The 57,671-nt window shown below is 55.2% G+C and carries 48 protein-coding genes and 1 pseudogene; 12 read left to right on the top strand and 37 right to left on the bottom strand.

Features of this window, described 5'->3' with window-relative positions; all coding sequences use genetic code 11:
- The first annotated feature begins 81 nt into the window (after positions 1–81).
- Positions 82–1,437 carry an exodeoxyribonuclease VII large subunit gene (gene xseA / locus ACSZO4_RS03615; RefSeq protein WP_437887482.1) on the top strand — a complete coding sequence of 452 codons (1,356 nt, stop codon included), beginning with the start codon at positions 82–84 and terminating at the stop codon, positions 1,435–1,437.
- Positions 1,438–1,471: 34 nt separating this feature from the next.
- Here the strand turns inward: xseA and ACSZO4_RS03610 are convergent, their stop codons facing one another.
- The 11 genes from ACSZO4_RS03610 to ACSZO4_RS03560 all read right to left on the bottom strand — a co-directional run bounded on the left by ACSZO4_RS03610 (position 1,472) and on the right by ACSZO4_RS03560 (position 18,358).
- Complete coding sequence (locus ACSZO4_RS03610) at positions 1,472–1,687, bottom strand: zinc ribbon domain-containing protein (protein WP_437887481.1); 216 nt, start codon at positions 1,685–1,687, stop codon at positions 1,472–1,474.
- A gap of 52 nt (positions 1,688–1,739) precedes the next feature.
- The gene (der, locus tag ACSZO4_RS03605) at positions 1,740–3,218 is read right to left on the bottom strand and encodes a ribosome biogenesis GTPase Der (RefSeq protein WP_437887480.1); all 1,479 of its coding nucleotides are present in this window, start codon (positions 3,216–3,218) and stop codon (positions 1,740–1,742) included.
- Positions 3,219–3,341: 123 nt separating this feature from the next.
- Entirely contained in the window at positions 3,342–4,520 is a 1,179-nt protein-coding gene (gene bamB, locus ACSZO4_RS03600) for an outer membrane protein assembly factor BamB (RefSeq protein ID WP_437887479.1), read from the bottom strand.
- Positions 4,521–4,530: 10 nt separating this feature from the next.
- The gene (locus ACSZO4_RS03595; protein WP_437887478.1) at positions 4,531–5,151 is read right to left on the bottom strand and encodes a YfgM family protein; all 621 of its coding nucleotides are present in this window, start codon (positions 5,149–5,151) and stop codon (positions 4,531–4,533) included.
- Between the two features lie 36 nt (positions 5,152–5,187).
- Entirely contained in the window at positions 5,188–6,462 is a 1,275-nt protein-coding gene (hisS, locus tag ACSZO4_RS03590; RefSeq protein ID WP_437887477.1) for a histidine--tRNA ligase, read from the bottom strand.
- Between the two features lie 93 nt (positions 6,463–6,555).
- The gene (gene ispG, locus ACSZO4_RS03585; RefSeq protein WP_437887476.1) at positions 6,556–7,674 is read right to left on the bottom strand and encodes a flavodoxin-dependent (E)-4-hydroxy-3-methylbut-2-enyl-diphosphate synthase; all 1,119 of its coding nucleotides are present in this window, start codon (positions 7,672–7,674) and stop codon (positions 6,556–6,558) included.
- Between the two features lie 26 nt (positions 7,675–7,700).
- Entirely contained in the window at positions 7,701–8,690 is a 990-nt protein-coding gene (gene rodZ, locus ACSZO4_RS03580; RefSeq protein ID WP_437887475.1) for a cytoskeleton protein RodZ, read from the bottom strand.
- A 290-nt stretch (positions 8,691–8,980) separates the two neighbouring features.
- Positions 8,981–10,147 (bottom strand): bifunctional tRNA (adenosine(37)-C2)-methyltransferase TrmG/ribosomal RNA large subunit methyltransferase RlmN, encoded by a 1,167-nt coding sequence (locus tag ACSZO4_RS03575; protein WP_437887474.1) that lies wholly within the window; start codon positions 10,145–10,147, stop codon positions 8,981–8,983.
- A 187-nt stretch (positions 10,148–10,334) separates the two neighbouring features.
- Positions 10,335–10,766 carry a nucleoside-diphosphate kinase gene (gene ndk / locus ACSZO4_RS03570; RefSeq protein WP_437887473.1) on the bottom strand — a complete coding sequence of 144 codons (432 nt, stop codon included), beginning with the start codon at positions 10,764–10,766 and terminating at the stop codon, positions 10,335–10,337.
- Positions 10,767–11,049: 283 nt separating this feature from the next.
- Positions 11,050–13,374, bottom strand: a complete 2,325-nt coding sequence (gene pbpC / locus ACSZO4_RS03565; protein WP_437887472.1) for a peptidoglycan glycosyltransferase PbpC — start codon at positions 13,372–13,374, stop codon at positions 11,050–11,052.
- 1 nt (position 13,375) lies between these two features.
- Positions 13,376–18,358, bottom strand: a complete 4,983-nt coding sequence (locus ACSZO4_RS03560; RefSeq protein ID WP_437887471.1) for an alpha-2-macroglobulin family protein — start codon at positions 18,356–18,358, stop codon at positions 13,376–13,378.
- Between the two features lie 265 nt (positions 18,359–18,623).
- Here ACSZO4_RS03560 and ACSZO4_RS03555 point away from each other — a divergent pair, with 265 nt between their 5' ends.
- From ACSZO4_RS03555 to ACSZO4_RS03540, 4 genes are all read left to right on the top strand, one after another.
- The gene (locus ACSZO4_RS03555; protein WP_437887470.1) at positions 18,624–20,168 is read left to right on the top strand and encodes a PTS transporter subunit EIIC; all 1,545 of its coding nucleotides are present in this window, start codon (positions 18,624–18,626) and stop codon (positions 20,166–20,168) included.
- A 12-nt stretch (positions 20,169–20,180) separates the two neighbouring features.
- Positions 20,181–21,548, top strand: coding sequence for a 6-phospho-alpha-glucosidase (locus ACSZO4_RS03550; RefSeq protein ID WP_437887492.1), 1,368 nt, complete (start codon positions 20,181–20,183; stop codon positions 21,546–21,548).
- Positions 21,549–21,643: 95 nt separating this feature from the next.
- Positions 21,644–22,486, top strand: coding sequence for a 3-mercaptopyruvate sulfurtransferase (gene sseA, locus ACSZO4_RS03545; RefSeq protein ID WP_437887469.1), 843 nt, complete (start codon positions 21,644–21,646; stop codon positions 22,484–22,486).
- Positions 22,487–23,260 carry a MurR/RpiR family transcriptional regulator gene (locus ACSZO4_RS03540; RefSeq protein ID WP_437887468.1) on the top strand — a complete coding sequence of 258 codons (774 nt, stop codon included), beginning with the start codon at positions 22,487–22,489 and terminating at the stop codon, positions 23,258–23,260.
- A 13-nt stretch (positions 23,261–23,273) separates the two neighbouring features.
- On the opposite strand, the gene sseB is transcribed toward ACSZO4_RS03540, so the two are convergent.
- The 11 genes from sseB to trmJ all read right to left on the bottom strand — a co-directional run bounded on the left by sseB (position 23,274) and on the right by trmJ (position 32,154).
- Positions 23,274–24,074 (bottom strand): enhanced serine sensitivity protein SseB, encoded by an 801-nt coding sequence (gene sseB / locus ACSZO4_RS03535; protein ID WP_437887467.1) that lies wholly within the window; start codon positions 24,072–24,074, stop codon positions 23,274–23,276.
- 91 nt (positions 24,075–24,165) lie between these two features.
- Positions 24,166–25,455 carry an aminopeptidase PepB gene (pepB, locus tag ACSZO4_RS03530; protein ID WP_437887466.1) on the bottom strand — a complete coding sequence of 430 codons (1,290 nt, stop codon included), beginning with the start codon at positions 25,453–25,455 and terminating at the stop codon, positions 24,166–24,168.
- A 60-nt stretch (positions 25,456–25,515) separates the two neighbouring features.
- On the bottom strand, positions 25,516–25,716 hold the full coding sequence (gene iscX, locus ACSZO4_RS03525; RefSeq protein ID WP_437887465.1) for a Fe-S cluster assembly protein IscX: 201 nt from the start codon (positions 25,714–25,716) through the stop codon (positions 25,516–25,518).
- Position 25,717: 1 nt separating this feature from the next.
- Entirely contained in the window at positions 25,718–26,053 is a 336-nt protein-coding gene (gene fdx, locus ACSZO4_RS03520) for an ISC system 2Fe-2S type ferredoxin (RefSeq protein WP_437887464.1), read from the bottom strand.
- A gap of 1 nt (position 26,054) precedes the next feature.
- Positions 26,055–27,905 (bottom strand): Fe-S protein assembly chaperone HscA, encoded by a 1,851-nt coding sequence (gene hscA / locus ACSZO4_RS03515; RefSeq protein ID WP_437887463.1) that lies wholly within the window; start codon positions 27,903–27,905, stop codon positions 26,055–26,057.
- 15 nt (positions 27,906–27,920) lie between these two features.
- Complete coding sequence (gene hscB / locus ACSZO4_RS03510; RefSeq protein ID WP_437887462.1) at positions 27,921–28,436, bottom strand: co-chaperone HscB; 516 nt, start codon at positions 28,434–28,436, stop codon at positions 27,921–27,923.
- Between the two features lie 66 nt (positions 28,437–28,502).
- Positions 28,503–28,826: an iron-sulfur cluster assembly protein IscA gene (iscA, locus tag ACSZO4_RS03505; RefSeq protein ID WP_437887461.1), complete on the bottom strand. Its 324-nt coding sequence runs from the start codon at positions 28,824–28,826 to the stop codon at positions 28,503–28,505.
- Between the two features lie 13 nt (positions 28,827–28,839).
- Positions 28,840–29,226, bottom strand: a complete 387-nt coding sequence (gene iscU / locus ACSZO4_RS03500) for a Fe-S cluster assembly scaffold IscU (RefSeq protein WP_003860661.1) — start codon at positions 29,224–29,226, stop codon at positions 28,840–28,842.
- Positions 29,227–29,253: 27 nt separating this feature from the next.
- Positions 29,254–30,468: an IscS subfamily cysteine desulfurase gene (locus ACSZO4_RS03495; protein WP_437887460.1), complete on the bottom strand. Its 1,215-nt coding sequence runs from the start codon at positions 30,466–30,468 to the stop codon at positions 29,254–29,256.
- 239 nt (positions 30,469–30,707) lie between these two features.
- On the bottom strand, positions 30,708–31,199 hold the full coding sequence (iscR, locus tag ACSZO4_RS03490) for a Fe-S cluster assembly transcriptional regulator IscR (RefSeq protein WP_437887459.1): 492 nt from the start codon (positions 31,197–31,199) through the stop codon (positions 30,708–30,710).
- 217 nt (positions 31,200–31,416) lie between these two features.
- Positions 31,417–32,154, bottom strand: coding sequence for a tRNA (cytosine(32)/uridine(32)-2'-O)-methyltransferase TrmJ (gene trmJ / locus ACSZO4_RS03485; protein WP_437887458.1), 738 nt, complete (start codon positions 32,152–32,154; stop codon positions 31,417–31,419).
- Positions 32,155–32,273: 119 nt separating this feature from the next.
- On the opposite strand from trmJ, the gene suhB reads away from it, so the two are divergent.
- Complete coding sequence (suhB, locus tag ACSZO4_RS03480) at positions 32,274–33,077, top strand: inositol-1-monophosphatase (protein ID WP_437887457.1); 804 nt, start codon at positions 32,274–32,276, stop codon at positions 33,075–33,077.
- 155 nt (positions 33,078–33,232) lie between these two features.
- The gene (locus tag ACSZO4_RS03475) at positions 33,233–34,090 is read left to right on the top strand and encodes an alpha/beta hydrolase (RefSeq protein WP_437887491.1); all 858 of its coding nucleotides are present in this window, start codon (positions 33,233–33,235) and stop codon (positions 34,088–34,090) included.
- A 12-nt stretch (positions 34,091–34,102) separates the two neighbouring features.
- On the opposite strand, the gene ACSZO4_RS03470 is transcribed toward ACSZO4_RS03475, so the two are convergent.
- Both ACSZO4_RS03470 and ACSZO4_RS03465 read right to left on the bottom strand, forming a co-directional pair.
- Positions 34,103–35,083, bottom strand: coding sequence for a nickel/cobalt transporter (locus ACSZO4_RS03470; protein WP_437887456.1), 981 nt, complete (start codon positions 35,081–35,083; stop codon positions 34,103–34,105).
- Positions 35,074–35,712, bottom strand: a complete 639-nt coding sequence (locus tag ACSZO4_RS03465; protein ID WP_437887455.1) for a DUF1007 family protein — start codon at positions 35,710–35,712, stop codon at positions 35,074–35,076. The genes ACSZO4_RS03470 and ACSZO4_RS03465 overlap by 10 nt, the downstream gene beginning before the upstream one ends.
- Before the next feature lie 124 nt (positions 35,713–35,836).
- On the opposite strand from ACSZO4_RS03465, the pseudogene csiE reads away from it, so the two are divergent.
- A pseudogene (gene csiE, locus ACSZO4_RS03460) lies at positions 35,837–37,114 on the top strand (stationary phase inducible protein CsiE).
- Here the strand turns inward: csiE and ACSZO4_RS03455 are convergent.
- From ACSZO4_RS03455 to ACSZO4_RS03425, 7 genes are all read right to left on the bottom strand, one after another.
- Complete coding sequence (locus ACSZO4_RS03455) at positions 37,111–38,250, bottom strand: 3-phenylpropionate MFS transporter (protein WP_437887454.1); 1,140 nt, start codon at positions 38,248–38,250, stop codon at positions 37,111–37,113. The pseudogene csiE and the gene ACSZO4_RS03455 sit on opposite strands and share 4 nt — an antisense overlap.
- Positions 38,251–38,350: 100 nt before the next feature.
- The gene (locus ACSZO4_RS03450; protein WP_437887452.1) at positions 38,351–39,214 is read right to left on the bottom strand and encodes an aldose 1-epimerase; all 864 of its coding nucleotides are present in this window, start codon (positions 39,212–39,214) and stop codon (positions 38,351–38,353) included.
- Between the two features lie 11 nt (positions 39,215–39,225).
- Positions 39,226–40,287: a zinc-dependent alcohol dehydrogenase family protein gene (locus tag ACSZO4_RS03445; RefSeq protein ID WP_437887490.1), complete on the bottom strand. Its 1,062-nt coding sequence runs from the start codon at positions 40,285–40,287 to the stop codon at positions 39,226–39,228.
- Positions 40,288–40,348: 61 nt separating this feature from the next.
- Positions 40,349–41,344, bottom strand: a complete 996-nt coding sequence (locus ACSZO4_RS03440) for an ABC transporter permease (protein WP_437887489.1) — start codon at positions 41,342–41,344, stop codon at positions 40,349–40,351.
- Between the two features lie 25 nt (positions 41,345–41,369).
- On the bottom strand, positions 41,370–42,881 hold the full coding sequence (locus tag ACSZO4_RS03435; RefSeq protein ID WP_437887488.1) for a sugar ABC transporter ATP-binding protein: 1,512 nt from the start codon (positions 42,879–42,881) through the stop codon (positions 41,370–41,372).
- 10 nt (positions 42,882–42,891) lie between these two features.
- Entirely contained in the window at positions 42,892–43,875 is a 984-nt protein-coding gene (locus tag ACSZO4_RS03430) for a substrate-binding domain-containing protein (RefSeq protein ID WP_437887450.1), read from the bottom strand.
- 143 nt (positions 43,876–44,018) lie between these two features.
- Positions 44,019–47,300 carry a DUF5107 domain-containing protein gene (locus ACSZO4_RS03425; RefSeq protein WP_437887448.1) on the bottom strand — a complete coding sequence of 1,094 codons (3,282 nt, stop codon included), beginning with the start codon at positions 47,298–47,300 and terminating at the stop codon, positions 44,019–44,021.
- A gap of 117 nt (positions 47,301–47,417) precedes the next feature.
- Between ACSZO4_RS03425 and ACSZO4_RS03420 the strand changes: the two genes are divergently transcribed.
- Entirely contained in the window at positions 47,418–48,611 is a 1,194-nt protein-coding gene (locus tag ACSZO4_RS03420; protein WP_437887447.1) for an ROK family protein, read from the top strand.
- Here the strand turns inward: ACSZO4_RS03420 and rcnR are convergent.
- Positions 48,608–48,880 (bottom strand): Ni(II)/Co(II)-binding transcriptional repressor RcnR, encoded by a 273-nt coding sequence (gene rcnR, locus ACSZO4_RS03415; RefSeq protein WP_437887446.1) that lies wholly within the window; start codon positions 48,878–48,880, stop codon positions 48,608–48,610. The two genes, ACSZO4_RS03420 and rcnR, sit on opposite strands and share 4 nt — an antisense overlap.
- Before the next feature lie 139 nt (positions 48,881–49,019).
- Here rcnR and ACSZO4_RS03410 point away from each other — a divergent pair, with 139 nt between their 5' ends.
- Together ACSZO4_RS03410 and ACSZO4_RS03405 are read left to right on the top strand one after the other, a co-directional pair.
- Positions 49,020–49,874, top strand: a complete 855-nt coding sequence (locus ACSZO4_RS03410; protein WP_437887444.1) for a nickel/cobalt efflux protein RcnA — start codon at positions 49,020–49,022, stop codon at positions 49,872–49,874.
- A gap of 97 nt (positions 49,875–49,971) precedes the next feature.
- Positions 49,972–50,307 (top strand): hypothetical protein, encoded by a 336-nt coding sequence (locus tag ACSZO4_RS03405; RefSeq protein WP_437887443.1) that lies wholly within the window; start codon positions 49,972–49,974, stop codon positions 50,305–50,307.
- Between the two features lie 43 nt (positions 50,308–50,350).
- Here the strand turns inward: ACSZO4_RS03405 and glyA are convergent, their stop codons facing one another.
- Positions 50,351–51,604 carry a serine hydroxymethyltransferase gene (gene glyA / locus ACSZO4_RS03400; RefSeq protein WP_437887442.1) on the bottom strand — a complete coding sequence of 418 codons (1,254 nt, stop codon included), beginning with the start codon at positions 51,602–51,604 and terminating at the stop codon, positions 50,351–50,353.
- Between the two features lie 316 nt (positions 51,605–51,920).
- Between glyA and hmpA the strand changes: the two genes are divergently transcribed.
- Positions 51,921–53,111, top strand: a complete 1,191-nt coding sequence (gene hmpA / locus ACSZO4_RS03395; protein WP_437887440.1) for an NO-inducible flavohemoprotein — start codon at positions 51,921–51,923, stop codon at positions 53,109–53,111.
- Between the two features lie 39 nt (positions 53,112–53,150).
- On the opposite strand, the gene glnB is transcribed toward hmpA, so the two are convergent.
- The 4 genes from glnB to qseE all read right to left on the bottom strand — a co-directional run bounded on the left by glnB (position 53,151) and on the right by qseE (position 57,065).
- Positions 53,151–53,489, bottom strand: coding sequence for a nitrogen regulatory protein P-II (glnB, locus tag ACSZO4_RS03390; RefSeq protein ID WP_002438074.1), 339 nt, complete (start codon positions 53,487–53,489; stop codon positions 53,151–53,153).
- Positions 53,490–53,563: 74 nt separating this feature from the next.
- On the bottom strand, positions 53,564–54,901 hold the full coding sequence (gene glrR, locus ACSZO4_RS03385) for a two-component system response regulator GlrR (RefSeq protein ID WP_437887439.1): 1,338 nt from the start codon (positions 54,899–54,901) through the stop codon (positions 53,564–53,566).
- Positions 54,898–55,632 carry a two-component system QseEF-associated lipoprotein QseG gene (gene qseG / locus ACSZO4_RS03380; RefSeq protein ID WP_437887438.1) on the bottom strand — a complete coding sequence of 245 codons (735 nt, stop codon included), beginning with the start codon at positions 55,630–55,632 and terminating at the stop codon, positions 54,898–54,900. Before qseG ends, glrR begins: the two co-directional genes overlap by 4 nt.
- Positions 55,629–57,065 (bottom strand): two component system sensor histidine kinase QseE/GlrK, encoded by a 1,437-nt coding sequence (qseE, locus tag ACSZO4_RS03375; RefSeq protein WP_437887437.1) that lies wholly within the window; start codon positions 57,063–57,065, stop codon positions 55,629–55,631. The genes qseG and qseE overlap by 4 nt, the downstream gene beginning before the upstream one ends.
- Positions 57,066–57,671: the final 606 nt, after the last annotated feature.

The raw sequence follows: 57,671 nt of genomic DNA, 5'->3' as shown, positions 1-57,671 counted from the left end.
TGCAAAAAATACTTGCGCTCATCTCCCTGCGGGTTACTATCGACTGAATAACCTGCTGATTTAGAATTTGATCCAGCTCACATGTCGCCTTCGCAAAGCCCCTCAATATTTACCGTAAGCCGCCTCAATCAAACGGTTCGTAGCCTGCTGGAACGCGAAATGGGTCAGGTATGGATAACCGGCGAAATTTCCAATTTCTCCCAGCCCTCCTCCGGCCACTGGTACTTCACCCTGAAAGATGACACCGCCCAGGTGCGCGGCGCCATGTTCCGTAACAGCAATCGTCGGGTGACGTTTCGCCCTCAGCACGGCCAACAGGTGCTGGTGCGCGCCTCCGTAACGCTGTATGACCCGCGTGGCGATTACCAGATTATCGTTGAGAGCATGCAGCCTGCGGGCGAAGGCTTATTGCAGCAAAAGTATGAGCAGCTCAAAGCTGCCCTTTCCGCTGAAGGCCTGTTTGATCAGCAGTTTAAGCAGCCTCTTCCCTCGCCTGCCAGCTGCATTGGCGTGATTACCTCAAAAACCGGCGCTGCCCTGCACGACATTCTGCACGTACTCAAACGCCGTGACCCGTCACTGCCGGTCGTTATCTACCCCACTCCGGTTCAGGGCGATGACGCACCAGGGCAAATCGTTCGCACCATTGAACTTGCCAACCTCCGTCAGGAGTGTGATGTATTGATCGTCGGGCGTGGCGGCGGTTCGCTGGAAGATTTATGGAGTTTTAACGACGAACGCGTTGCGCGGGCTATTTTTGCCAGCGCCATTCCGGTCGTCAGTGCCGTCGGCCATGAAACAGACGTCACCATTGCTGATTTTGTGGCTGATATTCGCGCGCCAACCCCCTCCGCTGCCGCCGAGATCGTCAGTCGCAACCAGGCCGAACTGGTGTGCCAGATCCAGTCAGCGCAACAGCGGCTGGAGATGGCAATGGACTTTTACCTGGCAAACCGTACGCGTCGCTTTACCCAGCTACACCATCGCTTGCAGCAACAGCACCCGCAGCTGCGACTGGCCCGCCAGCAAACCATTCTTGAACGTTTGCAGCAAAGAATGCGTAATGCGCTGGATAGCCAGTTCCGTCAGGCGTCCGTTCGCCAGCAGCGTTTAACTCAGCGGCTGAATACACAAAATCCGCAGCCAAAAATCCATCGTGCCCAGAGCCGTGTTCAGCAGCTTGAATTTCGTTTAGCCCAGGCTATTCAGTCGCGTATGAGCCAGACGCGCGAGCGCTTTGGAACAGCCATCACGCATCTTGAAGCCGTGAGCCCGCTGGCGACGCTCTCCCGTGGCTACAGTGTGACAACGGCCAGCGACGGGAAAGTACTGAAACAGACCGCCCAGGTGCATAAAGGCGACATGCTGACCACGCGGGTGAAGGATGGCTGGCTGGAAAGCGAAGTGAAAAATATTATTCCGGCGAAAAAAGCCTGAAAAAAATGCCGCATCTGAGTGCGGCATTTTTATTTCAGAGCGGTACAAACTCCACCCGTTTTTTTGAAATCAGTCCATGACCATGCTCGCAGAAGTAATCCACTGCGCCGCAGGCTTTGAGGATCTCAAGCGGCTGATGGCAATCAGGGCACAGCGCATTGAGCGGATAATCTTTATCGCAACCAAAGCAGTGCGCATGCGTGCCAACCAGTTCGAGCGGGTTATGGCAGGTTGGGCATTTAAGTTCCATACATATCCTCCCGAAGCATAACCCGGCAAGCTTCGCCGCCGGGTGTTATCGCTTACTTACTCTTTTTGATGTGCTTGATCAAACGCTTACGCTTACGCATCTGGTTCGGCGTGAGGGTGTTACGTTTGTTGGCAAACGGGTTCTCACCTTCCTTGAACTGGATACGTATTGGCGTACCCATTACGTCCAGCGATTTACGGAAGTAGTTCATCAGATAACGCTTGTAAGAATCTGGCAGATCTTTCACCTGGTTGCCGTGGATAACCACGATCGGCGGGTTGTAACCACCGGCATGGGCATATTTCAGCTTCACGCGACGACCGCGCACCAGCGGCGGCTGGTGATCTTCTTCGGCCATGCTCATGATACGGGTCAGCATCGCCGTGCTTACGCGACGGGTCGAGCTGTCGTAGGCTTCACGCACGGACTCAAACAGGTTGCCTACGCCGCTACCGTGCAGCGCAGAGATAAAGTGCACGCGGGCAAAATCAATAAAGCCCAGACGGAAGTCGAGGGTCTCTTTTACCTGCTCACGCACTTCGTTGCTCAGGCCATCCCACTTGTTGACCACAATCACCAGTGAGCGCCCACTATTGAGGATAAAGCCCAGCAGGGAGAGATCCTGATCGGAGATACCCTCACGCGCATCGATAACCAGCATCACGACGTTGGCGTCTTCAATCGCCTGCAACGTTTTGATAACCGAGAATTTTTCGACCGCTTCAGTAATCTTGCCACGCTTACGCACACCCGCAGTATCGATAAGCACGTATTCACGCTCATCACGCTGCATCGGGATATAGATGCTGTCGCGGGTGGTGCCCGGCATGTCGTACACCACTACACGATCTTCACCAAGAATACGGTTAGTTAGTGTGGACTTACCGACGTTAGGACGACCAACAATCGCCAGCTTGATCGGCAGATCCTGCGGATTGAAGGTATCTTCCTCTTCTTCAACTTCACCGCCATTCTGCTCGGCTTCAAACTGCGCCCAGTACTCAGCCTCTTCATCCACTTCTTCTTTCGGGTCGAGTTCATCCATCCACGGCAGCAGCACATGCTCCAGCAGACTCAGTACGCCACGGCCATGGGAAGCCGCAATCGGATGAATTTCCCCTAAGCCCAGTGAATAGAAATCGATAATCGCCTGATCGGGATCGAGGCCATCGGTTTTATTCGCCACCAGGAAAGTGGGTTTTTCGCGGGAACGCAGATGTTTAGCAATGGCTACATCGGCAGGCATCAGGCCCGCACGCGCATCCACCATAAACAGCACAACGTCAGCCTCTTCAATCGCCAGCAGCGATTGTGCCGCCATACGGGTTTCCACACCGTCTTCGGTGCCGTCAATACCGCCCGTGTCGATACAGATAAACTCACGACCTTCGACTTCTGCACGACCGTACTTACGGTCACGGGTCAGCCCCGGAAAATCCGCTACCAGCGCATCACGGGTGCGTGTTAAACGGTTAAAAAGCGTGGATTTTCCAACGTTAGGGCGCCCGACCAGCGCGACCACAGGTATCATGTTAAAGCCTCATTACTTTGAATTCAAAACCAGGAACGCCGCACAACAGGCGACGCTTTAAAAACAGTAAAACGGCCCCTGCAACAGGAGCCGTCTTCGGACGAGTGACTGACTACGCCTGAATTAGCGCGTAATAGCGTACAGTGTACCGTCTTTCGCCTGGATGAGCAGTTTGCCATCAGCAACAACAGGATCGGTCAGGAAACCGGAGCTGTCCACTTTTTGCTGTGCCACAAAATGCCCATCTTCAACGTTGATCCAGTGCATATAGCCTTCACTGTCACCGGTAACGATATAACCATTGTACAACACCGGCGACGTCAGGTTGCGGTGCAACAGATCGCTCTGTGTCCACAGGGTTACGCCGCCATCGGTGGTCAGCGCCAGCACTCGGTCATTCTGATCGATCATATAGATGCGGTTGCCATCAACAATGAAATCGCTCACTGAACCCAGTTCACGTTTCCACATCACCTGGCCGCTACGCAGATCCATCGCTGTCAGGTTGCCATTGTAAGCCAGCGCATAAACGACACCGTTGACGATTACCGGCGTGGTATCGACATCGCTCAGGCGATCGATTTCAGTCGGGCCAGTGGCCTGAGAAATACGTTGCTGCCAAATCAGCTGCCCCTGCTGCATCAGAACCGCGCTTACGCGACCGTTATCGCCACCGACAATGGCTGCGCCATAAGCCGTGGCCGGTGCAGATTCACCGCGCAGAGAGAGGGATGGCATATCAAGGTTAACGGTCCATTTGATAGCGCCCGTGCTCTCATCCAGCGCCTGCAACTGACCGTTGCTGGTGTGGATCAATACCAGACCGTCGCTGACGACCGGGCGGGACAAGGCTTCACCCGCAACGGTTGCCGTCCATGCCACCGCACCATCGCTGGTGTTGAGGGCATAAACTTTCGCTTTTTCGCTGCCCACATAGACATGCGCGCCTGCAACCGTCACCCCACCGGAGAGCAATGCCGGGCTGGTTGAGAACCAGCCGGATTTTTCCGCGAGGCTTACCGACCACACTTCTTTGCCATCGCTTTCGCTAACCGCTTTCACCGTGCCATGACGATCGGCGGCATATACCACCCCACTATCCAGCGCCGGGTGCAAATTGGAGTAGAACTCACCGATACCATTTCCTACCGAGGTGCTCCAGGCAGTGGTCGGGGTAAACTGGTTTTCAACCGTCGGCAGAGGAGACATTTTCACAACATCTTCTTCGCCGCTAAACAGGGAACAACCGCTCAATAAGGTGACGGACAGCAGCCCAGGCAGAAGTAATTTACGCAATTGCATCGGGTCCCTCTTAGATGGACAAATTATTGATTTTCATCTGCATCATTTCACTCAACGCCGGGGAAGCATTATTTTTAACGCCACTTTCCCACGCGGTGCGCGCACCTTGTTTGTCGCCTTTGCTCAGCAGCGCTTCGCCGCGCAGATCGGCAACAATCGCCGCCCAGCCTTCACCTTTCACGCTATCCAGCGTTTTCAGCGCCACATCCTGCTGCTTGAGCTGGACCTGGATACGGGCAAGACGAATATTAATCATACCTTTAAGATTTTCATCACTGGTGGCGGCAAGCCCTTGCTGCAACTGGGCAGCAGCTTTCTCCAGTTCATTACGATCAACAAACTGTTGCGCCAGTTCAAGTGATGCCAGCGCACCGTAGGTGTTTTTATTTTCCGCAGCAAACTTCTCGGCTGACGCCAGCGTTTCAGGTTTGTCTGCCTTTAAAGCAGAAACAACCCGTTCATACGTCGCAGAAGACGATTGCGCTGATTCGGTTTGATGACTCGTCCAGTAACGCCAGCCAACCAACGCCCCGACACCTAAAATAACCCCAACGGCCAGCGCTTTGCCATTCTCAGCAAAGAAGCGCTTAATTGCGTCTACCTGGTCGTTTTCGTTCTCGTAAATTTCCACGCAGTCCTTCTCCTTAACGATAATTCACCGGGGAGATTAGCCCAGTAGTGTGCGCAAATGCGCCGCAACGCTGTCCTGCGTTACCGTATTTTGCTCACCAGAGCGTAAATCCTTCACAACAACGTTGCCGTCGGCGATTTCAGATTCACCCAGCACCAGTGCAAGCTTAGCGCCCCACTTATCGGCACGGGCAAACTGCTTTTTAAAATTCCCACCGCCGTGGTTAGTCATCAGCTTAATACCAGGAAACGCATCGCGTACCTTTTCAGCCAGCTGCATTGCAGCAGACTGCGTATTCTCGCCTGACGCTACCAGGTATATATCGACAACAGATTCTGCTTTAAATTCCGGATTAACTGCCTGAACTAATAAAACAAGTCGCTCAAGGCCCATCGCGAAGCCAACAGCCGGGGTCGCGCGACCACCGAGTTGCTCCACAAGCCCGTCATAGCGGCCACCGGCACATACTGTTCCTTGTGAGCCAAGACTGCTGGTGACCCACTCAAAAACAGTACGGTTGTAATAATCGAGACCACGAACCAGACGCTGATTGACGGTATAGCTGATACCTGCCGCATCAAGGAAAGCACAGAGTCCGGCAAAGTGAGCTTTAGAATCCTCGTCCAGATAATCACCCAGCGCAGGCGCATCATTCAGCAATGCCTGAACGTCAGGGTTTTTGGAGTCCAGCACACGCAGCGGGTTGGTGTACATCCGGCGCTTGCAATCTTCATCCAGCTTATCCTGGTACTGCTCCAGGTAAGCCACCAGCGCTTCGCGGTATTTAGCACGGGCATCCAGCGAACCGATGGAATTCAGTTCAAGACGCACGTGGTCAAAAATACCCAGCTCGCGCCACCAGCGTGCGGTCAGCATGATAAGCTCAGCGTCAATGTCCGGGCCTTGCAGACCAAAGACTTCGGCACCCAACTGATGGAACTGGCGATAACGCCCTTTTTGCGGACGTTCGTGGCGGAACATCGGCCCGATGTACCACAAACGCTGTTCCTGATTGTACAGAAGACCATGCTCGATGCCGGCGCGTACACAGCCCGCAGTACCCTCAGGACGCAGCGTCAGGCTATCGCCATTGCGGTCTTCAAAGGTATACATCTCTTTCTCAACCACGTCGGTCACTTCACCGATTGCGCGTTTGAATAACGGGGTCTGCTCTACAATCGGCAAACGAATTTCACTGTAACCGTAGCTACCGAGCACGCTCTTCAGGCTGCCTTCAATGCGCTGCCAGATCGCGGTATCGGCAGGCAGATAATCGTTCATGCCGCGAATGGCTTGAATGTTTTTTGCCACGTTTATTCTCTTTATGAATGCAAAAAATAAACCCTCAAGGCGCCAGGCCTTGCGGGCTCATGATACACGGGAAGCCAACCGCTTCCCATCACGTTATTTTTCTACCAGATGGACATCAATACGCTTTGCTTCGTCCAGAATTGAGGCCTTGGCGCGAATGCGCGCTTCAAGCTGCGTAATCATATCATTGTTGTCCAGCCTGTCTTTACGCACGCCATCTTCGTAGAGGCCGCTTTTCTTGTTACCGCCGGTGACGCCAAGGGTGGAAACCAGTGCTTCACCCGGACCGTTCACCACGCAGCCAATGATCGACACGTCCATCGGGGTAATAATATCTTCCAGTCGCTGCTCAAGTGCATTGACGGTGCCGATGACGTCGAACTCCTGACGGGAGCAGGTTGGGCAGGCGATAAAGTTGATACCGCGCGCACGAATACGCAGCGATTTCAGGATATCAAAGCCCACTTTGATCTCTTCGACCGGATCGGCCGCCAGAGAAATACGCAGGGTGTCGCCGATGCCTTCAGACAGCAACAATCCCAGACCAATCGCCGATTTCACCGCACCCGCACGCGCTCCACCGGCTTCAGTGATCCCCAGATGCAGGGGTTGATCGATCTGTTTTGCCAGCAGACGGTAAGATTCAACGGCAAGGAAAACATCGGAGGCTTTGACGCTGACTTTGAATTGATCGAAGTTCAGACGATCCAGATGATCAACATGACGCATCGCTGATTCCAGCAAGGCCTGCGGCGTAGGCTCGCCGTATTTTTCCTGCAGATCTTTTTCCAGAGAACCTGCGTTGACACCGATACGGATAGGGATATTTCTGTCGCGCGCGCAATCAACAACTGAACGAATACGCTCTTCATTGCCAATGTTGCCCGGGTTAATGCGCAAACAGTCAACGCCGTATTCGGCCACCTTAAGCGCAATGCGATAGTCGAAGTGAATGTCCGCCACGAGCGGAACACTCACCTGCTGTTTGATCAATTTAAAGGCTTCAGCCGCATCCATCGTAGGGACGGAGACGCGAACAATATCCGCGCCAACGCGCTCAAGCGCTTTGATTTGGTTAACTGTCGCTTCTACATCTGTGGTACGGGTGTTCGTCATCGACTGCACGGCAATAGGGGCGCCATCGCCAATCGGCACATTACCAACGTAGATCCGTTTCGATTTCCGACGTTGAATCGGAGCCTGGTTATGCATGAAAAATCTCCCGCGTTGCCCGTCTGTTACTGTACGACTGATTGTTCGGCATTGAGGGTCAAACGTGCAACCTGGTTAGTTCTGATAAAGCGGCTCAGATCGACAGGTTTTCCCTGATACTGAATCTGAACGGCAGCAGGTGCGCCAATTTTAAGTTTGTACGGTGCCTGGCCGTTTAAATTCAGAGTCGCATCTTTACGCTGGGTGCCGCTGAAGAGCTTTTTACCCGTTGAGTCAGCCACTTCCAGCCAGCAGTCATCAGTAAAATGCATCACCAGTGTCGCGCTGTCAGCCGATGGCGCTGCAACATCAGCCTGGCTGGTCGGCAGTGCGGTATTATTTGCAGTGGTTGAAGGTTGAGCTTCAGCGTTCTGGGGAACGGGAGCCTGAGATGGCGAAACCACCAGGTTGTTATTCACCGTTGACGCTGGCGCTGAAGAAGGCGTTGTCGGCGCTGGCGCTTCAATCGGCGTCGAGGCGCTGTCCTGAACTTCGGCTGGCGCTGTCGCTGTGTCATTGTTCAGCGGCACATTCTGCCCTTCACCGCTGGCGTTCAGCTCGGCTGAAGACTGATCGGCCATGGTGCTGATCTCTTCCTGCTGAGCCTTGTGATTCTGCCACCACCATGCACCCGTCAGGCCAATCACCACAAACAGTACCAGCCAGGTAAAACTCATTAACCAGCCATCGCGCTTTTTGCGGCGCTTACCCAACGCATATGTCTGCATCGGGGCCACTTTCGCCGCCCGGACTGGCGCCTGCTTCTCAATCATCGGCAGCAGTTCTTCTTCCGGGATATGCACCAGACGTGCATAGGAGCGGATGTAACCACGCAGGAATGTTGAAGCCAGATCGGCAGGTGCCTTATCGTCTTCAATATCGCGAACCGTGGAGACTTTCAGACACAGGCGCTCGGCAACCACCTGTTGGCTGAGTCCTAGTTGTTCACGGGCGTTGCGCAGACGAACGCCTGTGGTTTGTGCTTCATGTTGTTCGTTAGTGGCTTCAGTATTCATTCGCTACAACTGCTGGTACGTGTTTTAAGGTTCATGCGCGTGTTCGGCCATTGCCTGGCGCGCCGCGAAAAATCTGGGTCAAAAAAACTTAGACCGACAGTATAAGACTGTCAGGCCAGTCATGACAGAACAGCTTTCAGCCCATTTGCTAAGCCGTTGTTCCATCATTACATACTGCCTTAAAGTCAGGAGAAACGCACCGTAATTATTGACCACACAAGTCGTTGCCGGCGATTTATTCAGCATAATTATGCGCCGCGGTCATTTACTCTCCCGCGACGCATAAATGATTAGATTGCTTTCACCGCAATCGCCTCGCCCTGCATACGTTTACGGATACTGCGCTTCGTTCTGTCAATTACATCACCCGCTAACTGGCCGCAGGCGGCATCAATATCATCACCACGGGTTTTACGCACGATGGTGGTAAAACCGTACTCCATCAGAACCTTGGAGAAACGATCGATACGGCTGTTGGAGCTACGACCATAAGGCGCGCCCGGGAAGGGGTTCCATGGGATCAGGTTGATCTTACATGGCGTATCTTTCAGCAGCTCGGCCAACTGATGAGCGTGCTCTGTACCATCGTTAATGTGATCGAGCATGACATACTCAATGGTGACACGGCCCTGATTCGCATTGGATTTCTCCAGGTAACGGCGAACAGCATCCAGGAACATGGCGATATTGTACTTTTTATTGACCGGCACAATTTCGTCACGGATCTCATCGTTCGGCGCATGCAGAGAAATCGCCAGCGCCACGTCGATCATGTCGCCAAGTTTATCCAGCGCAGGCACCACGCCGGAGGTAGAAAGTGTTACACGACGTTTAGACAGACCAAAGCCAAAATCATCCAGCATGATCTCCATCGCGGGGACGACGTTAGTCAGGTTGAGCAGCGGCTCCCCCATCCCCATCATCACCACGTTGGTGATGGGACGTTGACCGGTCACTTTTGCCGCGCCAATGATTTTCGCCGCACGCCAGACCTGGCCAATAATTTCTGACACTTTCAGGTTACGGTTAAAGCCCTGCTGTGCCGTTGAGCAGAATTTACATTCCAGCGCACAGCCGACCTGCGAGGAGACGCACAATGTGGCGCGATCGTCCTCAGGGATATAGACCGTTTCAACGCGCTGATCGCCAACGGCAATCGCCCATTTGATGGTGCCATCAGATGAACGCTGCTCTTCCACGACTTCCGGTGCGCGGATCTCCGCCACTTCCTTGAGCTTATTGCGCAGCACTTTGTTGATATCAGTCATATCATCAAAGTCGTCGCTGCAATAATGGTACATCCACTTCATCACCTGATCGGCGCGGAAGGGTTTTTCGCCTAAATTTTTGAAAAACTCGCGCATCTGCTGACGGTTCAAATCCAGCAAGTTGATTTTTGCATCTTTATTGGGTGTCGTCAGTGCGACATTTTCAGGCGTGACAATCTGTTCAGACATATTTGTATTCCGGCCTCGTTGTTACACGTTATGGCCCCTGGAGGGTGATTGAAAAAAGAAGCGCCCCGGTAAAGCATCAGCTTCTGTCGGGGCGCTGCATTGTACAAATTCTGCGGTCCGGATACCACGATTGCACGCGGCATTGACGAAATAAAAGTGTAAATGTCTTTACACTTTGCTCAGCAGATTAACGCGTACGCGGGCAAACTTCGCCTTCGGCGAAGAAGTAAGCGATTTCGCGCGCGGCGGATTCAACGGAATCAGAACCATGGGTGCCGTTTTCGGTGAAGCTATCAGCATAGTCGGCACGCAGCGTACCCGCCAGTGCGTTCGCCGGGTTAGTCGCGCCCAGCAGGTCGCGATGACGCTGTACTGCATTTTCGCTTTCCAGCACTGAGACCACAATCGGGCCGGAAGTCATAAACGCGACCAGGCCGTCAAAGAAAGGTTTGCCATCGTGCTCAGCGTAGAAACCCTGCGCCTGCTCAACGCTCAGGTGCAGCATTTTAGTACCAACAATTTTAAAACCCGCGGCTTCAAAACGCGCAAAGATGCTACCGATAACGTTTTTTGCGACTGCATTCGGCTTGATGATAGAGAAAGTACGTTCAATAGCCATGTTAACCCCTGTAAGTTGTTCTGTTGTCGTACATATACCCGTCATACTTCACGTTGCCTGTGCGTTGGCTTTCCTCACTCATCCCAGTCACTTACTCCAGTAAGCTCCTGGGATTCGCTGCGTTGCCGCCTTCATGCAACGCGAATTATTTAGGGTATGTACACGTATGACCTGGCGCGGATTATAATGAGCGATACGGCTATTGCCTATGGATATAGGTAACATTTTTGTAAAATAAGACGAGCTTTAGCAACATCATCCATTAAGCCATTTAATCTGCACATTATTGCATCGCAAACTGCACCGCCTGTACCTGTCCGGCGTCGTCCATAACCAATAATTGATATTCACCAGACTTATCAAGTTTAAGACTTAACAGCGACGAATGGGAAGCGAAGGGCTCGCCGTTTAAAAACCACCAGCGCTGCCCCTCTCCTCCCGTTGCCAGAACCGGTAATGTGGCAACCGCCTGCCCCGGCAGACGTTTAATCACCGCCCCTTCCCGTACACCTGACAACAAAAGCGGCGGCGGCGCATTCTCATCCTGCGGGGGACAAAGCGTTGAACCTGGCGGCAGCCGGGCTGCGCGTTTCTCCGCCTCCGGCAGCCAGGGTTCGACAGGCAGCGGCCAGACAATCAACGTTTTCTGCTTTGCATCCGGGCAATCAGCCGCCACGCGCTGTCCCCCGGCATTGAGCCAGACTGGAAAACGTATGCCCTTCACGCCTTCCTGTTCCGGTATCAGCAACGTGGGGGGCTGGCTGCCGTCAAGTAGCCAGGTGGAGAGCCGACGACGACAATTACTGTCACCATCAGGCAGGCTCTGACCGCCCGGCCAGCAGATAACCCCACGGCTCACCGATTCTGGCCGCGGATCTTCAGGCCACTTAGCCTGCTCCAGCGCCGAGTGCGGTTGCAGCAGGTTATTGACCTGATTCAATACCGGCACCGCACTGGCAAAACCAAACTGACCGGCAACGGGAGTGCCATCCGGCCTGCCTGTCCATACGGCCATCACGTAACGCCCATTAAGCCCAACCGCCCAGGCATCCCGGTAACCGTAGCTGGTTCCGGTTTTCCATGCCAGCGGCACCACCCGGGGTAAGGCGTTATCCGGTAACGGCTGGGCCTCATTGGCCAGAATACGGCGAATAATCCATGCGGCTCCAGGCGACATTAAGGGTCGTTCGATAAGTGGATCGTCAGGCTGTAAACGCAGTTTCCCGGCCTTACCCTGGCGGGCAAACGCGCTGTAAGCCGCGGTGATATCAGAAAGGCGCGCTCCCGCCCCACCGAGGATCAGCGACAAATTGGGATCTGCTCCCTGAGGCAGGGTTAGCGGCAGGCCTGCGTTACGCAGCATACCGGCAAACTTTTTCGGCCCATAGGCTTCCAGCACCTGAACGGCGGGCAGGTTAAGGGAACGAACCAGCGCCTCGCTCATGCTTACCGGGCCATGAAAACCGCTGTCAAAGTTTGCAGGCCGGTAATCCCCTGTACGCCGGGGAACGTCCTGTAACAGCGATGCCGGGTGGATCAGTCCCTCATCCATGGCGAGACCATAAATAAAAGGCTTGAGTACCGATCCTGGCGAGCGAACAGCGGTGACCATATCCACATGACCGAAGCGGTTGTCATCAGAAATATCCAGCGATCCCACCCAGCCGCGCACTTTCATGTCGGTATGATCAACAACGATAATCGCCAGTGAACTGCGCTGGGGTAACTGCGATTTCAGGTTCATCGCCAGCGCTTCCAGTTGACGCTGCAGGCTGGCATCCAGAGTGGTGGTAATTTTCAGCTCCGGGCTCTGGCTCAGCATCATGCGGGAGAAGAGCGGAGCCAGTTGCGGCATTTGCCGTGGCGCCAGCCAGACGGGCTCTTCGCGGGATTCAGCCACCTGCGTCTGGCTCCACACGCCCTGGCTGACCATCCGATCGAGCACCTTATCCCGTGCGGCCTGCGCGCGCGTTGACCAGCGATCGGGGCGCAGGCGGCTGGGAGCCTGAGGCAGCACCGCCAGCAGCGCCGCTTCGGCGTAGCTCAGCTGGGCCGGGGATTTACCCAGATAGACCCAACTCGCGGCGCCAACCCCCTGCAAAGTGCCGCCAAAGGGTGCGCGATTCAGATAGAGCGTCAGGATCTCACGCTTGGAGAGATGCCATTCGAGCTGAAAAGCCCGCCACAACTGGCGAATCTTACCGCCAAAGGTACGCGGATGCGGCTCAAGCAGGCGTGCCACCTGCATGGTTAAGGTGCTGCCCCCGGAGATAATCCTTCCTGCGCGTAAGTCCTGCCAGGCCGCACGCGCAATCGACAGCGGGTTCACCCCCGGATGTTTCCAGAACCAACGATCTTCGTACTGAATAAGGGCTTCCAGATAACGAGGCGACACTTCTTCGATAGAGACCGGATAGCGCCAGATACCTTCATCATCAGCAAACCGCCAGAGCGGCGTGCCATCTTCAGAGACGACCACCCGCGCCGGATTAACCTCGTTGAGCGGCAACGGCCAGGCTCTGTCCGCCAGACAGACGCCCAGCCACAGAAAAAATGGCGCTGCCGCCAGCCATAGCCAGCGGGAGCGCCAGAGACGCGGTTTCCTCATTTTACGGGCGAACAATTACCGGACCATTCGCCGCGCCCAAAGCCCGCCACTGGGGAACATACATCGATTCCACCTGCGGCATCGGCAGCTGATAGGTGCCTGGCGTGACCGCTCGCGCCAGATAAATCAGGGTAACTGGTTGCCCCTCGTTGACCACCACGGCGGCGACAAAGCGGTCATCCCGGAACTCCATATGCTGAATGTCGGCCTGCTGCATGCGATTGACCAGCTCCTGTACTTCACTGGCGCTGTCAGTGAGGCTGGCGCTGGAGCTTGCCAGATTCTGGTTTTCCAGTTCCAGCCCGGCAGGCAGCAGATCCACGACCAGCGCATCCGGCACATTCTGTGTGGCGCTGACTTCCAGCCACACCAGCACCAGTTCGCCGCTATTCAGGGCATCCAGCGCTTTCGTGTGGCCGTCGGTGTCCATAATATGACGCCTGATGTTCAACACGTTACTGGCTGGAGCCGGGGCATTATCCGGATAACCGGTGCTGTCCAGACGCAGCCACAGCGGATTTTCACCGCTGTTGGTCACCTGCAGGGCAGCAATTTGATCGCCATTTAACCCATGCGTTTGCGCTTTATCTCCGGCAAGTGCTTCTGCATTGAGCGTGGTCTGCGCCCGCCAGTTGCCCGTTAAGTTCTGCACATGACGCCCGGCCAGGAACAGAGCATTCGTTTCCTGCGTGGAGAGCCAGCGCTGCCCGTAGACCTGCTCCGACAGGGTGATTAACAGATTGTTTTGCGCATCCGGCAACAGGTTATTTTCCTCAAGCAGTGCCAGCATCAGGGCGTTATCACGCAATTCGCTACCATAATCTCCCATCCAGCGTTGAGATGACGCGCGTTTGGTGAGCAGCGCCTGGGCCATGGCCTGTTCGCTGCGCGGCGCATCGCCCATTAACTTAAGGGCCACGCCCAGCTGCAGTAACGGCAGCCCGGATTTCGCCTGGCTATTACGCTGCCAGAGTTCACGCAGCGCGCCTAATGGCGCTTTTTGCTGACGCGCCAGCACCAGCGCGGCATAGCTTTGGGTGGCAAATCGGGTCGCCGCGATATCATCGCTGTAACGTACCGCTATTGCCGCCGGATCCTGCAGGTAGCGCAGTAAACGGTTGCTGGCATTGTTCAGCGCCTCAACCGGCACGCTGTAGCCCTGTTCACTGGCGCGTAGCAGGAAATCGGTCACATAGGCGGTTAACCAGTACTCCTCGGGACCGCTTTTATCCCATAAGGCGAAACCGCCATCATCGCGCTGCATTTGCAGCAGTCTTGAGATGCCGACATCCACCGCTGCCCGCCGTTGTTCATCGCTGTCGCCTTTGATACCCAGCGCCCTGAGCTGAGCGGCGTTGGTGTACAGAGAAGGGAACAGACCGCTGGCCGTTTGTTCCAGGCAACCATAGGGGTATGCCCTGAGCTCCTGGATATACCGGGCAATATTCAGCGAAGGACGACCGCTAAGCAGCAGTTGCCCCTGTAAGGTGGCGGGCGAGATATGTAAAAGATGCTGCTCATGCACATGCCAGACTTCACCGGGCGAGAGCATCTGATTGCTGCTGATGACCTGCGCAGGCCAGGCCGGACGGACGCCGATTTTCCATTGCTTATGCTGTGGCGCGAAAGTCTCGCCAGGTAGCGTCAGACCCGAAATATCAACGCTGATTTCCCCGTCGCCATAGCCCTCCCCGGCGCGCACCGGGATAAACAGCGTGGTCCTGACTCCCGGCTCAATCGACAAGGGTTTGGGCTGCTCGCTTTGCAGCGAAAGCAGCCCGCTGGCTGCAACGGCCACCTGTAAATGTTGCGGTTGATCGGTCAGGTTAGTGATATCCATAGTCAGGCGTGAAGTGTCGCCGCCAGCGAGGAAGCGCGGCATATTCAGCTCAGCGATAACAGGTGCTGCGACCACCACTTTGCTTTCACTACTGCCGAAATCTTCCGTGGTCCAGGCCTGCGCCATCACCCGCAGTTCACCGTTGAAATCCCCCACGGGCAGCGTGACGGTTCCTTCACCATTTTCATCAAGGGTAACGGGTTGCGCCTGCTGGGCCACAATGGTGACGTGATTCACCGGCGGTTTACCGCCACGATTGAGTTCGTCGCCGTCGCCGCCAAAGCGCAATACGCCAGGCCGTCCTTGCCCTTCAATCACCTGGCCGTAAATATCATAGATATCCGCGCCATAGCGTTTCTGGCCGAAAAAGCCCTTCCACGGATCCGGCGTGACATAATCGGTGATATTGAGCACCCCGCTGTCGACGGCAGAAATCAGCACATTAACCTGCTTCGGCGCCTTACCCTCTTTCAGGCTGGCTTTGACCTTGACGACCAGTGGCTGATTCGGACGCATTTTCTGCGGGGTTTCAAGCGCAATATCGAGGCGACGATTTTCGTCCGCCATCGGTAAATGCAGCAGTCCAACCGCACGCTTTGGCGTGGCTGATTTTGATTTATCCCCAGGCCGCACCACCAGGGTGCTCAGGTAAAGATCGTGACGACGCCATTGCCGATCGACGGGGATCGCAATATCAAGTCCACCTTCAGGAACATCAATTTCTTGCCACCATAACGGCCCTTCGCTGGACTCAATCATGGCGTAGCCTTTACCTGCCGCGGGTGCCGTCAGATGCAGATTAATGGTGTCGCCAGGCTGATAAGCGGGCTTATCGAGTTTCATGGTTACGCGATCCGGGCGGACAGCCCCTGCACCATCGCTGTTATCCTGCCAGCTATACCCGGCCCAGAAACGCACGCTACTGACACTACCGTCCGCTGCTTTCACTTCCAGACGATATGAACCCCAATCCACCGGGAAACTTACTTTACCGGTTTCCCCGGCGTCCAGATCGAGGGATTGCTCCGCTTCAACCAGATCCTTTTGATCGAACTGCGACTGCCAGCCCTCGCCCTCAGACCAGTTCCAGTAGTAGTCGCGGCGCTCGCGAATAAGGCGCACCTGAAGGCCGGTTACCGCTTTTTTCTCCCCGTCCGCAGAGGCATAAACAATATCAAACCCGGCGAGGCTGTTTTCATCGACAATCGGCTGGTTGACCGTGGTGTCAGTGCGATAGTCATAAACCGCTTTCGCGGCAAACTGCGGACGAATGCCCGGCAGCGAAGACGCAGGCCACAGCGGTTGTTCCGCGCGCCGCGTGACAGGACGACCGCCTGACTCAAGCAAGCTGGCCTGTAAAATGACCTGTAGCGGTGAGTGCAACTCTTTCCACTGGCTGGTCGTACTCACCTGACCATAGCCTTTTTCATCCAGTTTGATCTGCACTTCGTCCAGGCTACGGCTCTGGTTCTCTTCGGCAATATCGCCAAACTGAAAGCCCGGTAGCGCTTTCACCGCCTCGCGCAGCGGGCGTAAAAAGAGCTGTCCTTGCAGGCTGTTACCGTCGGCAGGGGCACCGTACAGATAGTACCCTGTCACCTCAAAGTTGATGTTGTCCGCCAGCGAAAGCGGCACCTGTTGCGCGGTGATATTTAACCCCATGCGTTCCGGCATAAAGTCTTCGACCTGGAAAGACCAGCGACGTAACAGGTTATCCCCGGTATTGGCGCGGATCGCCCAGGTGCCGGTTTGCGCACTGGCATCCAGCGCCCAGTTAAAGCGGTAGAGGCCGTTTTCAGGCTGGCTGACCACCGTACGCACCACCTGACCGTCAGGTTTCACTACCTCCAGTTTAACGGGCTGATCGGCGAGTGGCTTGCCGTCAGCATCACGCAGCAGACCATTGAGGATCACCGTTTCGCCAGGCCGGTACAGATCACGGGGGCCAAACATAAAGAATTGCTTGCTGTAACCCGGTTCCCCGGCGATAGAGAACTCAGCCAGATCCAGCGCCGGGAGCCGGAGATCCAGCAGCGTCGTTTCCCCTTCTTTACGCGCCAGCAACAACACGGCCTCTTTGTCAGTACTCAGCGTGGTATGACCCTGGGCGTCGCTGGTGCCCTGCGCCAGCGTCTGACCTTTATCATTAAGCAGGACAATCTCGTTGCCTGAAAGCGCGCCACCGTTCTCCAGGCTCTGGGTGAAGATATCCAGGCGGTTATGATAGCGATGAACCGAGACGCCGATGTTGCTAAGAGTAAACAGCGTGGCGGCATTGCTGTAGTTGTAATGCCCGGCCTGATTCATCACCGCGACGTAAACGCCTGCCTGCTGCAATGGCTTGATCTCTTTGAGCGGCAACAGCAGTTTTTCCCGGGTGTTACGTGCCGGGTTGAGGTCAAAGCGCCCGGTGTACACCAGGTCGACCATCTTCAGTAAATTCTCGGATTCCCAGTTGGTCAGTGAATTACGGTACTCCCACTGGCTGACAAAAGCGGCAAGGGATTCCGGCTTCACCCGGTAAAAATTGACGTCGATATTGTCCACGTTCAGCGCCATAACGGGCAGCCCTTCCACCACCTTGCCAGGCAGCAGCGAACCACGACTGGCGAAACCGACGGTCGGCTGAATATCGCGGGTAGTCAGTGTTTTTTCATAACTGGCGCCAAAGGTCGCCTTGTTGATAGCCTGCAAGCCGCTATCCACCGAAACCAGCAGTTCCCGGTTCGGCTCCAGGTGGCGCAAACGCAGCTCTTTCAGACTGGAGGACAGCTCCCAGGCACCATCAACTTTGCCTTTTTTCTTGTCCACGACGTGGACTGTCTCAGCAAAATTTTGTTCAGGATTAAGGGGAACAGAGAAGGTCAACGTCAGCGCCGCAGCGCCATCAAGCTGGACTTCCGACATATCGACCAGCGTAAGCGGCTTGCCTTCGCTACTTGCAGCCAGTTGCCTGCGTTTTTCCGCATCGACAGTGACGGCCTGCGGTTTTTCCGCTGTCTGTTGCACCGTCGTTTCGGCGGCGGTGGCGGTGGATGCAGGGGCTGACGGCGCATCCTGCGGTTTATCATTGTTATCACAACCTGCGACAATAAATGTCATCAGGAGCGTTATGGCTATTACCGCTGAATGTAACCTTGTCATCCTTTATCCCTGGCCCTGCAAGCCTGTTAAGTAAATATCCGTAAGTATTATGCGTGACTTTGCCAATTACAAACAGCACCCCAATTCTGGAAAACAGATCCTGACAGTCGTCAGTGTTACCGGGATCACAGGGTCTAAGGTTACATGTTACCTTTAAAGTCATTTGTTTTTAAAACAATAAGATAGATGGATTATCACGGTTCTCAACTGCTAACGTTACCTATACTTTGCAGTCTGTTGCACGGTTCATATAAGAGAGAACGTTATGAGCAGAGCCGTTAATGCCCTACAAAATTTCGGAAAGTCCCTCTTTGGTCCGGTATTGATTTTACCGATCGTCGGCTTGTTTATCGCCGTCGGTAATATTCTCGGTAATGGCAATCTGGCGGAATACCTGCCGTTTCTGGGCCATCCCGTGATTCAAAACAGCGGTCAGCTTATTGCCAAATCCGCCGTCTCGGTACTGGCAAACCTGGCGCTGGTCTTTGCCGTGGGCATCCCCATTGGCCTGGCCGCGCGCGATAAAGGCTACGCCGCGCTGATAGGCCTGGTGACCTTTATCGTGTTTATCAATGCCATGAACGTGACCCTGCAATTGCAAGGCGCGCTGGCGCCTGCGGCCGGAATGAAAGCCGCCGGGCAAAGTATGGTGCTGGGCGTGCAGGTTCTTGAGATGGGCGTCTTTGCCGGGATCCTTACCGGTGCCCTTGCCGGCTACTTTTACAACAAATACTCCGGGGTGCAGTTTTCCGGGGCGATGGCTATTTATTCAGGCCACTGTTTTGTCGCGATTATTATGTTGCCGGTCTCGATGGCGCTTGGCGTCATCATGAGCGAGCTGTGGCCCTTCGCTCAGCAGGGTATCAGTACGCTGGCTATGGCTATCAAAGGCGCCGGACCGTTTGGGGTCGCCGTTTATGGCTTCCTGGAACGCATTCTGGTTCCCACCGGCTTGCACCATCTGGTCTACACGCCGTTTCTCTATACCGAGCTGGGTGGCACCCAGGAGGTCTGTGGCTCTCTGTATCAGGGCGCACGCAATATTTACTTTGCGGAAATGGCCTGTCCGCAGGTGAAACAACTTAGCAATACCGTGGTCTGGGACGCGCGCGGCATCAGCAAAATGTTTGGCCTGCCCGCCGCCGCACTGGCGATGTATTTAACCGCTAAACCCGAGCGTAAAGCCGCGGCGAAAGCCATTTTAATCCCCGCCGCTCTGACCTCGATTCTGGTCGGCGTCACCGAACCTATCGAGTTCTCGTTCCTTTTCGTCGCTCCCCTGCTGTTTGTGGTGCACGCCATACTGACAGGCATCGGGATGATGCTGTTCTACCTGTTTGGCGTTCATGCGATTGGCGCCAACGGCGTTATCGATTTCATTCTCTATAACCTGCCGTTAGGGACTGAAAAATCCAACTGGCCGATGTACATCCTGGTTGGGCTGATAATGTTCGCCCTCTACTTCGTTATCTTCCGTTTCCTGATCCTGCGTTTTGATATGAAAACGCCTGGCCGGGAAGACGCCGAGGAGGAGACACGTCTGTACAGCAAGCAGGATTACCAGGCTAAAGGTAACAACGACGGGCTGGGCGAGGCGATTATCGAAGGGCTTGGCGGCCGCGCCAATATTGAGGTCGTGGATAACTGCTACACCCGCTTACGTGTGACGGTGAAAGATGTTGCCGCCCTCGACGAACCCCGGCTGAAAGCGACGGGGGCAAAAGCGGTCATCAAACAAGGCAATAACGTTCAGGTGGTCTACGGGCTGCATGTCAAAAAAATGCGAGAAGCTGTTGAGCTGTTTCTCTAAAGGAGACTGATGATGTTTACCCCCCCGTTTATTCTCTCTATTGCCGGTGGCGGCAGCACTTATACGCCAGGCATTGTGAAAAGCCTGATGGTACAACTGGCGCAATTCCCACTGGCGGAAATTCGCCTCTACGATATTGATGAAGCCCGGCAGAACACCATCGCGCCGGTAGTGGAAAAAGTACTGCGTGACCATAGCCAGAGCATCAAATTCACCGTCACCACGGACCCGGAGACAGCCTTTAGCGGCGCAAATTTTGTCTTTGCCCAGATGCGTGTCGGCCAGTACAAAATGCGTGAGCTGGATGAAAAAATTCCTCTGCGTCACGGCGTCGTCGGCCAGGAGACCTGCGGCCCAGGTGGGCTGGCTTACGGGCTGCGCACTATTTTACCGATGGTGGAGCTGATCGATTATGTCGATCGTTATGCCGATGAAAAAGCCTGGATTGTGAACTACTCCAACCCGGCCGCGATTGTTGCCGAGGGCGTACGCCGCCTGCGGCCTGAAGCACGGGTACTGAACATTTGCGATATGCCGGTTGCCGCGATGCGTAATATGGGGGCGGTGCTTGGCGTTGATCGTCATAAGCTGGAAGTGGATTATTTTGGCCTTAACCACTTCGGCTGGTTTACCCGCGTGCTGGTCAATGGCGAAGACAAATTGCCGCAACTGCGTGAGCATATTGCCCGCTTCGGCCTGCTGACCGAAGACGCAGCGCAAACCGATCCTCAGCATTCAGATCCCTCCTGGGTAAAAACCTGGCGCAACATTAAACCGGTGATGGATAACTTCCCGGACTACCTGCCGAATCCCTATTTACAGTACTACCTGATGCCCAACGAGATAGTGGAACATCAGGATCCCAATTACACCCGGGCCAATGAAGTGATGAATGGCCGCGAGAAAAAACTGTTTGCCGCCGCCGAAGCCTACCGACGGACCGGAGTGTTATCGGACGCATTCCACGTCGGCGTTCACGGTGAGTTTATTGTTGATGTAGCGCGTTCTCTGGCCTTCGATTTGCGCCAGCGCCATCTGGTGATTGTCGAAAATAAAGGGGCTATAGCCAACCTGCCGTACGATGCGATGGTTGAGGTTCCGGCTTACATCACCGCCGAAGGGGCGGAGCCGGTGCGCATGGGTTCCGTGCCGTTGTTCCACCAGACGCTGCTGATGCAACAGCTGGCCTCGGAGCAACTGCTGGTGGAAGCCACCATCGAAGGCAGTTATGAAAAAGCATTGCAGGCCTTTACCCTCAACCGCACGGTGCCTTCCATGCAGCATGCCAAAGCCATTCTTGACGAGATGATTGAGGCTAACCGCGATTACTGGCCTGCGCTGCAAAAAGCCTGGGAAAGCGGCAAAGCGGTACAAAAATAACGAGGAAAATCGCGCCTTTTGCGATGGTTGCTTGTCGGCTCAGGAAAAAACGTTAACAATTCAGGTTATTGTTGATGACCCGGAGGCAACCATCCATGTCCACCTCTTATTTTGTCTCAGCCGACTGGCTGACTGAACACATCGATGATCCGCACGTGCAAATCATCGATGCCCGCATGGCCCCGGCCGGCGTGGAAGATCGCGATATCGCCGCCGAATACCGTGCCGGGCACCTTACAGGCGCGGTTTTTTTCGATATTGAAGCCCTTTCCGATCACACCTCAAGCCTGCCCCATATGCTGCCGCGCCCGGAGGCGTTTGCCGTGGCCATGCGTGAGTTGGGCATCAGCCAGGATAAACATCTGGTGGTGTATGACGAAGGTAACCTTTTCTCCGCACCGCGCGCCTGGTGGATGCTGCGTTATTTTGGTGCCGAAAACGTCTCGATTCTGGCGGGAGGTCTTGCAGGCTGGCAACGCGATGAGCGCGCACTCCAGCAGGGCGAAGTTGTACCTGATGAGTCTGATTTTGAGGTGAAATTCGACTCATCGACGGTCAAACGTCTGACCGATGTGCTGCTGGTCAGCCATGAAGGTACTGCCCAAATCGTTGATGCGCGCCCGGCTCTACGCTTTAAGGGCGAGGCCGCTGAGCCACGCGCAGGTCTGAAACGGGGCCATATTCCGGGTGCGCGAAACGTCCCATGGGGCGACCTGGTGGTAAACGGCGAGCTGAAAACCACCGATGAACTGGCGGAGATCTTTGAACGTCAGGGCGTTGATTTGCAGGCGCCGATTATCGCCAGCTGCGGCTCCGGCGTTACCGCCTGCGTGGTTATTCTGGCGCTGGCTACCCTCGGATGCGAAAACGTCAGGCTATACGATGGATCCTGGAGTGAATGGGGCGCCCGGGACGACCTGCCTGTCGAACCGGCGTAAATGGATAACCGACTCGCTCCCCTGCTGACCCGTGGCGAATCACTCACACGGGCCGAATACCGGGTACTTGCCCATCTGACAGAGCATCCGCTGCTGGTGGGTAATATCACCGTGCGCTCTCTGGCGACAGCGACTTTCGTCTCTACCGCCACCATTATGCGGCTGTGTCAGAAGCTGGGCTTTAGCGGCTACAGTGAGTTCATCTGGCATTGTAAACAGCTGCTGAGCGGGACGCAGCATATCACCGGACAGCCCGTCACCGAACAGCACGCGATGCCCGAGCTGTTTCTTCAGTTTGTGGCCAACTATCAGCAGACTTTGCGGTGGGTGACGGAAGAAAAACGCCAGACTTTTGTCTCTTTGCTACGGGAAAAGGAGAGCTTCTTTCTCTATGGCGCGGGCTTTTCCTACATATTTGCCGAATACCTCACCAAGAAATTACAGGTGCTGGGCAAAACGGCGTTTATTTCCGGCCCCGGCGACAGTCGCAATATTTTTCTCAGCAATGCCTCGCGTTATCAGGTGTTTATTGCCGTCTCGCGCAGTGGTGAAACGGAACAAGTGCTCGATAAAGCCCGTATTGCTCAAAATGTCGGGATGACGGTCGTTGCCTTTACCCGTGCGTCGGCGAACCCGCTGGCAGGTCTGGCAGACCTGCATTTCGCCCTGTATGACGAAGCCGTCCATTTCGCCGCCGAGGCCTCAGGTGTGACCTCATTCGAATCGAATCTGGTGCTGTTGATGGATTTACTGCTACTGGAAGCGACGGGCTAAGCCCGTCACGTATTCAGATAATACGGTTGGTTTTCAGGTCACGCAGGAAACTGCCCCAGCGACGCTCATAGAAAGGGGTTATATGGTCAATCATAAAGTGGCTGACCCCTTTTTCCCCTTTCACTACCTGACAAATATCGACAGGCTCATCACCCGGCAGAGTATCCATCGCCACGCTGCCCGCCGCCTGGATAATCTCGTCGATATCCCCCTCGGCCTCAATACCAATCAACAGGTTTGATTCGGTATCGTTTTTCTCTTTGATCGAGCAGAGATAAGCACATTTAACGTTCTTAAAGGTTTTGAACAGGGTCGTAAGTGAATCGATCATCTGTGCCGGCGGCTCAGTGACTTCAGACAGCAGCAGCGATGTACCGCCTTCCAGCACTTCCTGCTCGCTCAGCGGGCTGCCCTCTTTTCCGACCAAATGGCTGATTTCGCGTGGCGTCAGCTCTTTGCCGGTAGGCAGTTTAGCGTTGAGAAAAAGGGTTTCCCCAAGGGTCATTTCAAACAGGGTTCGCGCGGGTAAAACCACAAAGGCCTGCTCAGTATCCACCGCCTGTTGCAACGCTTCCAGGGAGGTGAAAAAAGGAATGACCGACTCGCCGTCATCTTTTTCCCAGTGCTGAATATCCAGCGCACTGTCTTCAACGACCGATTTATCATCGGCTGCGGTACCCGGTACCCAGACGGTGGATTCCAGCAGCATGCGGAAAAAGGCCGGACGGTACGCAGGCTCGGTCGCCGCTTTTTCCAGCACCGTTTCCAGGTTTTCCGGCGCGTGGTGATGGTGATCGTTATCTGAATGGGACATAGCGTTAATGTTCGTCTTGAGCTGTTTGATACCCTCACCCCAGCCCTCTCCCACAGGGAGAGGGGGAAAATCAGTCAGGTGAGGGGAATAATTACTTACTGGTCAACAGATTCGCCAGGGCGCGCACGCCAAGCCCTGTTGCGCCCGCTGCCCATTGCTCCACACCCGCTTTGCGGTAGGTTGCAGAACAGTCGATATGCAGCCAGCCCTGCTGATAATTCTCAACAAAGTGAGAGAGGAAACCCGCCGCGGTGCTCGCCCCTGCCGGGAAAGCCGCACTGGCGGTATTGTTCAGTTCAGCAAAGTTTGACGGCAGCTGGTGGCGATGGAACTCTGCCAACGGCAGACGCCAGAAGGGTTCGTTCTCTGCCGCAGCACTTTTCAGCAGGCGGTTTGCCAGTTTGTCATCGAAGCTAAAGAGTGCGTGATAATCGTTACCCAACGCGGTTTTAGCTGCACCGGTCAGGGTGGCAGCATCGATGATAAGCTCTGGTTTCTGCGCACTGGCGTTAATCAGCCCATCCGCCAGCACCAGACGCCCTTCGGCATCGGTATTCATCACCTCAACCGTTTTGCCATTGCGGTAGCGAATAATATCGCCGAGCTTAAAGGCATTACCGCTGACCATGTTATCTGCACAGCACAGATACAGCTTCACGCGTTTTTTCAGGCCGCGGGTAATGGCAAACGCCAGCGCACCGGTCACCAGTGCCGCGCCGCCCATATCGGACTTCATGGAGTCCATAAACGCGGTTTGCTTGATGCTGTAACCACCGGAATCGAAGGTGATACCTTTGCCTACCAGACAGGCGTAAATCGGCGCGTCTTTGTCGCCGGTCGGGTTGAAATCCAGAGAGAGTAAAACCGGCGGACGTTCGGAGCCGCGCCCAACGGTATGAATACCAGCGTAGTTCTGCTCGCGCAGATCTTCACCCTTCACGATACGGTAGGAGACCGCATCGCCGCCGACCTCACTGAGCAGATCCACCGCACGCTGCGCCAGTTGCTCCGGCCCGAGATCTTCCGCAGGCGCATTGATGATGTCGCGTACCCAGTCGATGGTTTTCAGACGGTTGTCGAGTTCTTTTTGTCCGGCGTCATCCAGTACCGCCCACTCAATTTTCCGGCTGCCTTTTGGCCCTTTGTAACCCGCCCAGAACGCCCAACTGCGATCCGCATCCCAGCCTTCGCCGCAGAGGGCGACATGCTTGATGCCCATGCCGTCGATTTTGCGGGCTGCACGCTGAATCAGGCCGGTATCGTCTTTGCCATTCAGGTGCAGGGTGATGCCGTCGTTGTTGATACTGTAAGTCGCTTTCTCGCCCCAGCGCGCGTCCGCGCCCTGGGTCGTTAAGGTAATTTTCATCGCTTCTGTTGTCATTGTTTTGTCCTTTAGCGCATGGGATATGAAAACGGGCCGCCAGAAGGCAGCCCGTCGATATCAAGATGCTTCGTCTAACCAGACTAGCAGAATTGCCTCGAGAATTTTTTCGTTCGATGCGTTTGGCTCATCATCGAACTCTTCCAGATTGCAAATCCACTGGTGCATGTCGGTGAAGCGTACCGTCTTCGGATCGATGTCCGGGAAAGTATCATACAAGGCTTCGCCGATTTCGCGGCTGTCGGTCCATTTCAGTGACATCTTAGTGCTCCCGCGCATGGTTGATGGTGTAGCGTGGAATTTCCACCACCAGGTCTTCATCGGTCACGCGTGCCTGACAACTCAGACGGCTTTCCGGCTCCAGTCCCCAGGCTTTATCCAGCATGTCGTCTTCATCTTCGCTGCTCTCAGGCAGGGAATCGAATCCTTCACGCACAACGCAGTGACAGGTGGTACAGGCGCAGGACTTCTCACAGGCATGCTCAAGCTCAATGCCGCCACGCAGGGCCACATCAAGAATGGTTTCGCCGGTCTTTGCTTCCATAACTACGCCATCGGGACATAAGTCCTGATGAGGCAGAAAAACGATCTTTGGCATATTAAACCTCGTCGACGGAATGGCCTTTTAACGCGGTACGCACGGATTGATCCATACGGCGCGCGGCAAATTCCTGGGTTTGTTTGTCTACATTTTTAATGGCGTGTTCAATGGCGTCGGTATCACTGCCTTCGGCAACGGCAACCAGTTGCGCGATGGCGTCGTCAATGACCGCACGCTCTGCGGCGCTTAACAGCGCGGCATCTGTTGCCAGCGCACCGGTTAAACTCTCCAGTACGCGGGCGGCTTCCACTTGCTGTTCAGCGAGCATACGTGCTTTCACGTCCTGCTCAGCAAAGCTCATGGAATCTTTAATCATGGTGGCGATTTCGTTGTCGGTCAGGCCATACGACGGTTTCACCTGAATGGCGGCTTCCACGCCGGTGGATTTCTCCATCGCGGTAACGCTGAGCAGGCCGTCGGCATCCACCTGGAAGGTCACACGAATATGCGCCCCGCCCGCCGGCATCGCCGGAATACCACGCAGGGCAAAACGCGCCAGCGAACGGCAGTCCTGCACCAGCTCGCGTTCACCCTGCATCACATGGATAGACATCGCCGTCTGGCCGTCTTTAAAGGTGGTGAACTCCTGCGCACGCGCCACCGGGATAGTGGTATTACGCGGGATCACTTTCTCCACGAGACCGCCCATGGTTTCCAGCCCCAGCGACAGCGGGATAACGTCCAGCAGCAGCATATCGCTGTCAGGCTTGTTGCCCACCAGAATATCTGCCTGGATCGCCGCGCCAATCGCCACGACTTTGTCCGGATCGATGGAGGTCAGCGGCTGGCGGGCAAAGAATTCACCGACCCGTTCACGTACCAGCGGCACGCGGGTGGAGCCCCCCACCATCACCACTTCCAGCACGTCTTCGGCTTCAACGCCCGCATCTTTCAGCGCCCGGCGACACGACAGTAAAGTGCGTTTCACCAGCGTCGCGATCAGTTCTTCGAACTGCTCACGGGTCACGGTACCCTGCCAGCCTGCCACCTCAACGGTGACGGAAGGCGCATCGCTGAGCGCTATTTTTGCGGCGATTGCAGCGTCGAGCAACTCACGCTGCAAGCGGTTGTCGCCATGCGCGGGAAGCTTCGCCTGCTCACGAATAAAATCAGCCAGCAGATGGTCAAAATCATCGCCGCCGAGGGCCGAATCCCCGCCGGTCGCCAGCACTTCAAAGACCCCGCGGCTTAAGCGCAGGATAGATATATCAAAGGTGCCGCCGCCAAGATCGTAAACGGCGATCACGCCCTCTTTGCCGGAATCCAGACCGTAGGCTATCGCCGCGGCGGTGGGTTCGTTCAGCAAACGCAGGACATGCAGGCCAGCCAGACGTGCTGCGTCTTTGGTGCCCTGACGCTGGGCGTCATCAAAGTAAGCCGGGACGGTGATCACCACGCCATCCAGCTCACCGGAGAGCGAATCCTGGGCCCGCTTAGCGAGAGATTTCAGAATATCCGCAGAGACGCGGATCGGATTTACCAGACCGGCGTTGGTGGCGATCATCGGCAGACCATTTTCGCTGGCCTGTAGCTGATACGGCAGATGCGGATAGCGCGCCTGGATATCAGAAAGCGCCCGCCCCATCATGCGTTTTACCGAGCTGATGGTGTTAACCGGATCCTGCGCGGCATTGGCTCGCGCCTCGAAACCAACCTGATGGCCCTCGGCGTGATAATGCACGACGGAGGGTAATAAATGACGACCTGCGCTGTCGGCCAGGGTCTCCGCCTGACCACTGCGAACCGTCGCCACCAGAGAATTTGTGGTGCCTAAATCGATGCCTGCCGCCAGACGACGCTGATGCGGCGCGGCACTCAGACCAGGCTCACTGATTTGTAATAAGGCCATGATGTGCTTCCAAAATTAAAAACCGAGCAGTTTTTCTTCGAGTTGTTCTGTTGAGCTGCGCAGTTTATCCAGAAAACGCAGTTTACGCACGGTATCCGCCGCCAGATCCCAGCTTTCATGACTGAATTGTTCAACCATCAACTGATGGCGGGCGTCGTATATCTTTTTGACGCGCTGAGCAAAGGCATCCAGGCGTTCGGTATCCTGTGCGCTGCCTATTTCGTCCAGCTCTTCACGAAGTTCCAGTTGCTCCATCAGAAACGCGGTATCACGCACCGTGTGCTGCTCAGAAGTCAGGTCAAATCCGTGCAAAGAAAGCAGATATTCAGCACGCGCCAGCGGGTTACGCAGCGTTTGCCAGGCCTGATTGATGGTGGCGGATTGTTGCACCGACGCAAGTTGCTCCGCTGATGTGCCACTGGCGAATTTATCAGGATGATACTGGCGCTGGAGATCCTGAAAGCGGGTAGTCAGTGCCTGGATGTCGACTTGATATTGGGCGGATAACCCAAAGAGGGTGAAGTAATTCATAACAATCTCGGGGTAACCTGCTAAAACAAACCCCACACGGCGGTGGGGCTTATCGGTAACACGCGATTAAACGTTGAAGCTTTCGCCGCAACCGCACTCATCTTTAACGTTCGGGTTAGTAAACTTAAACCCTTCGTTCAGTCCTTCTTTCACGAAGTCCAGCTGTGTGCCATCGAGGAATTGCAGACTTTTACCATCGACAACGACCTTCACACCTTTATCTTCAAACACGGTATCTTCTGATTCCGGTTGGTCGACGAATTCCAGTACGTAGGCCATGCCAGAACAACCAGAGGTTCTGACCCCCAGACGCAGGCCAAAACCTTTACCACGGTTGGCCAGAAAGTTATTCACTCGCGCCGCAGCACTGTCGCTCAGGGTAATCGACATACAATGCCCTCAATTATTTCGCTTCACGTTTGCTTTTATAATCCGCAATGGCGGCTTTAATCGCATCTTCTGCCAGAATTGAGCAGTGGATTTTTACCGGCGGTAACTCCAGCTCTTCGGCGATATCGGTGTTCTTGATTGCCTGCGCTTCATCCAGGGATTTCCCCTTCACCCACTCGGTTACCAGTGAGCTGGAAGCGATAGCAGAACCGCAGCCGTAGGTCTTGAAGCGCGCGTCTTCAATGATACCCTCATTGTTGACTTTTATCTGCAACTTCATCACGTCGCCACAAGCCGGTGCACCCACCATGCCGCTGCCAACGCTCTCGTCGCTGTTGTCGAAAGAGCCCACGTTGCGCGGATTCTCATAATGATCGATTACTTTTTCGCTGTAAGCCATGTTCTGTTCTCCTGATTCCGCTGCCGATTAATGATGTGACCATTCAATGCTGTTCAAATCCACGCCCTGCTTAAACATTTCCCACAGAGGAGAAAGGTCACGCAGACGGCCAATGGAATTACGCACCAGCTTGATGGTGTATTCGATCTCTTCTTCGGTGGTGAAACGGCCTAAGGAGAAACGAATGGAGCTGTGTGCCAGCTCATCAGTCATACCCAGTGCGCGCAGCACATAGGATGGCTCAAGGCTTGCGGAGGTACAGGCAGAACCAGAGGATACAGCCAGGTCTTTTAAGGCCATGATCAGCGACTCGCCTTCAACGTAGTTAAAGCTGACGTTGAGGATGTTCGGCGCGCCCTGCTCGAGGTCACCATTCAGGTACACCTCTTCCATATCTTTTACGCCTTCCCACAGACGGTTACGCAGGCCACGCAGGCGCGCCATATCGGTTTCCATCTCTTCTTTGGCAATACGGTAAGCTTCGCCCATGCCAACGATCTGGTGAACAGGCAGGGTGCCGGAACGCATACCGCGTTCATGACCGCCGCCGTGCATTTGCGCTTCGATACGGATACGGGGTTTACGACGCACGTAGAGTGCGCCAATTCCTTTAGGACCATAAATTTTGTGGCCGGAGAAGGACATCAGATCCACTTTCAGCTGGCTCAGATCGATAGGCAGTTTGCCCACGCTCTGGGTAGCATCAACGTGGTAGATAATGCCGCGAGCACGACACATTTCGCCGATGGTAGCGATGTCCTGCACCACGCCGATTTCGTTGTTCACGTGCATAATAGAAACGAGGATGGTGTCATCACGCATCGCCGCTTCGAGTTCTTTCAGGTCGATAATCCCGTTGCTCGCAGGCGCCAGGTAAGTGACCTCAAAACCTTCACGCTCAAGCTGGCGACAGGTGTCCAGCACGGCTTTGTGTTCGGTTTTGCTGGTAATAACGTGCTTACCTTTTTTCTGGTAAAAGTTAGCAGCGCCTTTAATTGCCAGGTTGTCGGATTCGGTAGCACCGGAGGTGAATACAATCTCACGCGGGTCAGCGCCTACCAGCTCAGCAATCTGATTACGGGCGATATCAACCGCCTCTTCAGCATGCCAGCCAAAACGGTGTGAACGGGAAGCCGGGTTACCAAAGTTTCCGTCCAGGGTCAGACACTGCATCATTTTCTCAGCAACACGCGGATCCACCGGCGTCGTTGCGGAGTAATCGAGATAAATCGGTAATTTCATTGCTCTTAAACTCCGTACATCACTCAATGCAATGAACCAGGCTCTCGACTGGATGTTCAGTCGTTATACGGGGTGATTGCTCACCCCGGCCTGATTCTGAATTTTTATAATGTTTAACCTGACTGTTTTGCGGTGCGGCAAGGCGGCAAGCTTGTGATTACCCAGGAGCTTACACAGGTAAGTGGCTGGGTTGAACAAGCGCGGCCAACGCAGCAGCGCCCCGAAACAGGACGGGTAAATTATGCGCGCAGTTTGACGTCGATAGCGTCCTGACCACGGGTCGTGCGATGGGTTTCGTGCGAATGCTGACGATCGGACACATCAAGGATCTCCTGGTTATTAACCAGTTCACCCAGGGTGATGTTGTTTAAGAAACCGGTCAGACGATCGCTCAGATCACGCCACAGCGCATGGGTCAGGCATTTATCGCCGCCCTGACAGCCTGTTTTACCCTGGCAACGAGTGGCATCAACGGACTCGTCAACGGCACTGATCACTTCGCCAACTGCGATGCTGCTTGCATCTTTACCTAACAGATAACCGCCACCCGGACCACGTACGCTGGCAACGAGGCCATTTTTACGTAAGCGGGAGAAAAGCTGTTCCAGATAAGACAGGGAAATACCCTGACGCTCGGAAATATCAGCCAGGGGTACCGGACCCGTATCAGAGTTGAGCGCAACGTCCAGCATTGCGGTAACGGCATAACGCCCTTTAGATGTCAGTCTCATGTCTTAACTTAGCCTCAGACTCGCCCCTGCCCGGGGTTTTTTATTAAAATTCAAAATAACGTCGCATAGCGGAGGCAAGTCTGACATTCCCGACTAAATTGGTCAACTATTTACTTGACTGTTTTAGTCAGGTATTTGGCATTTTGTGTGTTTTGAGTTAGATGCGGCTTACTGCTCTCGGCCCAACCCTCTCCCACGGGGAGAGGGAGGAAGGAAGTTACTGCTTTTCCTGAGTCTTCTGCTCGATTGACGCCAGCATACCGCGCAGGATGTTGAGCTCCTGGCTTTCCGGACGGGCGCGGGTAAACAGACGGCGCAGTTTATTCATCACCTGGCCCGGATGGTTTTCACGAATGAAACCGGTAGAGAGTAGGGTTTTTTCCAGATGACCATAGAAACGTTCCAGATCGTCAACCAGCGGATAAGGCGCTTCTTCTTCCACTTGTGCCGCACTGTTCTCTTCCTGCGTCGCCAGCCAGGCCATGCGCACTTCATAAGCAATGACCTGAACCGCCATCGCCAGATTCAGCGAGCTGTATTCCGGGTTCGCGGCAATGGCGACGTGGTAATGGCATTTTTGCAGCTCATCATTGGTCAGGCCCACACGCTCACGACCAAAGACCAGCGCCACCGGCGCATGTTTGCCTTCGGCAACGCTTTTGAGTCCACACTCGCGGGGATCGAGCATCGGCCACGGCAGAGTGCGTGAACGGGCGCTGGTGCCAACCACCAGACTGCATCCCGCCAGAGCTTCATCCAGGGTGTCGACAATTTTGGCATCGCCAATCACATCGCTGGCGCCAGCGGCCAGCGCAATAGCCTGGGAATCCGGCTTCACCAGCGGATTGACCAGCCACAGATTGGTCAGGCCCATTGTTTTCATTGCGCGGGCGACGGAGCCCATGTTGCCAGTGTGAGAGGTCTCCACCAGCACGATTCGAATATTTTGCAGCATAGTTTTTCTACGGCTAAAGAATATTTGTGCATATTATCATAAACCGAAGACATATTCCGAATACGCTGCTATTATACGCGCCGTTTTCCCCGTTCTTTAACATCCAGTGAGAGAGACCGATGCATCCGATGCTGACCATCGCCGTGCGCGCAGCGCGCAAGGCGGGTAATTTAATTGCCAAACACTACGAAACGCCAGACTCCGTAGAATCCAGCCAGAAAGGCAGCAATGATTTCGTGACTAACGTCGATAAAGCCGCTGAAGCGATTATTATCGAAACCATTCGCAAATCTTACCCGCAACACACCATCATCACCGAAGAAAGCGGTGAACATGAAGGCGAAGATCAGGATGTTCAATGGGTTATCGATCCACTGGATGGCACCACCAACTTTATCAAACGCCTGCCACACTTCTCCGTTTCTATCGCCGTACGCATTAAAGGCCGTACTGAAGTGGCGGTGGTTTACGATCCAATGCGTAATGAACTGTTCACCGCGACCCGTGGCCAGGGCGCGCAGCTGAACGGTTATCGTCTGCGCGGCAGCATTGCCCGCGATCTCGATGGCACGATTCTGGCAACCGGCTTCCCGTTCAAAGTGAAGCAACACGCGCCTGCCTACATCAAAATCATCGGCAAACTGTTTACCGAATGCGCCGACTTCCGTCGCACCGGCTCCGCCGCGCTGGATCTGGCCTATGTGGCCGCTGGCCGCGTTGACGGTTTCTTTGAGATCGGTCTGAAGCCGTGGGATTTCGCTGCGGGCGAACTGCTGGTGCGTGAAGCGGGCGGCCTGGTGTGCGATTTCACCGGCGGTCATGGCTATATGATGAGCGGTAATGTCGTTGCGGGTAACCCACGCGTGGTTAAAGCCATGCTGGCCAATATGCGTGACGAACTGAGTGAAGCGCTGAAGCGTTAATCTCTTCGCTAACGGGTGAGGCCATACTCACCCGTTTTCTCCACCGGGCTGTTTTCCTAAACCTGCCGCCAGCACTTTACTTCCTTCCACATCTTCGTCACGTTCGGTAATCACTATTACGATTGCGTCGTTATTGCAACGGCAAGGAAGCGATGATGATTTTTCCCGGCAAGAAGCGTTGCGCCAGGTATCTGCTTATTCTCTCAGGCTTGCTGATCTGCGTTTATTCTCTTCAGATTATCGCCATTGGCGCCTTTTATCATCCGAATAACAAAACTTATCGCCAGATGCCCAGGCTTGCTGAGTCCGTTATTTTTACCGCTAAAGACGGTACCCGCCTGCACGGCTGGTTTATTCCATCATCTGTCGCTCCGGCCCAGGACGCTGTCGCGACCGTTATCCATGCCCACGGCAATGCCGGAAATATGTCGGCACACTGGCCTTTAGTCAGCTGGTTGCCGGAAAGAAATTTTAATCTTTTTATGTTCGATTACCGCGGATTCGGTGAATCAGAAGGCGCACCCACTCCGCAGGGCTTGTGTGATGACACCCAAAGCGCAATTGATTATGTGCGTCAACGCGATGATGTCGATGCGCAGCGTTTAGTGCTGCTGGGGCAGAGCCTCGGGGGAAACAACGTGCTTGCTGCTGCGGGTCGCAGCGATCGTTCCGGCATCCGCGCCGTTATCCTGGATTCAACTTTTTTGTCCTACTCGGCTATCGCCAGCCAGAAAATCCCCGGCAGCGGTTTTCTGCTGGATGACAGCTACAGCGCCGACCGCTATATCAGCACCATCAGTCCGGTTCCCGTGCTGCTTATCCATGGCACCGCAGACCGCGTTATCCCCTGGCAACATAGCGAAGAGCTGTTCGCCCTTGCCCGTGAGCCCAAACAACTGATCATTATTCCAGATGGCGAGCATATTGATGCCTTCACGCAAAAACATGGCGATCGCTACCGTGATGCGGTAGTCAGTTTTCTGCAAACAGCGCTACCGGCACCGCCAAAGTAAATCCGGGCGGTGTCAGAACGGCCTCAATCCCCCGCCTGGCGGCATAGCACTTACCCACATCACCAGCGCCGCCACTATTAACAGTGAACCACCGGCTAATGCCAGCGTCGTCCAGCCAACCTGTTTCCAGAGCGCGGGGGCTTTATTACCACTGAGTTTTACTGCCAGCGTGCGGAAGCAATGCACCAGTAATGCAAGAGAGGTGATCGTCAGCGAGGTTCCGGCGGCCATCGCCATCGCGGAAGCGACGCCCCAGCCGAACACCCCTACCACCTTACTGAACAACAGCACCATAATCGCCCCCGAGCAGGGACGCATGCCCATTGAGAGAACGATCATCCCACGCGCCCGCCAGTCATCGCCCTGTTGCAGCTGTTCTGCGCCAGGCAAATGCTGATGTCCGCAACCACAGTGCTGATGGTGAACATGATGAGGGCTGAACGCCTTAAAGGTGGGTTTACGCAAAATCTTGCGCAGCTTGTTGATTGCCCGCCAGCAGAGCAGCATCCCCAGCACGCCGACCAGCGCATAACTGCCCTTCTCCAGCCAGAAACTGCTTAAATGCAATTGCCGCGCGGGCAGTTGCAGCAAGGTCAGCACCACAAACACCAGCGATACCGCCACCAGCCCCTGCAACAGAGATGAGGCCAGCGTCAGGCCAATACTGGATTTTAACTTCGAAGGATGAGTGGCAAGCCAGGTGGCGATCACCACTTTGCCGTGGCCTGGCCCCAGAGCATGCAGCACGCCATAAATAAAGCTCACCAGCAGCAGTGAACTGCCCGCTTTCGTTGGGTTCTCCGCCACTCCTTTTAGCAGCGTGCTCAGCTGCTGATTAAACTCACGCTGCCAGCCAATACTCTCGCGCATGACCTGGGGCCAGGCCTGCCAGAGCCAGCAGGCCGCCGCCATCGCCAGCAGCAAAAAAAGCGCCAGCGGCCAGACTTCACGCAGGCGTCGGCGGGAAACCCGGGATGTTGCGATCACTGACATTGCAGACTCACCGTTTGTGCAAATTGTTTACCCAGCTCCATGCTTTCCTCTGGCGCATCGGCTTTATCCAGCGACTGCGCATAGTCCAGAACCTCATCCCCAGGATGTGGCGTGTGCACCTTAAGCGCGCATTTATCCCGCAGTTCAGCGGGCAAGGTCACATCCGCATCCTGCTCGTAGCTCATATCAACATAATAGGTGGGATCAAAGGTGGAAAAGGTGTAAGTCTGCCCGCTCAGCGGCTGCGGCTCCGCGAGGGGTAATGCAAAAATCAGCACCGCCTGATGGCCGTCACGCTCCATCCCGTAATGCAGCGGGCGATTGAGAAACTTCACTTTTTTCCCGTTGTGCCAGACCTCGGTGAAATAGTGCTGCCCCAGCACATTGGCCATCACCTCGGCGGCCAGTTTCTTCCAGATTTCCTCACCCGGTTTTGCATTTCCGGCATCATAAAGCAGGTCCGCCGAGGTGATTTCGTCCATCGTCCAGCGCATCTCCAGCCCGCTCCACTGCCCATTTTCAGCGATAAGTTCCGTTTTGAGACGGATAAAACTGTGGGGATGGGCCAACGCAGCGGATGATAAAAGCGCGAGAAAAAACCCTGTGGCGCACTGTTTGACTGCTTGCATGTATTCCTCGCGAGAAAAATTCTGTGATGCTCTCCGGCAATCCTGATGGAAAGGGCTACAGGGGCTCTTTCCGGGTGAGTACCTTTAGCTATCCTTATCGAACAACCTCACTGGAACCCAGCAGATGACAATTGTAATGACGCCACCATCTGTGCTCTCCAGTCCGCAGCGTCGCTGCCAGGTGCTGTTGATGCTTGCCCTGCCCGGGCAGCGCATCACCACACAAGCGATTCGCGCAATGAATGGCGTGGACGAAGAGGTCGCACGACAAGATATAGCCGACACCGACCATGAAATCCAGCGCTATCATCGGCTTAACATTGCGTCCCAACAGGATGGCAGCTATCGGATTGTCGGCACCACCCTCGATCAACGTTTATGCCAGATGCAGTGGCTGCGTCGTGGCCTGCGCCTGTGTCCGCAATTTATTTCTCAGCATTATACTCCGGCGCTGAAATCAGCTCTCAGACAGCGCGGCGTTGCCCGCACGCTTTACGATGACACTAATCTTCGGGCGCTGATTAACCTGTGCTCCCGTCGCTAACAGCGTTCGTTCGAGTGCCACGATATCCAGTTTTTACGCCTCTGTCTGCAATATTGCCTGCTGCAAAGCCACACGGGCTTTTCGCCGCAATTTAACCCGGAGCAGCACGCCTGGACAAAAATGCGGGACGAGTATCTGGCCGCCCACGAGATCGTTCGCCACTGGCAGCGCCGCGTAGCGGTAGTGCCCCCGGCGAATGAGCACACCTATCTGGCATTACTGTTTATGATGCTGCGCACGCCGGATCCACTGAACGACTGCCAGCAGCAGGATCAACGTCTCCGGCAGGCGATTACCCAACTGGTGGATCGTTTTCGGCAACTGGCGGGACTGCGCTTTAGTGACGAGCGGGGGCTGACGGCCCAGCTTTATACCCATATTGCCCAGGCGCTGGACAGAAATCTGTTTGGTATTGGTATCGATAACAGTTTGCAGGAGGAGATTGAGCGCCTCTATCCCAGACTGATTCGCACCACCCGCGAGGCGTTAGTGGACCTGGAGACAGAGTATGCGCTGCGCTTTAGCGCTGAAGAAGCTGGTCTTGTGGCGGTTATTTTTGGCGCCTGGCTGATGCAGGATGCGGAACTGCAGGAAAAACAGGTGGTGTTAATCACCGGCCATGAGCCGCAAAGGGAGCAGGAAATTGAGCTGCAATTGCGCGAACTCACGCTCCTGCCGCTCAACATCAAATATCAGTCGGTGCGTGAATTTCAAAAACAGGGCGCGCCCCGCGGCGTGACGTTGATTGTCACACCTTATGCCATCCCACTGCCGCTGTTCTCTGCCCCGCTTATCCACTCGGATCAGACGCTCACCGACCATCAGCAGTTGCATATCCGCGCCATGCTTGAATCTTAATGCTGACTGCTGACCTGTGGGCGCAGGAACAATGCCGGAATGACCAGCAGCGCCATCACCCAGAACAACCCCTGATGAAGATGCTGATAGAGGAAGCCGGACACCATCGTCATCAGGGCGATGCTGCCGCCCATCGCCACCGCTGAATAGACCGCCTGTAAGCGGATAATCTCGCTCTCTTTACGCGCCGCGATGTAGCGCATCCCCGCCAGATGGCAGACGGTGAAGGTGCCGCAATGCAGAATTTGCACCACAATCAGCCACGGCAGCTCGGTCGTCCAGCCCATCAGCCCCCAGCGAAGCAGGCCGCTGACCGCAGAAAGCAGCAGTAAATCACGCGCGCTAAAGCGGCGGAACAGTCGGTTGCTGAGGGTAAAGACCACCACTTCAGCCACCACCCCAAGCGACCACAAATAACCGATGGTCGACGCCGAGTAACCCGCTTCCTGCCAGTAAAGAGCGCTGAAACCGTAGTAAGCGGCATGCGCGCCCTGAAGCAGAGACACGCAAGCCAGAAAACGCCAGTTTTTGCCCATCAGCTCACGCCATGCCTGCCAGCCGGTGGCATCCTGTTGACGCATTTCACCTTGCGGAAGAATAGAGGGGCGAATCAGCATCCCCAACAGCATAGAGACCACGCCCAGGGTCAGCATCGCCAGCACGGCGCGGTAATCAAATTCGCTGACCAGCTTACCCGTAGCCGCCGAGCCAATCACAAAGGCAATTGAGCCCCAGACCCGTACCCGGCCATAGTCCATGGGAAACTGTTTTTGCCAGGTATTGGCCAGCGCATCGGTCAATGGCACCAGCGGTGAGAAAAAGAGGTTAAAGCCGACAATCACCACCATCAGCCAGGCCACGTGCGTTCCGGCCCAGAAACCGAGGGCAAACACCAGTGTTATCAGGGCAAGGAGACGCAGGGCGTTGATCAGCAGCGAAGGGTTACTGACCCGCGGCGCAATCAGCAGGCTGCCCAGAAAGCGAGCCACCAGGCCTGCGCCAAGCAAAATACCGATGGTTTCGGGGGTGAGCCCTGTCCCTTTGAGCCAGACGCTCCAGAAAGGGAGAAAAATACCGTAGCTAAAAAAGTAGGTGAAATAAGCGAGCGCCAGCCAGCGCGTGGACTGCAATACCATGATTTCCTCCTGAATGGTGGCGATAGTCTGGAGGGAAACAGGCGAACTGGCAAGTAACAGTTATATAACATGCCTGCCCGATAACAAGCAGGCATAATATTCACGGGACAAATTCAAGCACCATCGTCTGACTCAGGCTTTCACCGGGTTTCAGAGCTACCAGCTTGCCTGCCTGGGGGCGGTGATGATCGTCAGGGGCATGGCTCATTGGCTCCAGACAGAAGAAGTCAAAGGCATAGCCTTTATCAAATGCCGGGTCGGAGACGAAGATAAAATAACAGGGTGCCGCAGGCTCGGTATGCATGCGTAAACCATAGCCAGGCTGGCGAATACTGGCCTTACCGTCCCAGCCGGCAAAACCGTTATTCACCCACTGGCGAGGTAAAGGGGCGGGATGATTAAAATCCAGAGCCGCAGGCAATGCGTCCTGATACTCTCCAGCCAGCCACTGTTCACGCTCAAGCCAGTATCCACAAGCCGGTGCCTCGATACGCGTGTCCTCGCTCAGTGGAAAATAAGGGTGCCAGCCCAGGCCAAAAGGCAAGGTCTCATCACTCTCACTGGTCACGGTAAGGGTGACTGACAGCGCCGAGTCTGATAGCTGAAAATGTTGCTGTGCGCGATAGCGATAAACGCCACTGCATTGCCGGTAAGCGAGCGACAACGACGAAGGGGTCTTTTCATTCAGTTGCCACAGATTAAGCCAGCCATCGCCATGCAGATAGTGGCTGTCCCAGTCAACATTCGGCGAGAACTGGTAAGACTTTCCCTGCCACTGAAAACCATTACCGCTCACCCGATTACCAAAGGGCACCAGCGGGAAACAGGAAGACTCCACCGCCACCCCGCTTTGCCTGCCGGGGCGAAGCAGAGGGATATCCTGATGCCAGAAGCCTTCAATCACCCCGCCGCTTTCAGATACCAGCAGCCGTAGCGGCCCTTGCTGTAAGGTAAACAACGCCATTTTGCACCTCGTCAGTCAGGGAAGTTGATGACCACTTTGCCGCACTTACCGCTCGCCATCAGGGCATAAGCCTCACCCACCTGCTCAAGAGAGAAACGATGAGTGATGGCATTACGCGGCCACAGTTTCCAGTCGGTGAGATCCTGAGCGCATTTCTCCATATGGAAGAGGCTGGTGACCCAGGAGCCGATAATGCGCCGCTGGTGATGCATCAGATCGGCGCTGACTTCGAACTCCACTTTGCCGGTTTCGCCAATATAGACCACCCGCCCCCAGTCGGCGGTGGATTGCAGCGCCAGCAGTCGCCCGGCGGCGTTACCTGAGCAGTCGAGCGCCACATCGGCCCCACCCCGCGTCAGTTCACTAATGATGGCCGGTAACCCTTCAGTGGTCGCCAGGTAGCCGTTGTCCATGACTCCAAGCTGTTTGGCCATCGCAAGGCGTTCCGGCAGCATATCGACCCCAATAACTCGTTTCGCCCCCCGCCCACGCGCCAGCATCATCGCCATCATCCCCACCGGCCCCAGGCCCACCACCAGCACGTTATCGTTGCCGGAGACCTCGCCGCGCAAAATTCCCTCATACGCGGTCCCCACTCCGCAGCTGATAAATGCCCCGTCCTCATAGCTGAGCGCATCGGGCAGCATGATCAGATCTTTTTCTTCCGCCAGCAGGTACTGCGCATGGCCGCCATCACGTTGCCAGCCATAGGCAGCTTTACCCTCACCGGTACAGGAGATGGGAAAACCGCGTCGGCAGTTGCTGCAAAATCCACAGCCGGAAATGTGGTACACCAGCACCCGGTCACCCTCTTTAAAATGACGACAGCCAGCCCCACGCGCCACAATCTGCCCGCAGGGTTCATGGCCGTTGATATACCCCTGATACAGCGGTTTATCCGGTGCTGCCGCCGTCGCCCGGTGCTGATGATAGATATAGTGGACATCGCTGCCGCAGATGCCTGACGACTTCATTTTTATCAGCACCTGGTTAATGCCAGGCTGCGGTACGGGCACTTCCCGTAAATCGACGGTGGAGTTGCCCGGCAAGTAAGCTGCCAGCATGGTTTTCATCATTCCCTCGTTCCTCTGTAGCAATCGTGTTGGCGCCGGTCCGGCGCGAAGAGTAATCTAATCAGCGCTTTTTACTGTTCCGCTGGGTCAGCAGAATGTTCGCCAGTACCGCCACGACGATGATGACGCCGCGTACCACCTGCTGGAAAAAGGAGTTAATACCGAGTAACACCAGGCCGTTGCCGATAAGCGTTATCACCAGAACGCCAAGCAAAGTGCCAAGCAACGATCCGCGACCACCGGAGAGCGCCGTCCCCCCAACCACCACCGCGGCAATAACATCGAACTCCAGACCGTTTGCCGCTCCGGCGTTGCCTGACCCAAGCCGGGCCGCCAGCAGAATGCCGGTCACCGCCGCCAGCAGGCCCGAAAGGGTGAAAATCAAAATCCGCACCCGTTTAACATTAATGCCGCACAGCTGGGCTGCCGTGGCATTGCCGCCGACGGCAAAAACCGAGCGGCCAAAGGCGGTTTTACGGCTAATAAACACGAAGACCGCAAACAGCAGCAGCATTATCAGGGCGGAAACCGGCACCCCCAGAAATTGCCCTCCCAGCCAGTCCAGTACGTCGTTTTCTTCAATCGGCACCGGCAGCGCGTTGGTCATAAACAGCCCCATCCCGCGCAGCGCACTCCATAAGCCTAAGGTCGCCACAAAGCTCGGTACGTTGAACACGCCACGTAAAATACCGGCCAGCGTTCCCATCGCCGCCCCGAGCAGTAGTACCAGCAAACAGGCAAGGACAAGCGGCACCTGGAACTGCAACAGAAACGCCAGGCAGACGGAGACAAAGGCCACCATCGGCCCGATGCTGACATCAATTTCGCCGGAGATAATAATCAGCGTCATGGCCCAGGCGGCGATCCCAATGGTGGCGGCATCGCGCAGCATATTCATTTGATTATTGAGCGAGATAAACCCGGGAGCATTAAGCGAAAACACCAGGTACAGCATGGCGATCACCACCAGCAGGCCGACCACATTGATATGCCGACCGATAAACTGTTTTAGCGATCCTTGTTTGCCCTGCGGCAAGGTGACAGATGAGGCTGACATCATAAATTCCTCTGTAGGGCAGTCATCAATGGACAGATAAAATCGCGGACATCAGTTCATCCACGCTGACAGGGGAGACAAATTCGCGGGTGAAGGTTCCTCGCTGTAACAACAGGATTCGGTCGCAGACCAGCGGCAGCTCCTCCACTTCGCTGGAAATAAACACCACGCTTTTCCCTTCCTGCGCCAGTTCGCGCACAATGCGGTAGATCTGTTGTTTGGCTTCGATATCCACGCCGCGGGTAGGCTCATCGAGCAACAGAATTTGGCTGCCCGCATAGACCCAGCGGCCAATAACCACTTTTTGCTGATTACCGCCGGAAAGCGTGCCGATGGCCGTCTCACTGCTGCTGGCTTTGACGCTCATCCGCTGCATGATGCTTTCAGTGAAAGTGCGAATACGCGGCCATTGCAGGACCCCGCGAACGCTGACGGCATGGCGGTTGGTGAAAACCGTATTTTCATCCACCCCGAGCAAGGGAATGACTCCCGCCTCCTTGCGATTTTCCGGCGTATAACCTATTCCGCGCTTAAGCATCCCGGCGTAGTCCGGCTGACGCAGCGTTTCGCCGTTAAGGGTGACGACGCCTGAATCAAACGGCTCCAGCCCGACAATGGCCTTCAGCAGTTCGCTACGCCCGGCCCCCAGCAGCCCGGCAATACCCAGCACCTCGCCGCGTTTGAGGGTGAAAGAGATCGCGTCAAGCTTCGGCGGCAGACACAGCCCCTGCACCTCCAGCACCGCCTCCTCCGGCAAAACTCGTCGGGATACCGGCACCTGCTCTTCATGCTCGCGCCCGAGCATCAGGGCAACGATATGGCTGGTCGTGGTGTTCCGGAGCGCCACATTGCCTGCCACCTGGCCGTCACGCATGATAGTGGCCGATGACGCAATACGGCGGATCTCCTCCATCCGATGGCTTACGTAGATAACCGCCACGCCCAGCGCCGACATCTTTGTCACTGCGGCCATAACCAGTTCCACTTCCGCGCTGGCAAGGGAGCTGGTGGGCTCATCGAGGATCACCAGCTTCGGATCTCCGGCCATAACCCTGGCAATTTCCACCAGCTGCTTTTGCGCCGGACTTAAACTTTCCACCAGCGCATCCGGCTCGACATCGACCCCAAGTCTGGCAAGACACTGGCGGGCTGCTTGTTGCATCTGCGCCTGGTCAATCATCCCACGCCGTTTTGGCCACTGACCGAGACACAGGTTTTCTGCAACGGTCATTCCCTCCACCAGACTCAGTTCCTGATAAACAGCACGAACGCCCAGCTCAGCTGCCCGCCGGGTCAGGCTGGCATCACCGCCATCAAGTAACGACCCCGAGAGGTGAACGTCGCCGCTGTCCAGCCGTTCACTGCCCGTCAACATTCGAATAAGTGTGGATTTCCCTGCGCCGTTTTTACCGAGCAAGGCTCTGACTTCGCCCCGGTGAAGAGTGAAATCGACGTTATCCAGCGCGACTACGCCAGGGTAACGCTTATTTCCTCCGGTCACGGAGGCGATGGGGGTTGCATGCATCACCATCGCCATCTGCCTCTGGTCAGGGTAACCCGTCAACATGGGTTGCCAGCCACCGCTTGCCGTCTTCCGCCCGGGTGTAAAGATCGATAGGTACCTGAATCACCTTCTCTTTGGGCGGCGTATTGTTGACCACCTTCAGCGTCTGAGCGAAGACTGCGTCACCCATCTTCTTGCCGGAGATGTCGACCACCGCTTTAAGCACCTGGTTATTTTGTAGCTCCTGAGCAATTTCCGTGGTCATATCCGAACCGAATACCGCAATCTTCCCGGCCTTGTTCTGGTTACGCACCGCTTTAACCGCCCCGAGGGTCGCCCCACCGGATTCCCCCATGATGGCGTCGATGTCCGGCGTCGCGATAATCAGCTTTTCGCCCACCGAAATGGCCTTGTCGAGCACGGTTCCCTCCTGGTTGGCGACGATTATCATCCCCGGCACTTTCGCCTTCAGCGCCTCTTCAAAGCCTTTACGGCGCTGAACGCACACCTCATAGGCTTCGCAGTTAATGACGGCGATTTTCGGTTCCGTGATATTGCTGGCGATAAAGTAGTCGGCGGCGGCCTGACCTAATTTGCGGCCAAACTCCAGCGGATCGCCCACCAGCCAGGCGGCAACGTATTTCTCCACCCCTTTTTGGCTAATGCAGGTGTTGTAACAAAGTATCGGGATCCCTGCTTCACTGGCCCGACGCAGGGTACGGCTGCTGCCATTTTCAGAAACAGCAGAGAGAATGATGGCGTCCACGTTGCGCGCCACAAGGGTATCGATAAACGAGCTCTCTTTTGAAATATCGCCCTGAGCATTGGTCTCAATCAGCTGGACCTTAACCTCGGAGGCTTTGGCCGCATCCTGAACGCCTTGCCGCACGCCTGCGTAATAGCCCTGGGTATCGAGATAGATAGCGCCAATAGTCATCTCTTTGGGCTCAGCATTAGCGCTAACAACAGTGGTGAAGAGAGGAAAGAGTGTCAGCGCCAAAAGCGACGCTTTTAATCTGCGGGACATAATCGTCTCCTTGTAGGGTCCTGGTGTTGTTGTGTTGTAACGCGGCAACCTCCCGCGGTGGTTCTGACTTATATTTGCGATATATTTTAACGATTGAGCCAGGAGCGGCGGTCAGGCCGCTCGCAGATTTCAGTAAACAAGATTTAGTGAATGAGATGCAGCACGTAGCCCATCACCTGCTGAAACAGGGCCGCTTTTGGCCAGGCCGGGTTAAGGGCATTCAGCGCCGCGCAGGCCTGCTGCCATTCGCTTTGCTCACCTTTTCCGGCCGCCGCCAGCGCCTGTATATACAGGCATTTCTCCTGATGTTGTTGCCGCAAATTGCCGTACAGCGACAGGAGATCCGGTTGTGATACAGCGAAGAAATCCGCCTCGACTGGCGCATCCGCCATGTGGTCTGCCCAGCGTGCCATGTCCGTAAACAGCGCATCAGCCGCAGCATCGTCCCCGAGCATGCGTAGCGCAATGCCCTGCCAGAACAGGTAATCCACCGGTTGATCGTTGTAATAGCTGTGCACGTTGAGGCTGCGATCGCCCTGGGCCGCTTTTTGCCAGGCCACCCTGGCCTGAGCTTCATCCCCCTGTAGTCGCGCACAGACCCCCAGCCAGAACCAGATGTCGTTGTCGCTCTGACCAGGAAGACGTCCTTCACTGAGGTTTTCCGGGTAGCGTAATGCGTCAATAAGCCGCTCTTCAGCCTGGGCTGGCTGGTGGCTGTCGATGGCCTGCCACGCCTGCAGTAACCGGTTGAGAATAAACTGGCTGGTGACTTTGCCCTCCCCCCCTTCCCAGGGATGGAACTTACGCCTGGCGAGCACCTCAGTTGCACGCTGAGTTTTGTCGCAAAGATGCCAGAGATTGAGTAATTCGGCGGTCATATCATCACGCTTAAGCGCGCAGGCGAGGTTACCCTCCAGCCGCTCCAGCCGACTTTGCGCACTCGCTCCGGTCAGCTTCGCCAGCAGGTCGCGCTCAAACAGCAGTCGGGCATCGTCCGGTTGCAGTCGACAGGCGGTGTCAAGATAACGGGTGGCCTGAGCGGCATCCTGCTGTTTGTTCCAGGCATAAATAGCCAGCCCGCGCCAGGCGTCGGCAAAGCCGTCGTCCATTGCCACACATTGCTGCCAGAGGGCAACGGCTTGTGCATCGTTACGCTTGCTGTAATAAAAGCAGGCCAGCAGATGGCGGGTAAAAGCGCTTTCCGGGAGCGCGGTTAATGCGGCGATCTCATCCAGAGTATTGGGGAAGCGGACAAACTGCGGGAAAGCCGCAACAGCCCGGGCAATTAACGGCGCGCGCTGTGCCGGCGGCAACAGGCTCGCCTGTAATAACAGCGGCAAAGTACGCTCACAGGCCAGCAACTCCAGCACCTCCTGCGCCAGCGCCGTCATCCCCCAGCTCAGAAGCTGCCCTGCGGTGGTGAGTGCGTTGATATCGCGGCCGCCGCACAGGTTTCGCCATGCCTGAAGTGAGCTCTCACTACGGGTAAACTGCCACTGTAGCCACCACACCGTCGGGTTTAACGGGTAGTCGTGTTGCAGAACATGCTGTTGCGCGGTCGCCTCATCATCCCGACCACTTAACTGTAAAAGCAGCGAACGCAGGCAGAGCACATCCTGATTGGTGGGACTGGCGCGCAGGCTCTGACGGCAGAACTCAATAGCGTCGGCGAAGCGATGCGTCCTGGCTGCCAGCCGCGCCAGGCCATAAAACCCGGCGGCCTTGCTGTTGCCGCTCCAGGTGGCACGCCAGAAATCCTCTTCGGCATCCTGCCAGCGCTGCTGGCGCTCAAGGGCGCTGGCGCGGATAAGGCTCGCCATCCCGCACTGCGGATTTTTATTCAGCCGATGGGCGCGGGCCAGCGCCTGAGTGGCATATTCCACCGCGCGGGGATAGTCTGCGCGGTTGTACTCAAGGGTCGCCAGCGCCAGGTTGCAGCGATAATCGAGCGGATCAATCGCCACGCCACGGGCGTAATAGTCAAACGCCGAACGGCTGGCGTGGTTGTACTGCTCCAGATGCTGGCCGATAAACCAGGCCTCGTCGGCAGAGGTTATCTCACCCGCTGCCGCAGGCGCCGTGGCCACTTCCGGCAGTGGCATCTCACCGATCTGATGCTCTTCATAGCTCAGAACCGCCCGGCCCTGCTCGTCATGCAGAGTGATGGTCAACCGCGCCAAAGCCGCACCGTCAAGTTCTCCCTGCAACACCGTACAGGGCAGCATATCCACTGCTTTATCGAGCAGCGGGGCGTTGTTCCCGGCTTCATAAATCATTAATCGGTGTCCGACCAGGCTGGCGATGGCATACAGCCCCCAGGCCACGCCTTGTTCACTGCGCTGCAGTTTCAGCACCGCATCCCGCGAGGCGTTTTGCACCATACCCAGTGAATGATAAGGCAGAAAATACTGGACGAAGCGTTTCTCTTCAAAGGCATCAAGCCAGGTGAAATCGGGCTGATTATCGGCATAAATACCGGTCATCAGCTCGATATAAGGACCGTTCTCATCAGTGAGACTGCGATCCCAGGCCTGACCGAATTCGCTATGCCCCCAGCTCCACTGCTTTTTGCCCGGCGCAATATGGTGATCAGCCACGTGCAGCAGCCCGCCATCTTCATCGTGGGACCAGGCCCCCACAAAGTCATAGGCTGACTTTTCCGCCATATAGGAGGTCGGCACGGGCACATTCTTGTATCGCGAAATATCGACACCCGCGGAGTAATCGACTTTGTAGTAGGTACCCGTGGCAATGGGGAAAGCGGAGACGGCGCGTTTGCCGTGATCAAAGACAGCGGTAACATCCGGCGGGAAGACGCTCTGATGGCTATCGCCCCCTTTTACCGCCGGGTTTGCCCACCATAAGAAATGGCGTGGCGTGACATTTCCGTTATACACGCGACTGCCAATTTCCAGCGCGGCACGGTCAGGACGCAGAGTGAATCCGGTCATCACCTGTAAACCGTGCATCGGCTCCGTCTCTCCTACCCACACCGTCTTGCTGCCGTCATCCTGTTCTTCAATGGTGCAGTCCACTGGCATATAGGTGGTGGGACGATGGTGCTGCGGCCAGTTAAATTCAATCCCGCCGGAGATCCAGGGGCCGAGCAATCCCACCAGCGCGGGTTTAATCACCTCGTTGTGGTAAACAAAATCGCGCTGTTTGACCTTATCGAACGCCTTCTGCACGCGGCCGCCCAGCTCCGGGAGGATCATGATTTTCAGATAGTCGTTTTCCAGCCAAACGGCCTGCCACGCTTTCTCTGTTTTGCTGTCGCTCAGCGTATCAGTCACGCCGTAGGGGTAGACGGCGCCCGTTGACCCCTGATAAACGCGGTTGTCGAGAAACATCGGGTGAATGTCCTGCGGACCGGTTTCGTAAGTAGGGATAAAGACGGTTTCACGCCAGACTTTTACGGGTTCCATATAGCCCTCTTAATTAACAAGACACACTAAAATGTGGATTTGTGGGCAGTCTGACAGACAAAGGAAAGGGGTTTTCGCACAATAATCACGCAATACACTAAACAGGGTTTAGTAATCATGGGCGTCTGCATTAACAACCAGCAAATTCGTCGCATCAACAAATGCGTGGTGCTTGAACATATTTATCGTCAGAAGCGCGCCAGTAAATCAACGCTTGCCAGGCTGGCACATATTTCCATCCCGGCCATCAGTAATATCCTTCAGGAGCTGGAAGCGGATAAACGGGTACTGAATGTGATGGATGACAAGCCCACCCGCGGCCACAGCGGCGGTACCTGGCTTATTGCACCGGATGGCCCCTGGACGCTTTGCATGAACATCACCCCCACCAGCATTAAATGCCAGCTCGCCAACGCCTGCCTGAGCCCGAAAGGGGAATATGAACGCCACACGTTGAATGCCCCCAACCCACAGGCATTGCTGGCCGCCATTGAGCAGTGCTGGCACCGCTACCGCAAAGCCTGGCCGGGTCATACCATTAATCTGGCTCTGGGCGTCCACGGGCAGGTCAATCCTGTCACCGGCGTCTCGCAAAATATGCCGCAGGCCCCCTGGAGTGAACCGGTCGAGCTGAAATATCTGCTGGAAGAAAAGCTGGGCGTTCGGGTAATGGTGGACAACGATTGTGTGATGCTGGCGCTGGCGGAAAAGTGGCAGAACAGCGCTCAGGAGCGGGATTTTTGCGTGATCAACGTGGATTACGGAATTGGCTCTTCCTTTGTGATTAACGAAAAGATTTACCGTGGCACGCTGTACGGCAGCGGGCAAATTGGCCACACCATTATTGATCCCGATGGGATTGCCTGCGACTGCGGGCGCTATGGCTGCCTGGAAACCGTCGCCTCACTCAGCGCCCTGAAAAAGCAGGCGCGGATCTGGCTGAAGTCTCAGCCTGCCCCCAAACTGGATCCACAGACGCTCACCACCTCACAGCTTATCGCCGCCTGGCAGGCAGGAGATACCCGGATTAATGCCTGGGTAGAAAATGCCGCCTGCGCCATTGGCCTGAGTTTATATAACTTTTTAAATATCTTGAATATCAATCAGATATGGCTCTATGGCCGCAGTTGCGCGTTTGGCGATCGCTGGCTTAATACTATCGTCGGGCAGACCGGATTGAATCCGTTCGATCACGGCGGAAATCCGCGAATCAAAGCCACCCAGATCGGCTTTGGGCAATTAAGCCGGGCCCAACAAATTATGGGAATTGGCTATTTATACGTTGAGGCGCTGCTCGCTGAGATGCATTAACGGATGTAGGAATCGAGTACGCTGAGCACCACGTCGAGATCCGCTTCGCGCTTTACTTCATCATTTTCATGCACGATATGATCGGTCAAATTGCCCTTGATCACTTCACGCATCAGGCCATTTACTGCGCCGCGAATGGCGGCAATCTGCTGCAAAACCTGTGCACATTCATGGGGTTCATCCAGCATCTTCTTCAGCGCCACCACCTGCCCTTCTATCTTGCTGGCGCGCGCTTTGAGTTTTCGTTTATCCCGAATGGTATGCGACATGCTGACCTCATTTCACCTGTGCTGAGCGGATCGCAGAATAACATAGATCCAGAAGGAGATCTTAATTCTACTGGGGGGTAGTATTTTTTACTGGGGGGGAGTAGATTTAATGAGATAAAAATTAGCGAGAATGATTCTCATGACCGATTTTGCGACCCTCTTTCAGCAAGGAAATGCCTGGTTTTTTATTCCGAGCGCCATTCTTCTCGGTGCTCTCCACGGGCTGGAACCCGGCCACTCGAAGACGATGATGGCAGCCTTTATCATCGCCATTAAGGGCACGGTCAAACAGGCCGTGATGCTAGGTCTGGCGGCGACCTTCTCACATACCGCCATTGTCTGGCTCATCGCACTGGGCGGGATGTATATCAGCCGTCAGTTCACTGCCGAGTCCGTTGAACCCTGGCTGCAGGTTTTCTCTGCCGTCATCATTCTCGCTACCGCCGCGTGGATGTTCTGGCGCACCTGGCAGGGGGAACGCCAGTGGCAGGCAGGTCATCATCACGAACACCACTCGCACGTCGCGCCCAAAAGCGTACTGATGCAGCCGGTGAAGACCGTCGTCAGCCAGCAGCCGCAAATTCTCACCCTGCGTAAGCTCACTAAAGAAGAGGAATATCAGGATGCCCATGAGCGGGCGCACGCGCGGGATATTGAACGACGTTTTACCGGCGGCAAAGTCACCAACGGACAAATTCTGCTGTTTGGCCTGACGGGAGGCTTAATTCCCTGCCCGGCAGCCATTACCGTGCTGCTGATCTGCATTCAGCTTAAAGCGTTAACGCTGGGGGCGACCATGGTGGTGTGCTTCAGTATCGGTCTGGCACTGACGCTGGTCGCCGTCGGCGTGGGTGCTGCATTCAGCGTGCAGCAAGCCGCTAAACGCTGGTCGGGCTTTAACACACTTGCCCGACGTGCGCCGTATTTCTCCAGCGTATTGATTGCGCTGGTGGGAATTTATATGGGGATACACGGTTATATGGGGCTGAAATGAGCAAATGTTGCCCCTGAAAGCCACATACTGGTAGTAGAAGCGATGAACAACTCTGTCCTATAGTGAGTTTCAGAGAAAAAATCGGTTAGCGGCGGTTATGGCTTTTATGCTCACGCATTATCTACGAACACTGAAAATGGGCTTCGTGAAAGCCTTTGACTGCTATGGCAGGGACACAAAGCTGGAGTATCTGTACATCCTGTCATTTCAGTTGTGCTGGTTTTTGTTTTATCTGTGGGTGCCTTACACCAGCGACTACTCCTTAATCATCTTTTTGTTCTTTATCCTCCCTGTAGCCTCAAGCAATGCCCGCTGCATTCGCTACTGCGGCTACTCGCGCGCACTTTGCCTGCTTTGGTTTATTGCGCCTTATGTGCTGTTGTTCCTGCCCTTCTTACTGAAAAAAAGGCACGTTCCGCAGCAAACGCCATAAAAAAAGCCCGCAGTGCGGGCTTCATTTTATAACTTACTGAATATTATGCGTAAACCGGGAAGCGAGCGCAGATATCCAGAACTTTCTGTTTAACCTGCTCAATCACGGATTCGTCATTGATGCTGTCCAGCACGTCACACATCCAGCCAGCCAGTTCTTTGACTTCCGCTTCTTTAAAACCACGACGGGTAACAGCCGGGGTACCAACACGGATACCGGAAGTGACGAACGGGCTCTTCGGATCGTTCGGCACGCTGTTCTTGTTGACGGTGATGTTAGCGCGGCCCAGAGCAGCGTCAGCTTCTTTACCGGTCAGGTTTTTATCCACCAGATCCAGCAGGAACAGGTGGTTGTCAGTACCGCCGGAAACCACGTTGTAACCACGGCTCAGGAACACGGAGACCATCGCTTTAGCGTTGATAGCAACCTGCTGCTGATAGGTTTTGAACTCTGGCTCCATCGCTTCTTTCAGCGCAACCGCTTTACCGGCGATAACGTGCATCAACGGGCCGCCCTGCGCGCCAGGGAAGACGGCAGAGTTCAGTTTTTTGTACAGCTCTTCGCTACCGTCTTTTGCCAGGATCAGGCCGCCACGCGGACCTGCCAGGGTTTTATGGGTCGTGGTGGTCACAACATGAGCATGAGGAACCGGGTTCGGGTAGACGCCCGCAGCCACCAGACCTGCAACGTGTGCCATATCGACGAACAGGTAAGCACCGATGCTGTCAGCGATTTCACGCATTTTGGCCCAGTCAACCACGCCGGAATAAGCGGAGAAGCCACCGATGATCATTTTCGGCTGGTGTTCTTTCGCCTGTTTTTCCAGGTCTGCGTAGTCGATATGGCCGGATTCATCGATACCGTAAGGAACGATGTTGTACAGTTTGCCGGAGAAGTTAACCGGAGAACCGTGAGTCAGGTGACCACCGTGCGCCAGGTTCATACCCAGAACGGTATCGCCCGGCTGAAGCAGCGTGGTGTAGACCGCGAAGTTAGCCTGAGAACCGGAGTGCGGCTGCACGTTAGCGTAGTCTGCGCCAAACAGTTCTTTGGCACGGTCAATCGCCAGTTGCTCTACCACGTCAACGTATTCACAGCCGCCGTAGTAACGTTTGCCCGGATAGCCTTCGGCATATTTGTTAGTCAGCTGAGAACCCTGAGCCTGCATTACACGCGGGCTGGTGTAGTTTTCGGAGGCGATCAGTTCAATGTGTTCTTCCTGACGTACTTTCTCTTGCTCCATAGCCTGCCATAAATCGGCATCATAATCGGCAATGTTCATTTCACGCTTTAACATCCGCTTCTCCTGCTCAGCTAACAATAAAACAGCTCTAAATTGAGGCCCATTTTGGGGAACGGCTCACAGTATAACTGAATCAAATCTCGATAACAGGTCTTGACAAAGGTTTTTACGCAAACGATTGGCTGCCCGTCATACAAGGGTTTGAGAGACAATAGACTTTCCCCTTGCAACGGAATTCTTTTCACCTTTGTGATGCAAATTGTTCACGTTCAGAGGAGAGGGATATTTATCGCCTTTTCTTTACAACAAGCAGGCACACCTTATAAGATGCATTTAAAATACATGTTATAGATATTATAAGGAAGCAACCATGCTCGACGCCCAAACCATCGCCACCGTGAAAGCCACCATTCCCCTGCTGCTGGAAACCGGTCCGAAGCTGACCGCCCATTTTTACGATCGCATGTTCACCCACAACCCGGAGCTCAAAGATATTTTCAATATGAGCAACCAGCGTAACGGTGACCAGCGTGAAGCGCTGTTCAATGCCATCGCCGCCTGCGCCAGTAACCTGGATAATCTCGCCGCCCTGCTCCCCGCTGTGGAAAAAATTGCCCAGAAACACACCAGTTTCCAGATAAATTCGGAGCAGTACAGCATTGTAGGCCAGCACCTGCTGGCAACGCTTGATGAGATGTTCAGCCCAGGCCCGGCGGTACTGGAAGCCTGGGGGAAAGCTTACGGCGTGCTGGCAGGCGTATTCATTCGACGCGAAGCGCAGCTGTATCAGGCGAATGCAGGGAAGACAGGCGGCTGGGAAGGCACTCGTGCGTTTCGTCTGGTGGCAAAAAAAGCGCAAAGCGCACTTATCACCAGCTTTGAATTCGCGCCCGTGGACGGCGGGAAAGTTGCCGACTATCAGGCCGGGCAGTACCTCGGTATCTGGCTGAAACCCAACGCGTTCGACTATCAGGAAATTCGCCAGTACTCGTTAACCACGGCTGCCAACGGCCTCAGCTATCGTATCGCGGTAAAACGCGAGGACGGTGGCCTGGTATCAGGCTGGCTGCATCAGCATGCACGTGAAGGGGATATCGTGAGTCTGACCGCGCCTGCTGGCGATTTCTTCCTGAACGTTGAGGCAAACACCCCCGTTACGCTGATTTCTGCCGGTGTGGGCCAGACGCCAATGCTGGCGATGCTCGATACCCTGGCGCAGGTAAAACATCAGGCCCAGGTGAACTGGTTCCATGCGGCGGAGAACGGCGCTGCGCACGCTTTTGCTGACGAAGTGGCCGCACACGGCGAAGCGCTGGCGCGTTTTACATCACATGTCTGGTATCGTGAGCCGACAGCCGCAGATAAAGCCACAGCGGGGTTTAACAGCCAGGGATTAATGGATTTAAGCCAGCATGAGGGCGCATTCAGCAGTCCGGCAATGCAGTTTTACCTCTGCGGCCCGGTGGCATTTATGCAGTTTGCGGCGAAGCAATTAGTCGGGTTGGGGATTAAAGCAGAACACATTCACTACGAATGTTTTGGTCCACACAAAGTGCTGTAAAGCAGTGCGCCCCTCACCCACCGGGCGAGGGGCAATAAATCAGATTGCCGCGTCGTCTTCTTCGCCGGTACGAATACGCACCACGCGGGCAACATCAAAGACGAAAATCTTACCGTCACCGATTTTACCGGTCTGGGCGGTGCGGATAATGGTATCAACACAGGTGTCGACAATATCGTCGGTGACCACAATTTCAATTTTCACTTTCGGCAGAAAATCCACCATGTATTCCGCGCCACGATAGAGCTCGGTGTGGCCTTTCTGGCGACCAAAACCTTTCACTTCGGTTACCGTCATCCCGGTGATGCCAACTTCGGCCAGCGCTTCGCGCACATCATCCAGTTTGAAAGGTTTAATAATCGCATCAATCTTTTTCATGGTGGGTCCTTTTACACGCTTGCCAGTTTTCGTCTTCGTAATCGGTTGCTCACACTACCATATCCAGTACGCCATTACTCTTTAAAGTCGTTGGCATCCAGCTCGTGGCGTGAGAGTAATTTGTAAAATTCCGTGCGGTTGCGCCCCGCCATTCTTGCCGCATGGGTGACATTCCCTTTGGTGATTTGCAGCAGTTTGCGCAGATAGTTGAGCTCAAATTGATTGCGCGCCTCAACGAAGGTCGGCAAGGCGGTGTTCTCGCCTTCCAGCGCCTGCTCTACCAGCGCATCACTGATGACCGGTGACGAGGTGAGCGCCACACACTGTTCAATAACGTTCACCAGTTGGCGCACGTTGCCCGGCCAGCCTGCCGTCATCAGCCGCTTCAGGGCATCGGTTGAAAAAGCCCGTACGAACGGCTTATGTCTGTCGGCAGACTGACGCAAAAGATGGTTCGCCAGTAGCGGAATATCTTCGGCACGCTCGGCCAGGGCCGGGATCTTCAGATTCACCACATTGAGGCGATAGAAGAGATCTTCACGAAACTCTCCGCGCGCCATCGCTTTAGGCAAATCCCGGTGAGTGGCGGAGATGATCCGCACATTTATGTCGATATCGCGGTTACTGCCGAGCGGGCGCACTTTACGCTCCTGCAATACACGCAGCAATTTCACCTGCAATGGGTTTGGCATGTCGCCGATTTCATCGAGGAACAGCGTACCGCCTTCTGCGGCCTGAAACAGCCCTTCACGGCTGCTGACGGCCCCCGTAAAAGCGCCGCGCGCATGACCAAAGAGTTCTGATTCCAGCAGTTGCTCCGGTAGCGCGCCGCAGTTAATCGCAATAAAGGCATTCTTACTGCGCGGGCTGGCATTGTGGATAGCCTGGGCCAGGATCTCTTTCCCGGTACCGCTCTGGCCGTTAATCAGCACGCTGACATCGGACTGTGCGACCATCCGCGCCTGTTCCAGCAAGCGCAGCATGACCGGACTGCGGGTAATAATGGTTTCGCGCCATTGATCGTCGGACGCGAGCGCCGTGTGCTCCAGCGCATCATCAATGGCTTTGTAAAGCGCATCTTTGTCGACCGGCTTGGTCAGAAAACTGAATACCCCTTGCTGGGTGGCGGCGACCGCATCGGGAATCGAGCCATGGGCGGTCAGAATAATCACCGGCATGCCGGGTTGTACGCGCTGGATCTCAGCAAATAACTGCATGCCGTCCATCTCGTCCATCCGCAGATCGCTGATGACAAGGTCGACCTTCTCGCGCGCCAGGATCCGCAATCCTTCCTGGCCACTTTCAGCGGTGACAATACTGTAACCTTCACTGGTCAGGCGCAGCCCAAGCAGCTTCAACAGACCAGGATCGTCGTCGACCAACAGAAGATGGGCAGGTTTGCGCAGGGTCATGGCCTGGTATCCTCAGATTTCACATCGGTCCTTGCCGGGCGGGCGCTGTCCGGTAAATCATTACCACCGGGTTTGCGGGTGGACAGCCGCCGCTCAATGTCGGTCAGATTTTCCAGTTTGCGCGTCGTCGTTTCCAGCTGTTCGCGCAGAAACTGCTGTTGCTGGCGCAGGGAATCCAGTTCTGCGTCAGCAGATTGCTGAAGCTTCGCATAACGGCCACGCTCTTCGGACAACTGGATCTGCATACTTTCAGCATCACGCCAGAGCTGGAAAAGGGGGCGAACGGGCACCGGGATCTGCGAACTTAACACATCCAGGCGGGCTGCGCTTTCGCGCCGCTCTACAGGGGTGATTTTGGCTCCCGACAACAGGATGCCGCGTCTGAACGCATCCTGCCAGGTATCGTCCGTATGCAGGCGGGCTTGCGCGCGCGCCTCTGCCGGGGCCAGTCGACTGGCGCAATCCATGCTGCGCATCCAGAACAACGGATTGGTATCAAAAACTTTACCTGACAGCGACCAGATATCATCGCAGTCCGTCACCAGGAAGTCGGCTAGCTGATGATCCGGAACCTGCTCCTCCAGTTTTGCCTGAACGGCGCTTTCTGGCGTCTGAGACACACATCCTGCCAGCAGCAGGCAGGATAATGCGCGAAGCATTTTTTTAGGCAACAATACCGCGCCAGTCACGCGGGAAAAAACCTGCGACATACTCACCTGATTTCGCTTCATTTAATAGATATTTCCGGCGCATTGAGCGGTAGCTCAATACGAAAACAGACATCTGCGTGACTGACCGTCACCAGATGTAACTCACCCTTCATGCGACGAACGCAGTCTCTGGCGATACTTAAGCCCAGCCCACTGCCTTTCACCGCCCCTTTTCGTTGATGGCTACCCTGAAAGAAGGGTTCGAAAATCATGCCGCGTTCCGTTTCCGGGATAGGGTCTCCGGAGTTTGCTACCTCAATACGCAGCGCAGAGCTTGCAAGGTAACTGTGGATGTAAATGTTACCGGATTCAGCCCCATAGTGCACCGCGTTGGAATAAAGATTGTCCAGCACGCTCATCAATAACATCGGTTCGGCAATGCAGGTGGTGGCATCGAGCGTTACCCCGGTATGCATCATTTTAGCTCGCGCAGGCAAACTGTGAGCGGAGATAACCATCTCCAGCAGCGGTTCTATCTCGACCTGCTCCAGTTCCACCGCACTGTCCGCCAGCTTGCGGTTGTAATCCAGCAGTTGTTCAATCAGCTTTTGCAGGTTACGGCTACTGTCATCGAGGATCTGCACCACCTCTTTCTGTTCAGGCGTTAAAGGGCCAACAACCTGATCGGCTAAAAGCTCCGTGCCTTCGCGCATGCTTGCCAGCGGGGTTTTCAGCTCGTGAGAGATGTGACGCAAAAACTGATGACGCTGAGATTCAAGCCAGGAGAGACGCTCGCTGAGCCAGATAATGCGCTCCCCCACATAACGTAGCTCCCTGGGGCCTTTAAAGATAACGGTGTGTCCCAGTGAACGCCCTTCTCCCAGACGATTGATCATCCGCTCTATCCCTTTCACCGGGCCGATAATCATCCGGGTAAACAGCAGTACCATCGCCAGGCTGACCATAAACAGCACCAGAGCCTGCCAGCCGAAGAACTGACCGCGTTCGGCGATATCCCGCTGCAACTGCTGCCCACGGGAAAAGACCACCGCCCGGGTTGATTGCACCATCTCCGTATTGGCTGCCGCAAAAGCTTCGAGACTGGCGGAGGCCTCAGGCGCTGGACTGCTGTTTTTACACTGTAGCTGGGCAAGCTCACTCAGAATCTGGCGCAGCGTCTGGTAAAGTTTGTCATCGGGAAGTACGCCAGCATGGGCATCCAGCATCTCTTTATAGCGCTTAAGCTGGCTTTGATACACCCGCTGTAGGGTGTGGTCGTCAAGCACGCAATACTGGCGATAGCTGCGCTCCATCTCCAGGGCGGCATTGGTCATGGCTTCGCTACGTCGGGCGTCAATCAGGGTGGTGCGGTTGGTCAATGCCGCCTGGTCGCTAAGGGCGTTCAGGCTTTGCCATGCCTGCCAGGCAAGAACCAGCAAAGGTAGCAGAATCAACAGGAACGCCATCATGACGACCTGGCGCAGGGATCGGGGAAAAATGGGCCAGCGTTTCACCGCAATACTCTCGTTAAAACAGGTTAACAGGATGCTAGCTGAGTAACTGGTTACGGGGAAGTCAGAAACAACAAAGCCGGGTATAAACCCGGCTTTATTATGAAATTAGGCGGTGCCTAACTCGACGTTTCGCCCGGAGTCTGAAAAAGCGATGCTTTTATCAGTAGTTGGACGGCAGGCACCTTAAGTGCGTCATTCGAAGTTTATGTAGCGCTTCCCGAAGGGGCTGACATAAGAAGGTGAATGAGCCACTGCGTAGTATTATGCAACAGCCATGCCAAAACGCAAAATATTTTATTAATCCAAGGATATTCATGCAGTTAACCAGGATTTAGCCTTAGATAGCGGTTGAATGATTTCCAGGCTAACTGTCTCCAATTAGCAACACACCTGAGAGGTAATGCTCACACCATTACAAATCAATAAGTTAAGTGTCACCTTTTGGAGACAGTGCAATCTCTGCTTTGTCGCAATTTCCCGACACTGCGGTTTGCGGCCCATCACAAATAAAAAAGCTCTCCATCAGGAGTAATGCCGTTCACTTAAGCGGAGCGGCACTGCGTTTCACCGGATAACGGGTTTTTGATATCTTAACCGCCCTCGGCT

This window comes from Phytobacter sp. V91 (assembly GCF_965644225.1).
Lineage (GTDB): Bacteria > Pseudomonadota > Gammaproteobacteria > Enterobacterales > Enterobacteriaceae > CBFFRJ01.
This window is presented reverse-complemented; position numbering and strand designations above follow the sequence as displayed.

Excerpts from the sequence above, each read along its gene's own strand:
- xseA (WP_437887482.1), top strand. The coding sequence starts at position 82 with ATGTCGCCTTCGCAAAGCCCCTCAATATTTACCGTAAGCCGCCTCAAT.
- ACSZO4_RS03610 (WP_437887481.1), bottom strand. The coding sequence starts at position 1,687 with ATGGAACTTAAATGCCCAACCTGCCATAACCCGCTCGAACTGGTTGGC.
- der (WP_437887480.1), bottom strand. The coding sequence starts at position 3,218 with ATGATACCTGTGGTCGCGCTGGTCGGGCGCCCTAACGTTGGAAAATCC.
- bamB (WP_437887479.1), bottom strand. The coding sequence starts at position 4,520 with ATGCAATTGCGTAAATTACTTCTGCCTGGGCTGCTGTCCGTCACCTTA.
- ispG (WP_437887476.1), bottom strand. The coding sequence starts at position 7,674 with ATGCATAACCAGGCTCCGATTCAACGTCGGAAATCGAAACGGATCTAC.
- rodZ (WP_437887475.1), bottom strand. The coding sequence starts at position 8,690 with ATGAATACTGAAGCCACTAACGAACAACATGAAGCACAAACCACAGGC.
- ACSZO4_RS03575 (WP_437887474.1), bottom strand. The coding sequence starts at position 10,147 with ATGTCTGAACAGATTGTCACGCCTGAAAATGTCGCACTGACGACACCC.
- ndk (WP_437887473.1), bottom strand. The coding sequence starts at position 10,766 with ATGGCTATTGAACGTACTTTCTCTATCATCAAGCCGAATGCAGTCGCA.
- pbpC (WP_437887472.1), bottom strand. The coding sequence starts at position 13,374 with ATGAGGAAACCGCGTCTCTGGCGCTCCCGCTGGCTATGGCTGGCGGCA.
- ACSZO4_RS03560 (WP_437887471.1), bottom strand. The coding sequence starts at position 18,358 with ATGACAAGGTTACATTCAGCGGTAATAGCCATAACGCTCCTGATGACA.
- ACSZO4_RS03555 (WP_437887470.1), top strand. The coding sequence starts at position 18,624 with ATGAGCAGAGCCGTTAATGCCCTACAAAATTTCGGAAAGTCCCTCTTT.
- ACSZO4_RS03550 (WP_437887492.1), top strand. The coding sequence starts at position 20,181 with ATGTTTACCCCCCCGTTTATTCTCTCTATTGCCGGTGGCGGCAGCACT.
- sseA (WP_437887469.1), top strand. The coding sequence starts at position 21,644 with ATGTCCACCTCTTATTTTGTCTCAGCCGACTGGCTGACTGAACACATC.
- ACSZO4_RS03540 (WP_437887468.1), top strand. The coding sequence starts at position 22,487 with ATGGATAACCGACTCGCTCCCCTGCTGACCCGTGGCGAATCACTCACA.
- sseB (WP_437887467.1), bottom strand. The coding sequence starts at position 24,074 with ATGTCCCATTCAGATAACGATCACCATCACCACGCGCCGGAAAACCTG.
- pepB (WP_437887466.1), bottom strand. The coding sequence starts at position 25,455 with ATGACAACAGAAGCGATGAAAATTACCTTAACGACCCAGGGCGCGGAC.
- iscX (WP_437887465.1), bottom strand. The coding sequence starts at position 25,716 with ATGTCACTGAAATGGACCGACAGCCGCGAAATCGGCGAAGCCTTGTAT.
- fdx (WP_437887464.1), bottom strand. The coding sequence starts at position 26,053 with ATGCCAAAGATCGTTTTTCTGCCTCATCAGGACTTATGTCCCGATGGC.
- hscA (WP_437887463.1), bottom strand. The coding sequence starts at position 27,905 with ATGGCCTTATTACAAATCAGTGAGCCTGGTCTGAGTGCCGCGCCGCAT.
- hscB (WP_437887462.1), bottom strand. The coding sequence starts at position 28,436 with ATGAATTACTTCACCCTCTTTGGGTTATCCGCCCAATATCAAGTCGAC.
- iscA (WP_437887461.1), bottom strand. The coding sequence starts at position 28,826 with ATGTCGATTACCCTGAGCGACAGTGCTGCGGCGCGAGTGAATAACTTT.
- iscU (WP_003860661.1), bottom strand. The coding sequence starts at position 29,226 with ATGGCTTACAGCGAAAAAGTAATCGATCATTATGAGAATCCGCGCAAC.
- ACSZO4_RS03495 (WP_437887460.1), bottom strand. The coding sequence starts at position 30,468 with ATGAAATTACCGATTTATCTCGATTACTCCGCAACGACGCCGGTGGAT.
- iscR (WP_437887459.1), bottom strand. The coding sequence starts at position 31,199 with ATGAGACTGACATCTAAAGGGCGTTATGCCGTTACCGCAATGCTGGAC.
- trmJ (WP_437887458.1), bottom strand. The coding sequence starts at position 32,154 with ATGCTGCAAAATATTCGAATCGTGCTGGTGGAGACCTCTCACACTGGC.
- suhB (WP_437887457.1), top strand. The coding sequence starts at position 32,274 with ATGCATCCGATGCTGACCATCGCCGTGCGCGCAGCGCGCAAGGCGGGT.
- ACSZO4_RS03475 (WP_437887491.1), top strand. The coding sequence starts at position 33,233 with ATGATTTTTCCCGGCAAGAAGCGTTGCGCCAGGTATCTGCTTATTCTC.
- ACSZO4_RS03470 (WP_437887456.1), bottom strand. The coding sequence starts at position 35,083 with ATGTCAGTGATCGCAACATCCCGGGTTTCCCGCCGACGCCTGCGTGAA.
- ACSZO4_RS03465 (WP_437887455.1), bottom strand. The coding sequence starts at position 35,712 with ATGCAAGCAGTCAAACAGTGCGCCACAGGGTTTTTTCTCGCGCTTTTA.
- ACSZO4_RS03455 (WP_437887454.1), bottom strand. The coding sequence starts at position 38,250 with ATGGTATTGCAGTCCACGCGCTGGCTGGCGCTCGCTTATTTCACCTAC.
- ACSZO4_RS03450 (WP_437887452.1), bottom strand. The coding sequence starts at position 39,214 with ATGGCGTTGTTTACCTTACAGCAAGGGCCGCTACGGCTGCTGGTATCT.
- ACSZO4_RS03445 (WP_437887490.1), bottom strand. The coding sequence starts at position 40,287 with ATGAAAACCATGCTGGCAGCTTACTTGCCGGGCAACTCCACCGTCGAT.
- ACSZO4_RS03440 (WP_437887489.1), bottom strand. The coding sequence starts at position 41,344 with ATGTCAGCCTCATCTGTCACCTTGCCGCAGGGCAAACAAGGATCGCTA.
- ACSZO4_RS03435 (WP_437887488.1), bottom strand. The coding sequence starts at position 42,881 with ATGGCGATGGTGATGCATGCAACCCCCATCGCCTCCGTGACCGGAGGA.
- ACSZO4_RS03430 (WP_437887450.1), bottom strand. The coding sequence starts at position 43,875 with ATGTCCCGCAGATTAAAAGCGTCGCTTTTGGCGCTGACACTCTTTCCT.
- ACSZO4_RS03425 (WP_437887448.1), bottom strand. The coding sequence starts at position 47,300 with ATGGAACCCGTAAAAGTCTGGCGTGAAACCGTCTTTATCCCTACTTAC.
- ACSZO4_RS03420 (WP_437887447.1), top strand. The coding sequence starts at position 47,418 with ATGGGCGTCTGCATTAACAACCAGCAAATTCGTCGCATCAACAAATGC.
- rcnR (WP_437887446.1), bottom strand. The coding sequence starts at position 48,880 with ATGTCGCATACCATTCGGGATAAACGAAAACTCAAAGCGCGCGCCAGC.
- ACSZO4_RS03410 (WP_437887444.1), top strand. The coding sequence starts at position 49,020 with ATGACCGATTTTGCGACCCTCTTTCAGCAAGGAAATGCCTGGTTTTTT.
- ACSZO4_RS03405 (WP_437887443.1), top strand. The coding sequence starts at position 49,972 with ATGGCTTTTATGCTCACGCATTATCTACGAACACTGAAAATGGGCTTC.
- glyA (WP_437887442.1), bottom strand. The coding sequence starts at position 51,604 with ATGTTAAAGCGTGAAATGAACATTGCCGATTATGATGCCGATTTATGG.
- hmpA (WP_437887440.1), top strand. The coding sequence starts at position 51,921 with ATGCTCGACGCCCAAACCATCGCCACCGTGAAAGCCACCATTCCCCTG.
- glnB (WP_002438074.1), bottom strand. The coding sequence starts at position 53,489 with ATGAAAAAGATTGATGCGATTATTAAACCTTTCAAACTGGATGATGTG.
- glrR (WP_437887439.1), bottom strand. The coding sequence starts at position 54,901 with ATGACCCTGCGCAAACCTGCCCATCTTCTGTTGGTCGACGACGATCCT.
- qseG (WP_437887438.1), bottom strand. The coding sequence starts at position 55,632 with ATGAAGCGAAATCAGGTGAGTATGTCGCAGGTTTTTTCCCGCGTGACT.